Here is a 57671-nt window from a genome sequence, read left to right as displayed (position 1 = left end):
GACGATAGGTCAGCCGGTGCACCAGCGACGGATAGCCATGGAAGCCGAAGATGATATGCTTGTCCTTGGTGAATAAGGCATCGTAGTCGGCTTCACTCAGTCCATGCGGATGCTCGCTTGCTGACTGCAGCTTCATCAGGTCGATGACGTTGATCACGCGGATCTTCAGTTCAGGCAGATGCTCGCGGAGGATCGATACCGCCGCCAGAATCTCAAGCGTCGGCGTGTCTCCGCAGCAGACCATCACCACGTCGGGTTCGATGTCCTGATCGTTGCTCGCCCATTGCCAGATGCCGAGACCTTGCGTGCAATGCACGATGGCCTCGTCCATGGTCAGCCACTGCGGCAAAGCGTGTTTGCCGGCGACCACCACGTTCACGTAATGCCGGCTGCGCAGGCAGTGATCGAACGTGGACAACAGGCAGTTGGCATCCGGCGGTAGATAAACCCGCACGATGTCGGCCTTCTTGTTGATCACATGGTCGAGGAAGCCGGGATCTTGGTGGGTGAATCCGTTATGATCCTGCTGCCAGACATGGGAGGCAAGCAGATAGTTCAGCGAGGCGATTTTTCGGCGCCACGGCAATTCCAAGGTCACCTTCAGCCACTTGGCATGCTGGCTGAACATCGAGTCGATGATGCGGATGAACGCCTCGTAGCTGTTGAACAGCCCGTGACGCCCGGTCAGCAAATAGCCTTCCAGGCAGCCTTCGCACTGGTGCTCGCTGAGCATCGAATCAAGCACCCGGCCGGCGGGTGCCAGGAATTCGTCATTCGCAACCATCTCGGCGTCCCATTGGCGGTTGGTGACCTCGAAGACTGCGCCGAGCAGATTCGAAAGTGTCTCGTCCGGCCCGAAGATTCGAAAGTTGTCCTGGTTCAGCGTGACGATGTCCCTGAAGAACCCGCCCAGTACGAGGGTGTCCTGCCCATCGACGGCGCCGGGCGAAGGCACGTGAACCGCGTGGGCCCGGAAATCTGGCATCTCCAGGTCGCGCAACAGGAGCCCGCCATTGGCATGGGGATTCGATCCCATCCGACGGTCGCCCTTTGGCGCGAGCTCACCCAGTTCATCGATCAGTCGCCCGGTTTGGTCGAACAGCTCTTCAGGCCTGTAACTCTTCATCCAGCTTTCCAGCAGGGCGACGTGCGCCGGATGGTCTTGATCGACCAGGAGCGGCACCTGATGCGCACGGAAGGTGCCTTCGATCTGTAGGCCATCGACGATTTTCGGCCCTGTCCACCCCTTGGGCGAGCGAAGCACGATCATTGGCCAGCGCGGGCGGGAGGCGCTCTTTGTGGCGCGCGCCGTGGTCTGGAACTGCCGGATATCCTCGACCGCATGCTCCAGCGCTGTCGCCATAAGCTCGTGCATCGTCGCCGGGTCATCTCCCTCGACGAAGTAGGGCGTCCATCCGCAACCACGAAAGAACTGTTCAAGCTCGTCATGCGCGATGCGGGCCAGCACAGTCGGGTTGCTGATTTTGTAGCCGTTCAGGTGCAGGATCGGCAATACGGCCCCGTCGGTGATCGGATCAAGGAACTTGTTGGACTGCCATGCGGTCGCCAGCGGGCCGGTTTCGGATTCGCCGTCGCCCACCACGCAGGCAACGATCAAGTCCGGATTGTCGAACGCCGCACCAAAGGCGTGGCTGAGGGAATACCCCAACTCGCCGCCTTCGTGGATCGATCCAGGCGTTGTCGGCGCGACGTGACTGGAGATGCCGCCCGGAAACGAGAACTGCTTGAACAGCTTCTTCAGGCCGGCTTCGTCCGGGGTGACATTTGGACAGACCTCGCTCCAGGTGCCTTCGAGGTACACATTGCTGACGACCGCAGGGCCGCCGTGTCCGGGGCCGGCGATATAGATGACGTCCAGATCGTGCTTCTTGATTATCCGATTGAGATGGACATAGATGAAGTTCTGACCCGGAGTGGTTCCCCAATGCCCAACCACCAGAGGCTTGACGTGGGCAAGCTTCAGCGGCTCACGCAGCAGCGGATTGTCATAGAGATAGATCTGGCCAACCGACAGATAGTTGGCCGCCCGCCAATAGGCGTTGGTCTTTCGCAGTTCTTCCGTGGTTAGCATCGGTTCGGCATTCGGCGCGATGGTCGCGTTGTTTCGCTCCCGAAGCTCTTCTGCAGTCGTGGATGCGTCCATTCTTAGACCTCGTTGTCTATTGGTTACTATATTCGGAGGTTCCGGACCATGGTCATGCGCATAGCGCGCAGTACAGCGTCGGAAAATACCCACGCGCTGCGCCATGCGCGCTACTCGTTGGTATATCGGAGTTTGGGAACCGACCGTCCCGTCCCGAACCTTCAAACCGACGCGGGCGGGCCGCCGCCCGGGACGCCGCGGAGTAGCCTCGTGCCGGGCGATCGTTCCATTCCGTCGCCGCTGGCGGCCGAGCCGCTGCCACAGCGCCGACCTGCCCGGCCGATCCTCGCCCCACGGTGCTCAGGTGTGCTTCAGCGCAGCGGTCCATCATATCGACGAGGTTTCGTGGATGCGCACTTGAGTGGTTCGAGAGCGGAGCGTGTCGCTCCTCGAACCGCCGGACAAAGTCTGGTCAATGTTGATCACTCTTTCGATTTCCTTTCAGTATTTCGAATTCACGCCAACCGCGCCTCCGCCGATGCGATACCGCGCATGAGTAGTTTCCGAGCCTGTTGTTCGTGGGTGCCCGATGGCTAAGTCGAGCCTATGATCCGCGAACGTAGTCTTTCCGACATTGCTCCCACGCGGCCGGATTGGAAAAGCGCCTTGTCTCTCTGGTCGATCCGATTGCGATGGATGAAGGCGCGGATCATGGGAAAAATCATCGGCGTCGTGTGTCTCAAAGAGAGAGAGATCGTGAAAATCGCTCAAATTGCGCCTCTTATGGAAAGTGTTCCACCTCGTCTTTACGGCGGCACAGAGCGCGTCGTCTCTTACCTTACGGAGGAGTTAGTCAGGCTCGGGCACGACGTCACTCTCTTCGCAAGTGGAGACTCTATAACGTCGGCGCGTCTGATAAGTTGTGCGAACACCGCGCTCAGACTTGAGCCGAATGTCATGGACTCCATACCATACTATATGTTGATGTTGGATCGGGTGCGTCGGAGTGCGGCCGACTTCGACATCATTCATTTTCACATCGATTATTTGCATTTCCCGTTGTTCAGGTACCGTGCATCAACCACGGTGACCACCCTTCATGGCCGGCAAGACCTGCCCGATATCAAGCCCATATTTCATGGTTTTGACAACATGCCGTTGGTCTCGATTTCGCGCCATCAACGTAGTCCCGTGCCGAGCGCCAATTTTGCCGCTACAATTTATCACGGTTTGCCACCGACATTGATGAAGCCAAACTTTCATCCTAACGGTGGCTACCTTGCCTTCATTGGGCGAATTTCTGCTGAAAAGAGGCCGGATCGTGCAATCGAGATTGCACGCAGGTTCGGCCTACCCCTCAAAATCGCAGCAAAGGTTGACCGGGTCGACCAAGCCTATTTTCAAGAGACAATTGCGCCATTACTCAATGGCCCCGACGTGGAATTTGTCGGCGAGATCAATGAGCAGAATAAGAATGAGTTTCTTGGAAATGCGTTGGGGCTGCTGTTTCCGATCGACTGGCCAGAGCCGTTCGGCTTGGTCATGATCGAGGCGATGGCGTGCGGAACACCGGTACTGGCATTCCGCTGTGGCTCCGTTCCAGAGGTCATTGACGAGGGTATCAGCGGAATGATCGTCGAATCGATGGAGCAGGCAGTCGCCGCAATTCCAAAACTGTTAAGAATGGATCGCCGTGTGGTCCGAAAACGCTTCGAAGAGCGGTTCTCCGTAACGCGAATGGCGAACGGTTATCTCAAACTCTATCGACAGCTCATGGATGCCACGCCGCGGCAAGAGACTGAGCGAGCGGCACGGATGGCGGCAGGATCAGCCACGCTTGAGTCTGAGTCCATAAATTGACACGGTCTATCAGGAACGCCTTGTCGCTCGTATCGCAGTCTGAGCAATTATTTTGCATCGCGGGGACGGAGGCAACCGCGCGTCCCCGGCAAACGCTTAAGAACGGCGATACCTTCGCAATTGTCGACAGTCATGGTGACATCGGAGTAGTCGCGGGCGGGGCTGATGGAATCTTTCATTGTGACACCCGTTACCTTTCGCGACTTGAAGTCTTGATCGACGGTATGCAGCCGTTGTTGCTGGGCTCCAACATCCGCGATGACAACACCACACTCACGGTGGATCTCACCAATCCAGATGAATATTCTGGAAATGACCTTATCTTGCCGAAAGACACCCTTCATATTGTTCGAACGTTCTTCCTGTGGCGGGGCGTCGCCTATCTGCGGCTCGGCATCCGGAACTATGGTGATGCGGAGGTCAGCTGCACGGTATCTATCGTCTTCGCCAACGACTTCGCCGACATTTTCGAAGTCCGGGGGACGCGCCGTGGGCAACGAGGAAATCTAAGATCGCCGGTGATCGACCTCCAAAGCGTTGCTCTGGGATACGTGGGTCTCGATGAGGCCGAACGGACGACGACACTGAATTGCTACCCGAGGCCGGATCGGATCGGGGGTGGGATCGTATCTTACACGATGTCCCTGAGCCCCCAAAATCGGAGTTCGATATTTCTATCGATAAGTTGCAACATACCGCCGACCGAAAAGGTGAAATCCTTCTTTAGTGGTCTGAAAGCGGCGTCAAGAGAACTCAGGGCGCAGAAACGCAAGTTCATTTCCATTGGCACTTCGAGTGACGTCTTCAATCAGGTTCTCAGGCGTTCTATGAACGATCTGCATATGCTGACGACATTGACTTCAGATGGCGCCTATCCGTATGCAGGTGTCCCGTGGTATTCGACAACATTTGGGCGTGATGGATTGATTACCGCGCTGGAGTTGCTCTGGTGTGCGCCGCATATCGCCAAGGGTGTTCTGACAAGACTTGCTGCACTTCAAGCAATGTCTTGCGACACGTTGAACGACGCTGAACCTGGAAAAATTGTGCATGAGATGCGTGGCGGCGAAATGGCTGCCCTTCGGGAAGTGCCCTTTGAAAGGTATTACGGCAGCGTCGATGCGACCCCGCTGTTTGTGTTGCTAGCTGGAGCTTACGCAGAGAGGACGAACGATCTTGGCACTGTCAGGGCGCTGTGGCCGAACATAGAAGCTGCATTGGGCTGGATCGATGGTTCAGGGGATTCCGATGGGGACGGGTTTATCGAATATGCGCGAGCAACCTCGGATGGGCTCGTAAACCAGGGTTGGAAGGATTCGCAAGATGCCATCTTTCATGCGAATGGCGATCTTGCAAAGGGGCCAATTGCTCTCGCGGAGGTGCAGGCCTACGTCTTTGCCGCCAAGCAATCCATTGCGCGATGCGCACGAAGGCTTGGTCTTTCTAATCGCGCAGCCGAATTGGAGATGTCAGCCAGACGTCTTCAGCAACGTTTCGAAGACGCGTTTTGGTGCGACGAGATCGGAATGTATGCCCTCGCGCTCGACGGCGAGAAGCGCCAATGCCGAGTTCGAACGTCGAATGCAGGGCAAGTTCTGATGAGCGGAATCGCATCCTCTGAACGCGCCCGCAAAATCGCAGACTGCCTCATTCGACCGGAATTTCTGTCCGGCTGGGGTATTCGCACAGTGGCCGTGGGGGAGGCCCGCTACAATCCGATGTCCTACCACAATGGATCGATTTGGCCGCACGACAACGCGCTGATTGCCATAGGCTTTGCGCGTTATGGCTTTAAGGCCGAAGTCGATCTCGTCTTTCAGGGCTTGGTGGGCGCTGCGTCCCGTATGGAATTGCGTCGGCTACCCGAGCTATTTTGTGGCTTCCGCCGCGTTCGTGGAAATGGTCTGACCCGGTATCCGGTAGCTTGTACGCCGCAAGCGTGGGCAAGTGCCGCGCCGCTGGCTCTTGTGCAGGCATCGCTTGGGATCAGGTTCGACCTGGACCAAAACCGGATCAGCCTGGTCGGTCCGACCTTGCCGACGTTTTTAGATATGGTTGTCCTGCGTGATGTGCAGGTTGCCGACAATTTAGTGGATTTTGCAGTATACCGTCACGAACAGACGATCTCGATCGAGATTCTTCGCAACGAAGGGGACGTGGAGGTATCGATCGTCTATTGAGGGAGCGCCGCGCTTAAGGACATCGGGTAACAGCGCTATCGTCGATGCGACGATCAACATGTGGGGCCATGTGCTCCTGCGCGAACAGGGTACGACGATCAAGAGTGGCGAGCGCGAAATGTTGTCACGTTTGATGGCAGGCGCCAATCGAGGCACCAGAATGATAGCCGTTGCCGTCCCAATGAATCACGCCCTGGCTCAACCCCGCGTTTTAACGACGGCAATCTTCGATGTTGACGGCGTCCTTCTTGCGTCCCCGCATGAGCGAGCCTGGCGCGAAGCGCTTGAAGGGCTGGCCGATCCGGCCCGGCTCACGTCGAAAATGTACCAGGCCCATGTCGCGGGGAAGCCGCGCATGGCTGGCGCACGAGCCGCGCTCGAAGCACTGGGTGTGACTGACGCCGTTCGGCAAGCCGTCTTATATGCCGAGCGCAAGCAACGCATCCTCGAGCAGTTAATTCATTCGGGGAACGTCGTGGCCTTTCCCGACGCCCTACGGTTCGTACAGGCGCTGGCGGATCTGGGGTGGCGCATGGCGGTCGCATCATCATCAAAGAATGCCAACGGCATGATGAAGACGATCCACTTAGCTTCCGGTCAAAGCTTGCTCGATATATTTAGCGTTAATGTTTGCGGTCGCGACCTGCCGCACGGCAAGCCAGATCCAGCGATCTTCTTACTCGCAGCTTCAGAACTCAAGACAGATCCGGCATGCTCTTTCGTTGCTGAGGATGCGACCGCCGGTATCGAGGCGGCTCGGTCGGGCGGCATGACAGCACTCGGGGTTGCTCGAGTTGGAGACGCAGCCCCCTTGCTAGCTGCTGGGGCAGATCTGGTGGTGGGAAACCTCGACGAAATTGCAATCGATCGACTGGCTTGTGGATGGCTTTGTCGACGGGCGATCTGACTGGATAGTATGGGATGGAACACACGTTGGAGGCCACTGAGGATCCCGCTTGGGTGATCGTTACCAACGGTTACGATCCACTTCGGGAGCAAGGCTTTGAATCACGCTTCGCGATAAGCAACGGGTTTCTGGGCGTCAGGGGTGGACGCGCGGCGACTCGGGGTGCGCGTTGGGTGGTTCCAGCCCACACTTATGTGGCTGGCTTGTTCGACAAGGCCGACGGCGACCATGCGACCCCAGCGCTTGTTCCTGCCGCAGACTGGATGAAGCTCCGGATTCTATTGCCGAGCGGACCTCTGGTGCATCACCCAGGCGACGTTGCGTCGCATCGCATTGTCCTTGACCTAAAGAAGGGCGCATTGCTGAGCCAATGTAGCCATTTGACCGAACCTGATGCGAATGTGCACCTGCGGACGATGCGCTTTGTATCGCTCAGCGAGCGTGCAGTCGGGATGCAGCTGATCGAATTGATAGTTGAGGACGGGGAGACCCTGATCACGCTTGAAGCATCGTTTGAAGGCATGAACCTCGGCCTCACGGCTGTTCGGGTCGAGCAGGACCTTGGGGTTTGGCGCACCCAGCACTCGGGCAAAGGGTTAGCCATTGCGACCGGAGCGTCGCTCCAGGTCGATGGCCGAGAGATCAATATGATTGCTCTTGGCCAATTGAAATCATCCTGGCATTGGAAATGTCACCCTGGGCAAGTTGTGCATTTCGAACGCACTGTCGCGATCGCGCGGAGCGACGCCGAAGGGATCGATCCGGCGCCCGCTGCTGTGAAAAAGCTGGCCGTAGCGCGGCAGATTGGCTGGCGCGGCGTAGTAGCGGCACATGAGGCGGCTTGGGCAGGCCGTTGGCGATTGAGCGACGTTGAGGTTCAGGGCGACGCTGCCGCACAGGAGGCGTTGCGATTCGCGGTTTACCATTTGAACAGCGCAGCCAATCCCGGCGATGAACGCGTATCAATCGGCGCCCGGGCGTTAACCGGCGCCGACTACCATGGGCATGTGTTTTGGGATACGGAAATCTTCCTGCTTCCCTTCTACATCCTAACTTGGCCTGAAGCGGCCCGCGCGCTGCTGATGTATCGCTTTCATACCCTTGATGGCGCACGTGCAAAGGCGTCTCGAATGGGCTGGCGCGGGGCCCTCTATGCATGGGAGTCGGCGGTTACGGGCGCAGAGGTGGCGCCTATTCAGGCGATCGGTCCGGATCGTTTGGTTATCCCCATCCTTTGCGGTTTGCAGGAGCAGCACATCAGCGCGGACGTGGCCTACGCGGTCTGGCAGTACTGGCAGGCGACAGGTGACGAAGGGTTCCTCCGCGACGCGGGGGCGGAAATTCTCCTGGAGACCGGCCGGTTCTGGTCGAGCCGGGCCAAGCTTGAGGAGGATGGCTACCGTCACATCCGAGGCGTTATCGGTCCAGATGAATACCACGAAAATATTGACGATAACGCCTACACCAATGTTATGGCGCGTTGGAATATCCGGCGTGCGCTCGACGTTGCGGCCTTGCTACGCGAGCGGTGGCCAGATCGCTGGACGAGCCTGTCGTCCCGGCTCAGCGTGGACGAAGATGAATTGAGGAAATGGCGACAAGTTGCAGAGACAATAATGACGAATCTCGATCCGAAAACTGGGCTATATCAAGAATTTGCAGGATATTTCGAACTCGAGAATATCGATCTGAAAAACTATTCTGGACGCTCCGTGCCGATGGACGTCGTGCTTGGGCGCTGGCGAACTCAGAAATCACAGGTGATCAAACAGGCCGACGTGATCGCGCTTCTTGCCTTGTTACCGAATGAGTTTGTTGGTGAGACGGGGGCTGCGAACTTCCGTTTCTACGAGCCGCGATGTGGCCACGGTAGTTCTCTGAGCCCGGCCATGCATGGCCTTGTCGCTGCGCGACTGGGCCAGGCTGAAAAGGCGTTACAGTACTTCAAGCAAGCAGCGGCGATTGATCTTTCTGATGCACATGTGGGAACCGACGGCGGCGTTCACATCGCCGCACTTGGGGGAAACTGGATGCTGGTGGTCCTGGGGATCGCAGGGCTGTCCTTGCGAGAGGATGGGGTCGCCATCAACCCTCAAATGCCGGAAAGCTGGCGCAGCCTTTCGTTCGGAATTTGCTGGCGGGGGCGAAGCCTTAAGGTTCGAATCGACCAAGACAAGCAGTCTGTTCGCATTGCGATCGAATCCGGAGCGGCGATGAAGGTTGTTATCAGGGGCGAGCCGTATGATATTGGGACAGAGGCTATGGAGATTTCGTTGGGCGCAAGAACTGTAGCGGCCTAAAGCTGCAAAAATCAAATCGTCTACACATTATACTGTGAGCCTCGGAATTTCACGTTCAACCATTCGCAAGAATCGGGTGTTGCGGGTCCCCGCAACCAAGTTTGAAGCCCTTGAGAGCGTAAAGTTCCCAAGGGCTTTTTGCTGTCTTCGGCGGCCCTGCACCGGCGAGCATGGTTCGCCGCCAGCCGCCACTTTCTCAACGTCGCTGCGGTCGGCAAATGATCGCCGGCCGCGGTCGACAAATCCGCCGGATGCGGCGACGATGGCAGGCATTCACGGCTGTTGAAGGATATCCCATGACGATTCACCAACGCGGCATCTCCAGCCCGGTCGATCCGGTGAAACTGGATCGATTGGCCGAACTCGCGATCAAGGTCGGGCTGCGGCTCGAGCCCGGGCAGGATCTGCTGGTGACGGCGCCGACCGCGGCGCTGCCGCTGGTGCGGCTGGTCGCCGACCACGCCTATCAAGCGGGCGCGGGTCTGGTCATTCCGATCCTGTCGGACGAGGCGCTGACGCTGTCGCGTTATCGCTTTGCGCAGGACGCGAGCTTCGATCGCGCCGCGGGCTGGCTCTATGAAGGCATGGCCAAGGCGTTTGCGGCCAACACCGCGCGGCTCGCCATCGTCGGCGAGGATCCGATGCTGCTGTCGGGGCAGGACCCGGCGCGGGTGGCGCGCGCCAGCAAGGCCAATTCGATCGCCTACAAGCCGGCGCTGGAAAAGATCGCGGGCTTCGACATCAACTGGAATATCCTGGCCTATCCCAGCCCGTCCTGGGCCAGGCTGGTGTTTCCTGACGATGCCGAGGAGGTGGCGGTCGGCAAGCTCGCGGAGGCGATCTTCGCAGCCTCCCGGGTCGACAATGACGACCCGGTCGCGGCCTGGACCGCGCATAATGCCGAGCTGCGGGCGCGCACCGCCTGGCTCAACGGCCAGCGCTTTGCGGCCTTGCACTATTCCGGGCCGGGCACCGATCTGACGATTGGGCTCGCCGACGGCCACGAATGGCAGGGCGGCGAATCCGGCGCCAAGAACGGCATCACCTGCAACGCCAATATCCCGACCGAAGAGGTGTTCACCACGCCGCATGCGCATCGCGTGGAGGGCCACGTGGTCAGCTCCAAGCCGCTGTCTTATCAGGGCTCGCTGATCGACAACATCGCCGTGCAGTTCAAGGACGGCCGGATCGTCGCGGCCAAGGCCAGCCGCGGCGAAGAGGTGCTCAACAAGGTGCTCGACACCGACGAGGGCGCAAGGCGTCTTGGCGAAGTCGCCTTGGTGCCGCACTCCTCGCCGATCTCGCATAGCGGGCTGTTGTTCTACAACACGCTGTTCGACGAGAATGCCGCCAGCCACATCGCGCTCGGCCAATGCTACTCGAAATGCTTCGAGGGCGGCGATCGTCTGACGCCCGCGCAGGTGGCGCAGCAGGGCGGCAACGCGAGCCTGATCCATATCGACTGGATGATCGGCTCGGCGGATACCGACGTCGACGGCATCACCGCCGATGGCCGCCGCGTTCCGGTGTTCCGCAAAGGGGAGTGGGCCTAAGCGGGTAAGTATGAATGCGTCATTGCGAGCCGAGGCCGGCGCTTAGCGCCGGCCGAACAGCGAAGCAATCCAGGGGCATCTCCCGCAGCCCTGGATTGCTTCGTCGCAAGAGCTCCTCGCAATGACGAACTTAAGCGCCTGACTTTATTGCAATCGTCATGTGTCGGGTTGGGAGATCGGGAACAAACCTCGCCGCGCTCGGTTTTTAATGCGCCGCACAACGCCGCGGCGCATTGCCGATGCTCCGAGCGAGGTTGTTCGTGGACATTCAGACCAAGGCCCGGGCGCCTTCTCCGGATCACACACCGTCGTCCGATGGCGACGATGACGTCAAAGCCAAAGCGCCGCCCGGCTCCGACCACGGCGCGGCCTCGCAAGGCGAGGCCGCGCCGAAGCCGTCGCTGCGCGATCGCATCCGGCAGCATTGGCTGCTGGCCTCGGCGATTGCGGTGGTCCTCGTCATCGCGCTGATCGCCGGCGTCTTGTACTGGCTGGACGCCCGGCATTACGAATCCACCGACGACGCCTTCGTCGCGGCGCGCAGCTATTCCATCGCACCCAAGGTCAGCGGCTACGTCACCGACATTCCGGTCACCGACAACCAGCACGTCGCCGCCGGCGACGTTTTGGCCGAGATCGATCCGCGCGACTACCGCATCGCGGTGGCGAAGGCCCAGGCGCAGGCCGACGCTGCGGCCGCCAACATCGCCAATATCGACGCGCAGATCGCCAGCCAACAGGCGCAGATCGAGCAGGCCAAGGCGCAGGTCGAGCAGGCCGAGGCGCAGTTGCAATTCGCCCAGCAGGAGGCGGCGCGTGCGCAGGATCTGGTGCAGAAGGGCGCCGGCACCGTGCAGCGCCAGCAGCAGACCAATTCCGATCTCGACGCCCAGCAGGCCAACACCGCGCGCGCCAAATCCGCGCTCTCCGCCGCCGAATTGCAGATCAAGGTGCTGGCGACGCAGCGCGACAGCGCCCGCGCCCAGCTCGATCAGGCCAATGCGCAGCTCGAACAGGCCAAGCTCAATCTCGCTTACACCAGCGTGCGCGCGGCGCAGCCGGGCCGCGTGGTGAAGCTCAGCGGCGCCAAGGGCGCCTATGTCACCGCCGGCCAGAGTCTCGCAATGCTGGTGCCGGACGAGGTCTGGATCGTCGCCAACTACAAGGAGACCCAGCTCGCCGACATGCGGCCGGGGCAGCCGGTCGAGATCGGCATCGACGCCTATCCGTCGCGCAAGCTGCGCGGCCACGTCGCCTCGGTGCAGCCCGGCTCCGGCACCGCCTTCAGCCTGCTGCCGGCGGAGAACGCCACCGGCAATTACGTCAAGGTGGTGCAGCGGGTGCCGGTCAAGATCGTGGTCGATGAGTGGCCCGCCGATCTGCCGGTCGGCCCCGGCCTATCGGTGGTGCCGCGGACCAAGGTGCGATGAGCGAGGCGGGGACCGCGGACGCCTCGGGCTGGACACCGGAGCGCTCGGCGGCCGGCGGCCGCAATCCCTATCTGATCGCCTTCGTGGTTTCGATCGCCACCTTCATGGAGGTGCTCGACACCACCATCGCCAATGTCGCGCTACGGCACATCGCCGGCGGGCTCGCGGTCGGCATCGACGAGAGCACCTATGTGATCACCAGCTATCTGGTCGCCAACGCCATCGTGCTGTCGATCTCCGGCTGGCTGTCCACGGTGATCGGCCGCAAACGCTTCTACATGATCTGCGTTGCGGTGTTCGCGCTGGCGTCGCTGTTGTGCGGCTTTGCCTGGAGCCTGGAATCGCTGGTCGCGTTCCGGATTGTGCAGGGGCTCGGCGGCGGCGGCATGGCGACCTCCGAGCAGGCGATCCTCGCCGACTCGTTTCCGCCGGCCAAGCGCGGCCAGGCATTTGCGATCTACGGCATCGCGGTGGTGGTGGCGCCGGTGATCGGGCCGACGCTCGGCGGCTGGATCACCGACACTTATTCCTGGCACTGGGTGTTCCTGATCAACGTGCCGATGGGCATGCTGTCGCTGCTCCTGGTCGGCACCTTGGTCAGCGAGCCGTCGGGCGCCGAGCAGGAACGCGTGGCGCTGCTGAAGAAGGGCCTGCGGATCGATTACATCGGCTTCGCGCTGGTGGCGATCGGGCTCGGCTCGCTGGAATTCGTGCTCGACGAGGGCCAGAAGAAGGACTGGTTCGGCTCCAACATGATTCTGAGTTTCGCGCTGTTGTCGGCATTTTGCCTGATCGCGCTCGTTCCATGGGAATTGACCCGCAAGGAGCCGATCGTCGACGTCCGGCTGCTCGGGCGGCGGCAATTCGGCGCCTGCTGGCTGGTGATGCTCGGCACCGGCGCGGTGCTGATCTCGACCACGCAATTCCTGCCGCAGATCCTGCAGACCGAGTTCAACTACACCGCGCTCTTGGCCGGGCTGGCGCTGTCGCCGGGCGGCGTCGCCACTTTGTTCATGATGCCGCTGGTCGGTCGCCTGGTCGGCATCGTGCAGCCGAAATATCTGATCGTGTTCGGCGCCTGCGTGGTGACGTTCTCGATGTGGCACCTCACCGGCTTGAACGGCGACATCACCTATGGCTATGCGGCGTGGTCGCGGATCTATCTGGCGATCGGCTTGCCGTTTCTATTCCTGCCGATCACCACCGCGTCCTATGACGGCATTCCGCCCGACAAGACCAATCAGGCCTCGGCGCTGATCAATGTCGCGCGCAATATCGGCGGCTCGATGGGCGTGGCCTTGGCGCAGACCACCTATGCGCAGCGCCAGCAATTCCATCAGAGCCGGCTGATCGAGCACACCGCGCCCTCCGACCTCGGCTATCAGCAGACGCTGGATGCGATGACCCGGTTCTTCACCGGGCAGGGCTCGAGTCCGTCCGACGCCGCGGCGCAGGCGCTGGCCTGGATCGGCCAGACCCTGCAACGCCAGATCGACCTGCTGGCCTATATCGACGTGTTCTGGTCGCTGGCGATCGTCGGCGCGGTGATGGTGCCGCTGGCGCTGATCATGCGGCCGATCCAGCTCGGCGGCGTGCCGAAGGGACATTGAGCGGCTTTGGCCGCTCCGGAACCGGGCGCCCGATTGCTCGATCTAAGTGTCTGACCGAAAAAGCAGCGAGCAAAATCAGGGGTTTTTGTCATTGTGAGCCGACGGCGGCGCGTAGCGCCGACTGAGAAGCGAAGCAATCCAGGGCTTCACACGTGGCCCTGGATTGCTTCGTCGCAAGAGCTCCTCGCAATGACGGGTCTAATGCCTGATTTCATTGATCGCTTTTTGAGTCAGACTCTAAGGTAGCGCGGCCGGAAAAAATCGGCGACAAATGCGCCTCAAGGCGAAGCGCTGCCGCGGAGCATTCGGGCAGGCCGCCGGCCAAGGAGCGCGATGGCACCGATCAACCTGTTGTGGCTGCAGGCCGCGGGCTGCGGCGGCTGCACCATGGCGATCCTCGAACAGGGCCGCGCCGGCTGGTTCGCCGAGCTGCAAAGCTTCGGCATCAACCTGCTGTGGCATCCCTCGGTCAGCGAGGCCACCGCCGCCGAGGTGAGCGACATTCTCGCCGGCGTGGCGGCTGAGCGCACGCCGCTGTCGGTGCTGGTGGTCGAGGGCGCGGTGCTGCGCGGCCCGAACGGCAGCGGGCGGTTCAACATGCTGGGCGGCACCGGGCGCTCGATGGCCTCGTGGATCGGCGAGCTCGCGCCGCGCGCCGACTACGTGGTCGCGGTCGGTACCTGCTCGGCCTATGGCGGGGTTCCGGCGGCCGGGCACAATCCGACCGACGCCTCCGGATTGCAGTTCCTCGGCACCGAACCGGGCGGTGTGCTCGGTGCGTCGTTTCGCTCCCGCGCCGGCCTGCCGGTGATCAACCTCGCCGGCTGCGCGCCGCATCCCGGCTGGATCGCCGAGACGCTGGCCGCGCTGGCGCTCGGCGAGTTCTCCATTGAGGCGCTGGATAGTTTCGCGCGGCCAAGATTCTTCGCCGAGCACCTGGCGCATCACGGCTGCGCCCGCAACGAGTTCTACGAATTCAAGGCCAGCGCCGAGGCGATGTCGCAGCGCGGCTGCCTGATGGAGCATCTCGGCTGCAAGGCGACCCAGGCGGTCGGCGACTGCAACCAGCGTTCCTGGAACGGCGGCGGCTCCTGCACCCAGGGCGGCTATGCCTGCATCGCCTGCACCTCGCCGGGTTTCGAGGCGGCGCACAACTACATGGCGACCGCCAAGCTCGCCGGCATTCCGGTCGGGCTGCCGCTCGACATGCCGAAGGCGTGGTTCGTGGCGCTGGCGGCGCTGTCGAAATCGGCGACGCCGACCAGGGTGCGCGCCAACGCGCTGGCCGATCACGTGGTGCTGCCGCCGACGCCGTCCGGACATCGGCGCAAGTGATGCGGCGGATTACGGTCGGCCCGTTCAACCGCGTCGAGGGCGATCTCGAAGTGCGGCTCGATATCGACGACGGCGTGGTAGCGGCGGCCGAAGTCACCGCGCCGCTGTATCGCGGCTTCGAACAGATTCTCGAAGGCCGGCCCTCGCTGGACGCGTTGATCCTGGCGCCACGGATCTGCGGCATCTGCTCGGTGTCGCAGTCGATGGCTGCCGTCGCAGCGCTGCGCGCGGTGGATGGCATCAAGGCCGCGCCGAACGGCCTCTATGCCGCCAACATCGCCCACGCCGCGGAGAACGCCGCCGATCACCTGACGCATTTCTACGTGTTCTTCATGCCGGATTTCGCCCGCGATTGTTACGCGGATCGGCCGTGGCACACAGCGATAGCCGAGCGCTTCGCCGCGGTGCAGGGCCGCGCCGCGCGCCAGGTGCTGCCGGCGCGCGCCCGGCTGCTGGAGATCATGGGGTTGATCGCCGGCAAATGGCCGCACAGTCTGGCATTTCAGCCCGGCGGCACGACCCGGGCGATCGGGCTCGGCGAACGGGTGCGGCTGCTGTCGATCATCGGCGATTTTCGCAGCTTCCTGGAATCCCTCGTGTTCGGCGACGATCTCGACGCGGTGCTGGGGTTGGACAGCGCCGCGGCGCTGGATGTTTGGCGCGACGGTCGCGGCGGCGATTTTGCAACATTTCTCGCCGTGGCCGACGATCTGGCGCTCGATGCGCTCGGCCGCGGCGCGGCGCCGCTGATGAGTTTCGGCGCGTACCATGGCCTGGAGGCGCCGCTGTTCGCCGCGGGTCTTTACGATCCTGCAACATCGACGACGCGCGCGCTCGACATCGACGCCATCACCGAGGACGTCTCGCATGCCTGGATGCGCGACACCGCGGCGAAGCCGGCGCTCGCCGAGACGCTGCCCGACGCCGACCGGCCGGGCGGCTATAGCTGGTGCAAGGCGCCGCGGCTGAACGGCCAACCGATCGAGGTCGGCGCCTTGGCGCGGCAGGCGGTCGATGGCGACGCCCTGATCCGCGATCTGCTGCGGCGCTTTGGTGCGAACGTGCGAACCAGGGTGATCGCGCGGCTCTTGGAGACCGCGCGGCTGGCGCTGGCGATGGATCGCTGGGCGCGGCAGATCGCGCGCGACGCCGCGTTCCTCGACCGCGCGGAGCGGCCGGGCGAGGGCGCCGGCATCGGTCTCGTGGAGGCCGCGCGCGGCAGCCTCGGGCATTGGATCGAACTGTCTGCCGATCGCATCCGCCGCTATCAGATCATCGCGCCGACCACCTGGAATTTCTCGCCGCGCGATGCCAACGGCGTCGCCGGTCCGCTGGAGCAGGCGCTGGTCGGCACCCCGGTCGGCGCCGAGGGCGCGGCCTCGGTCGCGGTGCAGCACGTGGTGCGCTCGTTCGATCCCTGCATGGTGTGCACCGCACACTAAGCGCATTCCATCAGTTGGTGCGCGCCATCAGAGAGGCGGTCATTCCGGGGCGGGCGCGGCGTGAGCCGCGCGCGAACCCGGAATCTCGCTTCACGCTCCGCCTCGCCGCAAGATTCCGGGTTCACTCGGGCTTGCGCCCTCGCGCCCCGGAATGACGGAGGGGATCGAGGTCGGTCGATCGCGACAATCCGGTCACTCCGTTACCAGCAGCGCAACACACTTGTCACCATGCCGACATCCCGTGGTCGTCAGGCGATTGAGAACGATTCTAAACATTCCCTTGTTTTCAACGGTTTGCGCGGCCGCTCGGCATCGCGACGGGGTTGGCCTGGTTCTTGCCATCATCGGGGCAATCGCGTTGCGCACGGACGCATCGCGCACCAAGGAACGCCGAGGAGTCGCCATGGGCGCAGGGACAGAAACATTCTATGAGGTGATCCGCCGCCAGGGCATCACCCGGCGCAGCTTCGTCAAATTCTGCAGCCTGACCGCCACCAGCCTCGGGCTCGGCCCGATCGGCGCCACCGAAATCGCGCAGGCGCTGGAGACCAAGCCGCGGGTGCCGGTGATCTGGATGCACGGGCTGGAATGCACCTGCTGCTCCGAAAGCTTCATCCGCTCGGCGCATCCTTTGGTCAAAGACGCCGTGCTGTCGATGATCTCGCTGGATTACGACGACACCATCATGGCGGCGGCCGGCCATCAGGCCGACGCGATCCTGCAGGAGACCCGCGAGAAATACAAAGGCCAGTATATCCTCGCAGTGGAAGGCAACCCGCCGCTCAACGAAGACGGCATGTTCTGCATCGACGGCGGTCGCCCGTTCGTCGAGAAGCTGAAGGAGATGGCCGAGGACTCCATGGCGGTGATCGCCTGGGGCGCCTGCGCCTCCTGGGGCTGCGTGCAGGCCGCCAAGCCCAATCCGACGCAGGCCACCCCGATCGACAAGGTGATCCGCAACAAGCCGATCATCAAGGTGCCGGGCTGTCCGCCGATCGCCGAGGTGATGACCGGCGTCGTCACCTACATCACCACTTTCGGCCGGCTGCCGGATCTCGACCGCCAGGGCCGGCCGAAGATGTTCTACTCGCAGCGCATCCACGACAAATGCTATCGCCGGCCGCATTTCGACGCCGGCCAGTTCGTCGAGGAATGGGACGACGACGCCGCGCGCAAGGGCTACTGCCTGTACAAGATGGGCTGCAAGGGTCCGACCACCTACAACGCCTGTTCGACGGTGCGCTGGAACGGCGGCGTCTCGTTCCCGATCCAGTCCGGGCACGGCTGCATCGGCTGCTCGGAAGACAATTTCTGGGACAACGGCTCGTTCTACGACCGGCTGACCACCATCAAGCAGTTCGGCGTCGAAGCCAACGCCGACAAGATCGGCGCCACCGTGGCCGGCGTGGTCGGCACCGCGATCGCGGCGCATGCCGCGGTGACCACGGTGCGCAACATGACGGCCCGCCGCAAGGATGACGGCGGCAACGGCAACGGCAGCAAGAAACCCAACGATACATCGGCCGGCTGAGCGGGGAAGCGCAGATCATGACCAACATCACCACGCCGAATGGCTTTTCGCTCGACAACGCCGGCCGCCGCGTCGTCGTCGATCCGGTGACCCGGATCGAGGGACATCTGCGCGTCGAGGTCAATGTCGACGCCAACAACGTGATCCGCAACGCGGTGTCGACCGGCACGATGTGGCGCGGCATCGAGGTGATTTTGCGCGGCCGCGATCCGCGCGACGCCTGGGCCTTCACCGAGCGGATCTGCGGCGTCTGCACCGGCACCCACGCTTTGACCTCGGTGCGCGCGGTGGAAAACGCGCTGGACATCAAGATCCCGGAAAACGCCAACACCATCCGCAACATCATGCAGCTGACGCTGCAGGTGCACGACCACATCGTGCATTTCTATCATCTGCACGCACTCGACTGGGTCGACATCGTTTCGGCGCTGTCCGCCGACCCGAAAGCGACCTCGACGCTGGCGCAGAGCATCTCGTCCTGGCCGCTGTCGAGCCCCGGTTACTTCAAGGACCTGCAGACCCGGCTGAAGAAGTTCGTCGAGAGTGGCCAGCTCGGCCCGTTCAAGAACGGCTATTGGGGCCACCCGGCCTACAAGCTGCCGCCGGAAGCCAATCTGATGGCGGTGGCGCATTATCTGGAAGCGCTCGACTTCCAGAAGGACATCGTCAAGATCCACACCATCTATGGCGGCAAGAACCCGCATCCGAACTGGCTGGTCGGCGGCGTGCCCTGCGCCATCAACCTCGACGGTGTCGGCGCGGTCGGCGCCATCAACATGGAACGGCTCAATCTGGTGTCGTCGATCATCGACCAGATGGTGACGTTCACCGAGCAGGTCTATCTGCCCGACCTGCAGGCGATCGCCTCGTTCTACAAGGACTGGACCTTCGGCGGCGGACTGTCGTCGACCTCGGTGATGAGCTACGGCGACATCCCGGAACACGCCAACGATTATTCGGCGGCGTCGCTGAAGCTGCCGCGCGGCGTGATCCTCAACGGCAACCTCAACGAGGTGCTGCCGATCGATCTCGCCGATCCCGGCCAGGTGCAGGAGTTCGTCACCCACTCCTGGTACAAATATCCCGACGAGACCAAGGGTCTGCATCCCTGGGACGGCGTCACCGATCCGCATTACGAGCTCGGTCCGAAGTCCAAGGGCACCAAGACCCGCATCGAGGCGCTCGACGAGGAGGCGAAGTATTCCTGGATCAAGTCGCCGCGCTGGAAGGGCAACGCGGTCGAGGTCGGCCCGTTGGCGCGCTATATCATCGGCTACGCGCAGAACAAGCCGGAGTTCAAGGAGCCGACCGAAAAGCTCCTGAAGGATCTCGGCCTGCCGGTCACCGCGCTGTTCTCCACGCTCGGCCGCACCGCGGCGCGCGCGCTGGAGGCGCAATGGGCGGCGCGGCAATTGCGCTACTTCCAGGACAAGCTGATGGCGTCGCTGAAAGCCGGCGACAGCGCCACCGCCAACACCGACAAGTGGAGCCCGGAGACCTGGCCGAAGGAGGTCAAGGGCGTCGGCTTCACCGAGGCGCCGCGCGGCGCGCTCGGCCACTGGATCAAGATCAAGGACGGCAAGATCGACAACTACCAGGCGGTGGTGCCGACCACCTGGAACGGCAGCCCGCGCGATCCCAAGGGCGGCATCGGCGCGTTCGAGGCCTCGCTGCTCGACACCCCGATGGCCGATCCGAACCAGCCGTTGGAGATCCTGCGCACGCTGCATTCGTTCGATCCGTGTCTGGCCTGTTCGACCCACGTCTTGAGCGAGGACGGCCAGGAGATGAGCCGGGTGACGGTGCGCTGACCTAAGCTGCACGGGCGGCGGCGCAAACGGTTGCCGCCCGGTTCGACCCCAACGTAACGGCGGCCGCAGCCGCAGGGAGAGCAGGAATGACCGAGATCGCGCGGGTGCAGGGCGCCCTCGACGGCAACGGCGAACGCGCCAAGTCGCTGCAGACCGTCTACGTCTATGAAGCGCCGGTCCGGCTCTGGCACTGGGTCAACGCGCTGTTGATCGTGACCTTGTGCGTCACCGGCTATCTGATCGGCTCGCCCTTGCCCTCGGTGTCTGGCGAGGCCTCCGCCAGTTTCCAGATGGGCTATATCCGCTTCGTGCATTTCGCCGCCGGGCAGTCGCTGATCGTGTTCTTCCTGCTGCGGCTGTATTGGGCGTTCGTCGGCAATAGGAATTCGCGGCAGATCTTCTATCTGCCGATCCATAACCGCACCTGGTGGTGGGGCATCTTCTACGAATTGAAATGGTATTTCTTCATGGTCAAGGACCCGAAGAAGTATATCGGCCACAACCCGCTGGCGCATGTGGCGATGTTCTCGTTCATGATCTTCTTGCTGTTGATGATGGCCAGCGGCATGGCGCTGTATTCCGAAGGCCAGGGCATCGACAGCTGGCAATACAAATTGTTCGGCTTCATGTTCGCGCTGGTTCCGAACAGCCAGACGCTGCACACCTATCACCACCTCGGGATGTGGGCGATCGTGGTGTTCGTGATCATTCACATCTACGCCGCGGTGCGCGAGGACATCCTCAGCCGGCAGAGCATGATCTCGTCGATGATTTCCGGCGAGCGCCTGTTCCGCGACGACATCGACGATTTCCCGCGATGAGCGCGGGCATGACCAGCGATAGCAACGGGACGCGACCGCTCCGCGTGCTTGTGCTCGGCATCGGCAACATCCTGTGGGCCGACGAGGGCTTCGGCGTCCGCGCGGTTGAAGAGTTTCACCAGCGCTACGTCTGTCCCGACCATGTCACGGTGATGGATGGCGGCACCCAGGGGCTCTACCTCGTGCAATACGTCAACGAGGCCGACCGCTTGATCGTGTTCGACGCGATCGATTACGCTCTCGAGCCCGGCACGCTGAAGCTGGTGCGCAATGACGAGGTGCCGAAATTCACCGGCATCAAGAAGATGAGCCTGCACCAGACCGGGTTTCAAGAAGTGCTGAGCGCCGCCGACCTGCTCGGCCATGTGCCGGCCGAAATGCTGTTGATCGGCTGCCAGCCGCAGGATCTGGAAAACTGGGGCGGTCCCTTGACCGCGCCGGTGCGCGGCCAGATCGACGCCGCGGTGGACGCCGCGGTGGCGGCTTTGGCCGCCTGGGGCATCAGCGTGACGCCGCGCGCAGCCCCGCTGGCGCCCGGCGACCGGCTGCTCGAGGGCGCGATCGATTTCGACCATTACGAGCGTTGCCCGACCGCGCGGGCGCTGCTCGCCGCGCGGGACGCCTGACGATGGATCAGCCTCGCAACGAGTCGTCCCTGCGCACGCAGGGAGCGATACCTCTCCGCGAGTCGTCCCTGCGCACGCAGGGACCCATACGGCGCGGAGTCGCGTTTGGCCGCAGCGTTGAGAGTCTTCCCTTCAGAGCGCACGACAGGGGTGATGGGTCCCTGCGTTCGCAGGGACGACGCGTTGCGAGGCCGCGCGCGATCGGGACGATGAGACCCGAAACCGCTATCGTCAGCACCGCCAGCCCTGGGAGCCCAGCCGCATGTGCGTAGGCTTGCCGATGACGGTGCTGAGCAGCGACAACGGCAGCGCGCTGTGCGAGCGTCGCGGCGAGCAGCGCCGGGTCTCGACGCTGCTGATCGGCGAGGTCGCGGTCGGCGACCGCGTGCTGGTGTTCATCGACAACGCCATGCGGCTGCTCGACGCCGAGGAGGCCCGGCTGATCGACGACGCGCTGGACGGCTTGGCGGCGGCGATGCAGGGCCGCGACTTCGAGCATCTGTTCGCCGACTTGATCGATCGCGAACCGCAATTGCCGGAGTTCTTGCGCAACCAGGTGGTCACACCGCAGGGTTGAGGCTGCGCGACGCGGCCCGCCCGGTGCGGTCGCGCATGCGACTTTCGTCGTGCCGCAAAGCCTGCAATTTAACTTTGCAGTGTTGCAAAATCATGTTTCCATCCGCGGCGTCGGGCCGCCGTGGCATAGTCAGAACCTGTCCAATATCGGTCAGGTTTCTTCGATCGGCGGCCATCGAGCGGTTGGCACGTACCTTGCTGAACCGTTCAAGCTTGCCCGATGAATGGCAAGTTCGAAACACAACAGGGTGGGGGGGAAGATGAGCACATCGCTCGCTGCAGATGTCGCGCGCCCTGAGGGCATGCTGACGGTTGACGCCGCAACGCTCGACCAGCTGTTCGCCTCCGCTCCTGAAATCATCCTGCTGGCGTTCTTTCGCGGCGATCCGGCCCGCGCCGAGGCGAGCGACATCGCGGTGGTGCTGCCGCAACTGAGCCAAGCCTTTGCCGGCCGGCTGACCCCCGCGGTGGTCGCGGCCTCAGCCGAGCCCGAATTGATGCAGCGCTTCGGCGTCCGCGCGGCGCCGAGCCTCGCATTGCTGCGCGCCGGGCGCACGCTGGGCGTCATTGCGAAGATTCAAGACTGGTCGGTCTATCTTTCGCGCATCGAAGCGATGCTCAAAGCCGACGGTCATTCCGCGCAGCAGGGAGCGACGCCATGAGAGTGGGATATTGCAGCGCCGACGACGGCGACGATGTCGCGATGACGCTGCTGCCGGTCGGCCACGACGAGGCTGACGGCCGCCGCGGCCTGACCCGCGCTGGCGCGGTGGCGGCGCTGTCGACCAAGAGCGGCGCCGAACTGACCCGGCAATGCCCGCGGCTGCTGGCGCTGCTGCCGCGGCTCGCGGCGGCCTTGGCCGCGCAGCGCGCCGCGGCGCCGACGCAGGTTTTCGCGCTGGATGAGTTGTCGGAGGCCGAGCGCGATCTCTTGGTCGACGTGCTCGGCGAGGGCGAGGTCGGCGGCATCGTCGCGCTGCCGGATCGCCGCGTCGCCCAGATCCAGGAATCCGTGCTGGCCGGGCTGTGGCTGATCCGCATCGAGGGCGACGCCGCGCAACCGCAGATCGAATATGTCGAGATCGGCGCGATCCCCCAATTGGTGCGCCGCGCGGCGCAGGATTTCACCATGAGCGACGTCGCGCTCGGCGCAGCGCCGGCCGACGCAATGAATGTGATGCCGGTGTTGGCCGAGATCCGCGAGCGCAAGGCCGCGCATCGTCCCGGCGCGCCGTCGCACGTCATCAACTTCACGCTCTTGCCGATGAACGCCGTCGACATGGCGCATCTGCAGGCGACCCTCGGCAACGGCCCGATCCAGCTGCATTCGCGCGGCTACGGCTCGTGCCGGGTGCTCGCCACCGCCACCCGCGACGTCTGGTCGGTGCAGTTCCTCAACGCCATGGACACCATGATCCTCGACACGCTGGAGATCGGCGAGGTGCCGGCGGCGGCCTGCGCCGCCGACGAGGATTTTCAGGACTCCGCGGAACGGCTGCGCGAAATCATCGAGGCGTATTTCGAATGAGCGGCTTCGAGAATTTCGGCAAGCGCGAGACCGACGCCGCAACGCGGATGGAATGCGGCATCTGCTGGACGGTGTACGATCCCGCGCAAGGCGATCCCAATCGCGGCGCCGAGCCGGGCACGCCGTTCTCCGCGCTCCCTGAAGATTGGAGCTGTCCGAATTGCGACGCGCCGGCCAGCAAATTCATGAGGCTCGACGATGCCGACTGACGCCGCGCGGCCCAGTTCCGATGCCAAGGCGCAAGCGATCGGCGAGGCGCTGGCGGTGGTCTATCGCGTGGCCGATTTGGCGATGCGCGAGCTGCCGATCCACAACGCCAAGCTCGCGGTCGCCGCGGTCGGCTTTCGTGTCTATGACGGCCACGCGCTCGGCGTGGTGCTGACGCCGTGGTTCATGAATCTGGTGCTCGTGCCGCTCGACGCGACGGAGGGCGAAGCTGCCCCCGGCGCGACGCTGTCGCGCAGCCTGCCGGCCGGAATGTTCGAGTTCACCGTCGGCGCGCTGGATGGTTTTGGCAGCATCGAGAGCTGCTCGCTGTTCTCGCCGATGTTCGACTTCGCCGATCAGCAAAGCGCGCTCGCCGCCGCGGAGGCCGCGCTGGCCGCGGTGCTCGATCCGGAATTCGACGTCGCGCTGGCGGCGGCTGAAGCTGCGCGGCCACGCGCGGCGATCGACCGGCGGAATTTTCTGCGCGGCGCGCTGTCGAGCGGAGCGCGGCCATGAACGAGACGGCGGCAGCGGACGGCATTGCGGTCACGCTGTCCGTGGCCGGCGGTCGTGTCGCCGAGGTTGCCATCACCGCGCGGCCGGCCTCCGGCGTCGGCCGCTATGCCAAGGGCAAGCCGGCCGACGAGGTCGCCCGCGCGTTGCCGCGGATTTTTGGGCTCTGCGCGATGGCGCAGGGCGCCGCAGTAAGCGCTGCGATCGCCGCCGCGCGCGGCGTTGCGCTGGCGCCTCAGCAAATCGCCGCGCAGGTCGGCACGGTCGCCGCCGAACGCCTGCTGGAATTGCTGCGCGGCACGGCGACGGTGCTGGCCGGCCCCGATCTCGGCGGCACCGCGCCGGCGTTGCGCGCGCTGAGTGCAGCCGTGCGGAGCTTCGATGCGATGGCGCCCGGCGATAGCGCCGCTCCCGAGGCGGTCCTTGTCGAAATCGAACGCAGCCTCGACGCGCTCGGGCTTTACGCGCAGTGCTTCGACGATGCCGCCAGCTATCAGCGCTGGGCCGCCTCCGACGCGCCGCTGGCACAGCTGCTGCGGCCGCTGCTCGCCAACGACGCCGGCTTCGGCGCGCTCGCGCTCGACGCGCTCAGTGCGGCCGACGATCCGGCGATCGCCGATGAATTGGCGCAAGCCGGTGCGGCGTTTGCGGCGCGGCCCACGCTCGCCGGACGGCTGCCGGAGACCGGCGCGTTGTCGCGGACCCGAACCCATCCGCTGCTTGTTTCACGCCCGGCCACGCTTCATTCGCGGCTGCTGGCGCGGCTGATCGAGGCGCGGCAGACCCCCGCTTTGCTCCGCGGCCTCGCCGAAGGCGCAGATTCTTCCGAACTCATCACCGCCACGCCGCTGGCGCCCGGCATCGGTTTTGCCGCGGTGGAATGCGCCCGCGGCCGGCTGCATCACTGGATCGCACTCGACGGCCATGAGCGCATCGCGCGGCTGGAGATCCTGGCGCCGACCGAATGGAATTTTCACCCCGAGGGGCCGCTCGCCCGCGCACTCGTCGGCGCGCCCGCGAAGGACGACGCCGATCGCCGCCGCATCGAACACCTGATTGCGGCGTTCGATCCCTGCGTCGGGCTTGCGGTGCAGTTTGCGGAGCTCGCCGATGCATGAGATGGCGCTGTGCGAAGGCATGCTCGACATCATCCAGCGCGAGGCCGCGCGCCAGCAATTCAGCCGGGTGCGCACGGTGTGGGTCGAGATCGGCGCGCTCAGCCATGTCGAGCCGGAGGCGATGCGGTTCTGCTTCTCCGCTGTGACGCATGGCAGCATCGCCGCCGACGCCCGCTTCGAAGTCGTGGAAGTGCCGGGCGAAGCCTGGTGCATGAATTGCGAAAAGACGGTGCCGGTTGAGCGGCGCTACGATCCGTGCCCGCATTGCGGCGGACATCAATTGCAGGTCACCGCTGGCGACGACCTGCGCGTCAAGGAACTGGAGGTCGATTGATGTGTACGGTGTGCGGATGCGACGGCGGCGAGGCGGCCCACGATCATTCCCCTGATCACCACGATCATCCGCACCCCCATGAGAACGGTCATGAGCACGGCCATCATCACCACCACCATCATCACCACGGCCATGATCACGCGCATGATCACGCCCACGCGCCGGCCGCTCCCGCGCCGCTCGATTTCGGCGGCGGCATCGCCGGCGTGCATATCGCAGGGCTCTCGCAATCCCGCATTGTGCAGATCGAGCGCGACATCCTCGGCAAGAACAATAGCTACGCCGCCGACAACCGTGCGCGCTTCGCCGCCGCCGGTACGCTGGCGCTGAATTTCGTCTCCAGCCCGGGCTCCGGCAAGACCTCTTTGTTGGTGCGCGCCATCACCGACCTCAAGGACAAATTCCCGATCGCGGTGATCGAGGGCGATCAGCAGACCGCCAACGATGCCGAACGGATTCGCGCGACCGGCGCGCCGGCGATCCAGATCAACACCGGCAAGGGCTGCCATCTCGACGCCCACATGGTCGGCCACGCGCTCGGCCAATTGCCGGCGCTCGCGCAGGGCGTATTGTTCATCGAGAATGTCGGCAATCTGGTCTGCCCGGCGGCGTTCGATCTCGGCGAGGCGCACAAGGTGGTGGTGCTATCGGTCACCGAAGGCGAGGACAAGCCGCTGAAATATCCCGACATGTTTGCCGCCGCCGAGCTGATGCTGATCAACAAGGTCGACCTCATGCCGCATCTGGATTTCGATCTGGCGAGTTGCATCGAATACGCGCGACGGGTGAATCCCAAGATCGCGGTGCTGACGCTGTCGGCGCGCTCCGGCGAGGGCCTGCCGGCATTCTACGCCTGGATCGAAAAACGCGCGGCCGCCGCGCGCAGCGCCGCCAGGGCCGCCGAGTAGCGGGAGGACGAGCCGATGTGTCTGGCGATCCCTGCCGAAGTCGTCGAACTGTTGCCCGAGCGGATGGCGCGGGTCAGCGTCGACGGCGTCGGCAAGCTGGTGTCGGTGGCGCTCATCGAAAATCTTGCGGTCGGCGATTATGTGGTGCTGCATGTCGGCTTCGCGCTGACCAGGATCGATCCCGACGAAGCGCGCCGCACTTTGGCGTTGCTGGGCGAGCTCGGCGCGGAGAGCGCGTCATGAAATATGTCGACGAATATCGCGACGGCCAGCTCGCCCGCGGCGTCGCCGCCGCCATCGCCCGCGAAGTCGATTCCGCGCGCAGCTACGCGCTGATGGAATTCTGCGGCGGCCATACCCATGCGATCTCGCGCTACGGGATCGAGGATCTGCTGCCGGCGAATGTGCGGATGGTGCACGGCCCGGGCTGCCCGGTCTGCGTGCTGCCGGTCGGCCGCATCGATATGGCGCTGCAGCTCGCCGCCCGGCCGAACGTGACGCTGTGCTGCTACGGCGACCTGATGCGGGTGCCGGGTTCGCGCGGCAACTCGCTGCTGCGCGCCAAGGCGGCGGGCGCCGACATCCGCATGGTGTATTCGACGCTGGACGCGATCGCGCTCGCCAAGGCCGAGCCGTCGCGCGAGGTGGTGTTCTTCGCCATCGGTTTTGAGACCACCACGCCGCCGACCGCGCTGGCGATCCGGCTGGCGCAGAAGCGGGGCCTCACCAACTTCAGCGTGTTCTGCAACCACGTGCTGACGCCGTCGGCGATCGAACGGATTCTCGCCTGCGACAGCGACGGCGTGCGGATCGACGGCCTGGTCGGCCCGGCGCATGTCTCCACCGTGATCGGCACCGCGCCGTTCGCGCGTTTCGCAACGGAGTTCGGCAAGCCGGTGGTGGTGGCGGGCTTCGAGCCGCTCGACGTGATGCAGGCGATCTTGATGCTGATCCGCCAGCTCAATGACGGCCGCGCCGAGGTCGAGAACCAGTACATCCGCGCGGTGACGACCGACGGCAACAAAATCGCCCAGGCCGAGGTCGTCGACATCTTCGAATTGCGCGAAAGTTTCGAGTGGCGCGGGCTCGGCTCGTTGCCGCACAGCGCATTGCGGCTGAAACCCGCCTATGCGGGCTTCGACGCCGAGCGGCGCTTTGCGCTCGACGACATTAGCGCCAGCGACAACCCGGCCTGCGAATGCGGCGCCATCCTGCGCGGCGTCAAGCGCCCCGCCGAATGCCGGTTGTTCGGCACGGTGTGCACGCCGGAAAATCCGATGGGCTCCTGCATGGTGTCGTCGGAAGGCGCCTGCGCGGCGCATTGGAGCTACGGCCGGTTCCGCGACCACGCGCGAAGGAGAACGGCATGAGCGCGCGCCAGCGTCACTTGAAGCTCGACATCGCCGGCGGCCGGGTCGAGCTGTCGCACGGCGCCGGCGGCCGCGCCATGGCGCAACTGATCGCCGAGGTGTTTCACGCAGCACTCGACAATGACTGGCTGCGCCGCGGCAACGATCAGTCGGCCTTCGATGTCGAAGCCGGCCGCATGGTGATGACCACCGACGGCTATGTGATCTCGCCGCTGTTCTTTCCCGGCGGCGACATCGGCTCGCTTGCGGTGCACGGCACCATCAACGACGTGGCGATGGCCGGCGCCCGGCCGCTGTATCTGTCGGCGAGCTTCATCATCGAGGAGGGCTTTCCGCTCGCCGATCTGAAAAAGATCGCCGTCAGCATGGGCGAAGCCTCGCGGCAGGCCGGCGTGCCGGTGATCACCGGCGATACCAAGGTGGTGGAGCGCGGCAAGGCCGACGGTGTGTTTATTTCGACCACCGGCGTCGGCGCGCTGCCGGTTGGCCTCGACCTCTCCGCCGACACGGCGCGGCCCGGCGACCGCGTCATCCTCTCCGGCTCGCTCGGGGATCACGGCGTCGCGGTGATGTCGCGGCGGCAGAATCTCGCCTTCGACACCACGATCCAATCGGACTCCGCGGCGCTGCATGGTCTGGTCGCCGAGATGGTCGCATCGGCCGGCGCCGGCCTGCGGGTGCTGCGCGATCCGACCCGCGGCGGGCTCGCCGCCACGCTCAACGAATTGGCGCAGCAATCCCGCGTCGGCTTTCGCATCGACGAGGATGCGCTGCCGATCAAGCCGCAGGTCGCCGCGGCCTGCGAATTGCTCGGGCTCGATCCGCTCTACGTCGCCAACGAGGGCAAGCTGGTCGCGGTCGTCGCCGCCGAGCACGCCGATGTTGCGCTGGCGGCGATGCGCGCGCATCCCTTGGGGCGCGAGGCTACCATCATCGGCGAGGTGGTCGCCGACGAGCAGCGTTTTGTGCAGATGACGACGGCGTTCGGCGGCGGCCGCATCGTCGATTGGCTTTCGGGCGATCAATTGCCACGGATCTGTTGAGGGCGTGATGGATGCTATTGCGAGCGAAGGCCGGGCGGATCGTCATCGCGGGCGAGCGATGAGCGGGCAGGCCACGGTGCTGGTGGTCGACGACGAGGTGCGGTCGCTGGAATCGCTGCGCCGGGTGCTGAGCGACGAGTTCGAGGTGATCTGCGCCAAGGACGCCGCCGAGGCGCGGCGCTGCCTGGAAAGCGAGATCGTCCACGCCATTCTGTGCGACCAGCGCATGCAGGACGAGACCGGTGTCGAATTCCTCAAGCACGTGCGTAGCACTTGGCCGGACCCGGTGCGGATGATCATCTCCGGCTATTCGGACTCCGAGGACATCATCGCCGGCATCAACGAGGCCGGGATCTATCAATACGTCGCCAAGCCCTGGCATCCGGACCGGCTGCTCGACACCGTGCGCGGCGCGGTCGAACTGTTCCGGCTGCAGCAGGAGACCGAGACCGCCGCGGTCGACATGAAGCTGACGCCGGAGCGGGTCACCCGGGTGGTCACCGAAAAGCGCGGCGCGGCGCGGCAGCTCTATGATTTCGACCGCATCGTGCACGCCCCGGACAGTCCGTTGCACGGCGTCATCGAGCTCGGCCGCCGCGCCGCGGACTACGACATCTCGGTGCTGATCACCGGCGAATCCGGCACCGGCAAGGAATTGCTGGCGCGCGCCATCCATTACGGCTCCGGCCGCGCCGGCAAGGCCTTCGTGGTGGAGAATTGCGGCGCGCTGCCGGATCAGTTGCTGGAAAGCGAATTGTTTGGCTGCAAGAAGGGCGCCTTCACCGGCGCCTATCAGGATCGCATCGGGCTGTTCGAAGTCGCCGACGGCGGCACCATCTTTCTCGACGAGATCGGCGAGACCTCGCCGGCGTTCCAGGTCAAGCTGTTACGGGTGCTGCAGGAGAGCGAGATCCGCCCGCTCGGCGCACAGCGGGTGCGCAAGGTCGACGTCCGTGTCGTCGCCGCTACCAATCGCGATCTCGAGGCCGAGGTCCGCGCCGGCCGGTTCCGGCGCGATCTGTATTATCGGCTGGCGGCGTTTCCGCTGCACATGCCGGCGCTGCGCGAGCGGCCGATGGATATTCCCTTGATCGCCGCCAAGGTGTTGGCCGACGTCAACGCGTCCTACGGCCGCGCCGTGGCGGGGATCGCCCGCGACACGCTGATCGCCATGCAGCGGCACGATTGGCCGGGCAATGTGCGGGAGTTGCAGAACGAGATCCAGCGCATGGTGGTGCTGGCCGATGACGGCCGGCTGCAGAGCAAGGATCTGTCGAGCCGGGTGCGCAACGGCCATGCGGTCGAGCAGCCCGGCGCCGGGCACGGCGCGGCGGCGACGCTGAAAGCGCGCGTCGAGGCGCTGGAGCGCGCGATGATCGCCGACGCGCTGCAGCGCCACGGCGGCAATATCAGCCGGGTAGCCGGCGAACTCGGGCTGTCGCGGGTGGGTTTGCGCAACAAGCTGGCGCGCTACGACATCCACAAGGGGCTGGTCGATGGCGATTGAGGGCGTCGGCACCGATGGCTTGATCGCCAAAGCTGGCAGCCGCGCGCCGCCCGGGCTCGACGGCGAGCGCGAGGCGGTGTGGATCGAAGTGATCCGCAAGATGGACGAGGTCTACGCCGACCTGCTGCGCTACGAGACCGACCTCGAGCAGAAGAACGCCGCGCTGGAAGAGGCCCAGGCCTTCATCTCCAGCGTCATCGAATCGGTGTCCGACATCCTGATCGCCTGCGGCCGCGACGGCAGCATTTTGCAGGTCAATCCGGCGGCGGTGCATCTGCTCGGACGTCCGGCCGCGGCGCTGACCGGGCGGCCGCTGGTAGACCTGATCGACGCGCCCGATCGGCTGCGCGTCGACGCGCTGTTGAAGGCTGGGCTGTCGTCGGACGCCGTGACCTTCGAGATCCGTTTCGTCACCGCGACCGGCGTCTCCGATCTTTACGCCGTCAACGGCGCGACGCGCTACGATCCCTCCGGCGCCCGGGTCGGCACCGTGCTGACCGGCCGGCCGATCGGCGAGTTGCGCCGCGCCTATGAGGCGCTGCACGCCGCGCACAGCGAGTTGCAGCGCGCGCAGCGCCAACTGGTCGAGCAGGAGAAGATGGCGAGCCTCGGCCGGCTGGTCGCCGGCGTCGCGCACGAATTGAACAATCCGATCAGCTTCGTCTACGGCAACATCCACACGCTGGAGCGCTATCGGCAGCGGCTCGGCACTTACCTCGGCGCGATCCATGGCGGCGCCGATGCCGCGGAGATCGAGGCGCTGCGCCATCATTTGCGGATCGACGCGCTATTGGACGACAGCGGCTCCTTGATCGAGGGCACGCTGGAAGGCGCGCAGCGGGTCTCCGACATCGTCAAGAACCTGCGCCGGCTGTCGTTCCTCAAGGCCGGCGAGGCGCAGCGGGTCGATATCGAGCGGGTAATCCGCACCGCGGCGCGCTGGGCGTCGCGCGCCAAGGCCGGCCGCGCCGAGATCGTGGTCGAGATCGAGAAGGATCTGTCGGTGGTCGGCAATGAAGGCCAGTTTCACCAGATCATCGTCAATCTGGTCGACAACGCACTCGACGCCAGCCGCGGCGCGCAAGCGCCGCTGATCGAGATTTCGGCGCGACGTCGCGGCCCCGAGGCGGTGATCGCGATCGCCGACAACGGTCCGGGCTTCGCCGAAGGGCTGATCGACAAGATCTTCGAGCCGTTCTTCACCACCAAGCCGGTCGGCGAGGGCACCGGGCTCGGGCTGTGGATCAGCTACGGCATCGCCCGCGAATATGGCGGCGCGCTCGCCGCCGCCAATCGCCCCGGCGGCGGCGCGGTGTTCACGCTGACGCTGCCGGCGGGGTGAGGGCGAGGCGCTTGCCGAGCCGCGGTCCTGGCGATGATGCATGACCGCGATGCGGCGGCCGCGCGGATCGGCATCTTGACGGCGGTGCTGGCGCTGGCTTGGTAGCAGAGCTGTGCGGGTCAATCGATCCGCGTCGCGTCGGCCGGCAGCGAGGATCGCATGCATCGGGTGTTTGCCTATGGCACGTTGAAGCGGGGCCTGAAGAACCATCATCTGATGGCCGGCGCGCGATTTCTCGGCCTTGCCAGCAGCGTGCCGCACTACCGGATGATCGCCGGAGACTATCCGGTGCTGTTCGAGCAGGGCGGCGGGCTGTTGCCGGTCAGTGGCGAATTGTTCGAGGTCGACGACGCCACGCTGGTCGAACTCGACAAACTTGAATCGGCCGGCGTGTTGTACGACCGCAAGACCGTGGCGATCGCGTTCGGCGATGGCGTCACCGAGGCCTTCATCTATATTGGGCGGCCGGCGGCATGGGCGGGCCGCGGCTGGCCGCCATTCACCGCGCGCGATGCCAACGGCCGGCTGCACTGGCCGGCGCTGCCCGCGTGATTTTCTCGCCGCGTCGATCCACGAGGTTTGTCGTTTGAGCGGCGACCCAAACCAAGCCGTCATTCCGGGGCGCGGGCCGCGGCAGCGGCACGCGAACCCGGAATCTCGCTGCTGGCGAAAGCGTCTGACCTTGTGGCGAGATTCCGGGTTCGCTCGCGCTATCTCTCTCGCGCCCCGGAATGACCGCGTGATAATTGGACAGCGTCACGCGCCGCGAAACGTCCGCGCCCGCGCCGCGAAACGCCCGCGCGCCCTCAAAAATGAAACGCCAGCGCCTCCGGCGGCAGCTTGACGTCGGGCAGGTTGCGCGGATCGGCCACCGGATCGAGCACCTGCTGGCGGATCGGGATCACCCCGGCCCACACCGGGAACGCGTAATCGTCGGCCTCGTCTTCGGGATGGCCGGTGCGGATCTTCGCCGAGGCCTCGTCGAACGGCATCGACAGCACCGTGGTGGCCTTCAATTCCTTCGGCAGCATCGGCCGCAGCCGTTCCCATTGCCCGGGGATCAGCCGGTTCACGAAGGTGCGCAGATGGGCTTCCTTTTCCGCCGGATCGATGACCTTTTCGGGCCGGCCGAACACCATCACCGAGCGGTGGTTGATGTTGAAGTTGTAGGCCGAGCGCGCCATCACCAGCCCGTCGACGATGCTGGCGGTGAGGCAGACCTCGGCGCCTTCGATCGCGGTGATCATCCGGCTGGCCGCCGAACCGTGCCAATACACCCGGTCGCCTTCGCGCCAATGCATGGTCGGGGTGACGAACGGCTTGCCATCGACTACGTAGCCGATGCTGCAATGGGGGATCGCGTCGAGGATCGCTGCGACGGTCGCGTGGTCGTAATTGGCGAGCCAGTGGTAGCGCTTGACCCGGGTGCGGTCGCTGGGCGGGTTTGACATTTCGTCGCAATCCTATCTGTGGCGGCCATCGCTGGCGTCGTATCTGATCGTATACAACGCCGAGCGCCGCTTGAGAGGCCTGTTTTTTTTGCAATCGGCGCGATGAATTTGGGCTACAGCATGCCGGGGCGGAATAGCTTGCGCCGGCTGATGATCTTGCCGGCCACCATGAACACGCCGTCGCCTTGGTAGTGCAGCGTCTGCGGCTGCTTCGGCGAGGCCGCGACATGCGCCTTCACCACCTCGAAGATGAAGAAGTTGTACTTGTCGACCAGGGCGTCGTCGGCAAGCCGGCATTCGAAATGGGCGTGGCACTCGGCGATCAGCGGCGCCTTGACCCGCGTGGCCGGCAGCGGCGTCAGTCCGAAATGTTCGAATTTGTCGATTTGCGCGCCGCTGGTATTGCCGATCCCGACCACGGTGTCGGTCAGCGCCGTGGTCGGCAGGTTGATGACGCATTCGCCGGCGTCGCGGATCAGCCCGAATGAATGATTGCCGGCCGAGATCATGCAGCCGATCAGCGACGGCGTGAACTCCATCACGGTGTGCCAGCCCATCGTCATGATGTTGCGCTCGGCGCCGCGCGCCGAGGACACCAGCACGATCGGGCCGGGCTCCAGATAGCGGCGCACTTGCGACACCGGAAAATCGAGTTTGGCCGCGCGCGTGTTCATGGCTGTGTCCCGCTTCGTCTTTTAGCCATTCTAGCAAAGCCGCGGCGGCGTTGGGCAGCGCGCGGCCTGAATGGCTGCTGCGCGCGCGATTCGCGGCCGCGAAGGGCGCGGCGAAAGCCGCGGAGAACCCTTTAAAAACCGCTGCAAACGGTCGCTTCTCAAGGCTTTTCCCAATATTGTGGCCGCACCGAATCAGCCAGCAAGGAGACAAAATGGCGACGCAGATGACGAAATCGCAGCTAATCGAAAAGATCGCCACCCAGAGCGAGCTGGCCAAGAAGGACGTCAAGGGCGTGCTCGAGGCGATGACCGAAATCGGCTACAAGGAGCTGAAGAAGAACGGCGTGTTCCTGGTGCCGGGCTTTGCCAAATTCGTGGTGATCAAGAAGCCGGCCACCAAGGCCCGCAAAGGCACCAATCCGTTCAACGGCGAACCGATGGTGTTCAAGGCCAAGCCGGCCCGCAAGATCGTCCGCGCCCGCCCGGTCAAGGCCGCCAAGGACTCGGTGTAATTCGGCCGGGTCTCAACTGCCCATCCGGTCCCTGGCCGGGTGGGGCCGCGCCCGGCGGCGGGCGCCTTCTGCTCGCGCGCAGCGCGAGGATGAGGAAGCCGCGCGCAGCGCCAGGTGAGGAAGTCGCGCTCAGCGCGAGGTGACGAAGCGGCCGGCCTGGGTGCGGTCCTGCCAGCCGAAACGCACCAGTTCCGGCACCGGATGTTCTTCGACCGGCCAGCCGACGCACAGATAGGCGATCAGCTTCCAGCGCTCCGGCACCTGGAGGTCGGCCTTGGCCTGCTCCGGATCGAGGATCGAGACCCAGCCGACGCCGAGCCCTTCGGCGCGGGCCAGCAGCCAGAACGTCTCGATCATCACCGCGACCGAATAGTCCAGCATCTCCGGCATGGTCTGGCATCCGACGCCGGCGCCTTGCGCGGTGCCGCGATCGCAGAACACCGCGAATTGCCGCGGCGCGACGTCGATGCCTTCCAGCTTGAGCCGGGCGTAGAGACTGGCGCGCTCGCCCTGGTAGCCGGCCTGCGCCTCGGCGTTGGCGGCGACGAAGTTCTGGTGGATCTTTTCCCGCATCTGCGGGCTGTCGACGCTGACCCAGCGCCAGGGCTGGCTGTTGCCGACCGAAGGCGCCATCTGCGCCAGATCCAGCAGCCGCTCGATCAGATCCGGCTCGATGGCGTCGCGGCGGAAGCGGCGCACGTCGCGCCGCCATTCGATCAGTTGCACCAGCTTCGCCATGAACTGGGAATCGAAATCCGGCGGCGTCGGGGCGAGTTCTGGCTCGGTCAGCGGGCCGGTGTCGAATTGCGTCACCTTGTGTCTCCACAGTCAGCGCGTCGGCAGGCCGCTCGCAGCCGAGCCGGGACCTGGTGTGACGAAGCCGGGATTCGCATCTTGACCGAAGCCGCGACGCGACCTGGGTTTCGGGAGCAAACCGATATTCCAGAACGATTTAGGTTCAAAACCTCATTCGAACGATGCGGCGAAACAGAACCCGCGCGTCCGAACCGGCCCAGTCTTGACCTTTGTTAGTCACGCGGCAGCCGGGCTGTCAACGCCGTCACGCCCCGCTGACGTAAGCCGGCGACACTGCCCGCAACGACGCCAGTCGCTGCGATGTCTTGCGGTATCATGTTGCTGACGGCGCCGGCCGGGTTCCGATTGCACATTCCGCATGCAAAAGACCCCCGGCGACCGATCGGATTTCGCGGCAGTCCCCGTTCTCCCCCAGCCGGCTGTGAGCCACGGGCGGCATGCGCCGCCGGCGATTCGCCGCAACGCCGCCGGCGAGCTTGCGCCCCTTGCTACAGCTTGCCCTCGAGCACGTCGCTGAGACTGGCGACGTCGGTCAAAAGCCGCGCCCCGGCGCGCAGCAGCGGCACCGCGAGGATGGCGCCGGTGCCTTCGCCGAGCCGTAGCCCGAGGTCGAGCAGCGGCTTGGCCTGCAACGCTGCGAGCGCGAGGTCGTGGCCGCGCTCGGCAGAGCGATGCGCGAACACGCAATAGCCGCGCGCCGCCGGTTCCAGCCGCACCGCCAGCAACGCCGCCACCGTGGAGATGAAGCCGTCGACGATCACCGGGCGACGCTGCGAGGCGGCGCCGAGAATGGCGCCGGCCATCATCGCGATTTCCAGCCCGCCGAATTCGGCCAGCACGTCGAGCGGCGCGGTGGCGTCGCTGCGCGCTGCTGCGGTTTCGATCGCGGCGCGCTTCTTCGCCATGCCGACGCTGTCCTGTCCGGCGCCGACGCCGATGCAGTCGTCGAGCGGCGCCGGCGCCAGCCGGTGCAGCAGCAAAGACGAGGAGGCGGTGTTGCCGATGCCCATTTCGCCGAGCGCGAGAATGTCGGCGCCGTCGCGGATCTCGGCGATCGCCAGCTGACAGCCGCGCTCGAGCGCGTCGATCGCCTGCTGCCGCGTCATCGCCGGTTCGCGTGCGGCGTTGGCGGTGCCCATCCGGATCTTGGCGTCGATCAGTCCGGCATGCTTCGGCAGCTCGGCGGCGACGCCGGCATCGACCACCCGAATCTCGACATTGGTCGCCGCGGCAAAGGCGTTGGCGCAGGCGCGGCCGGCCAGATAGGTCATCACCATCGCCACCGTCACCGCGGCGGGAAATTGCGAGACGCCTTCTTCGGTGAGGCCGTGATCGCCGGCGAACACCAGGAGCACCGCGTTGTCGCCGCGCGGCTCGCCGGGATGCCGGATCTGGCCGAGCTGCACCGAAAGCTGCTCGATCTGCCCGAGCGAGCCGAGCGGCTTGGCCTTGCCGTCGATCCTTGCGCGGATCGCGGCTTCTGCCTGCGGATCGATTGGCGTGATGCCGGGCGGCTGCCAGGCGGCTGGAATGCTGGTCGACATGATATCCCCTTCGTGCAAGGCGCGTAACTGACGCAACGCGGGGCTGCGGTCAACACCACCTGTGCGTGGTTGACCACGGCCGCCGCGCCGCGCTAGCGTTGCCCACGATGGTCCTTCCACGTGGAAGGTGAAAAGGGAAGCCGGTGCGAGCGATCAAACCCGGCGCTGCCCCCGCAACTGTGAGCGACGAGCCCGCGCCGAGGCCACTGGGATGTTCCTGGGAAGGCGGCGAGGGGCTTTGACCCGCGAGCCAGGAGACCTGCCATCGCTGAGAGTGCTTTGAAGGCGTGGTCGGGGCGGGGTGCACCGGGCGGGAGCGAACGCGCTGGCCATCGCCATCGCACGCGATCCAACAAAGCTCGCGGCCGCAAGGCCATGCTGTGAGCCCGCAATGGATCGCGACGCCGGTGATGACCGTTCCTTGGACGACCGCTCGCTCGACAATGGCGGCGTGACCGCGCCGGTACTGCGCCCGACGCTGGTGCTGGGCGGCGCGCGCTCCGGCAAATCGCGCTTCGCCGAGCAACTGATCGTCGACAGCGGGCTGGCGCGAATCTATCTCGCCACCGCGACCGCCGGCGGCGACGCTGAGATGGTGACGCGGATCGCACATCATCGTGAACAACGCGGCGACGGCTGGCGCACCATCGAGGAGCCGCTGGCGCTGGTCGAGACGCTGTCGCGCGAAGCCGGCAGCGGCCGCGCCGTGCTGGTGGATTGCCTGACGCTGTGGCTCGCCAATCTGATGTATGCCGGCGGCGACTTTGCCGCTGCCTCGCGCGCGCTCGCCGGGTATCTGCGCCAGGCCTCGCATCCGGTGGTGCTGGTGTCGAACGAGGTCGGGCTTGGCCTGGTGCCGGAAACCGCGCTGGGGCGCGAGTTTCGCGACGCCCAGGGCCGGCTCAACCAGATCGTCGCCGCCGCCGTTCCCAATGTCGTTTTCATCGCCGCAGGATTGCCGCTGTGGCTCAAACGCTCAACCGCAGGAGAGCCGACCGCATGACCACGCCAAGCAGTGACGACGAGGACAATCTGCGCCACGCCGAGAAGGCCAAGAAGCACAAGGCCGCGCGCGACAAGATCATGGCCGGCAAGACCGGCGAGAAGGGGCTGTTGATCGTCCACACCGGCACCGGCAAGGGCAAGACCTCGGCCGCGCTCGGCATGGTGTTCCGCCATATCGGCCACGGCATGCCGGTCGGCGTGGTGCAGTTCACCAAGTCGCAGAAATGGGACACCGGCGAAGCGAAGCTGCTGGCGAAATTTCCCGAACTGGTGACGCTGCACATCATGGGCGAGGGCTTCACCTGGGAGACCCAGGACCGCGCCCGTGACATCGCCGCCGCCACCGCCGGCTGGCAACGCGCCAAGGAGCTGATCCGCGACGATCGTCACCGCATGGTGCTGCTCGACGAGCTCAACATCGTGCTGCGCTACGACTACCTGCCGCTCGACGAGGTGCTGACCTTCCTGCGCGACGAGAAGCCGGCCGACAAGCACGTCGTCATCACCGGCCGCAACGCCAAGCCGGAACTGATCGAGCTGGCCGATCTGGTGACGGAGATGACGCTGGTCAAGCATCCGTTCCGCGCCGGCGTCAAAGCCCAGAAGGGCGTGGAATTTTAGCGCGATGTGGCCCTCACATTTCAACGCGTCGTCCCTGCGCACGCAGGGACCCATACGGCGCGGACTCGCGTTTTGGCGGTGTGGCGAAGGCCGGGCCTCCCTGTTCGACGCCAGGGGTGATGGGTCCCTGCGTGCGCAGGGACGACACGTTGCACAGCTGTTACTAATTGCTGACCGAAACCTCCTCGGAGCCGCCCGATGACCACCCCCGCGCTGATGATCCAGGCCACCGGCTCCAACGCCGGCAAGTCGACGCTGGTCGCAGGGCTGGCCCGCGCGCTGGTGCGCCGCGGCCTGAAGGTGGCGCCGTTCAAGTCGCAGAACATGTCGAACAACGCCGCGGTGGCGGTCGACGGCGGCGAGATCGGCCGGGCGCAAGCGGTGCAGGCCCGCGCCGCGCGGTTGCCGCCGAGTGTGCACATGAACCCGGTGCTGCTGAAGCCGCAGACCGACACCGGCGCGCAGATCATCGTGCAGGGCCAACGCTGGGGCGTGCTCGGCGCCAAGAACTATCTCGACAAGAAGGCGGCGCTGCTGCCCTTCGTGCTCGACAGCTTCGCGCGGCTGGCGCGCGACGCCGACATCGTGCTGGTGGAAGGCGCCGGCAGTCCCGCCGAGATCAATTTGCGCGTCGGCGACATCGCCAATATGGGCTTTGCCGAAGCCGCCAACGTGCCGGTGCTGCTCGCCGGCGACATCGACCGCGGCGGCGTGATCGCCAGCCTCGCCGGCACCCATCTGGTGCTGCCGCCGGACGAGCGCGCGCGCATCCACGGCTTCATCATCAACAAGTTTCGCGGCGACCCGCGATTGTTCGACCAGGGGCTGACCGCGATCACGCAACTAACCGGCTGGCCGTCGCTCGGCGTGGTGCCATGGCTGCCGCAGGCGGCGTTGCTGCCGGCGGAGGACGCCGTCGATCTGAACCGCGTGCATGAATCGACCGCGACGCGGATCATCGCGGTGCCGGTGCTGGCGCGGATCGCCAATTTCGACGACCTCGATCCGTTGGGCCAGGAGCCCGGCGTGAAACTTGTGTTCGTTTCGCCCGGTCAGCCGATCCCCGGCAATGCCGACGTGGTGATCCTGCCTGGCAGCAAGTCGACGCTCGGCGATCTGGCGTTTCTGCGCGCGCAGGGCTGGGACATCGACATTCAAGCGCATCTGCGCCGCGGCGGCCACGTGCTGGGACTGTGCGGCGGCTATCAGATGCTCGGCCGGAGCATTGCCGATCCCGATGGCGTCGACGGCCCTGCGGGCACGGTGCCGGGGTTGGGTCTGCTCGATATCAGCACGACGATGACCGGCGACAAGTCGACGACGCTGGTCAACGGGCTGCATTGCGACAGCGGCGCTGCGATCGAAGGCTACGAGATTCACCTTGGCCGCAGCGACGGCGCCGATTGCGCAAGGCCGTTCGTCAGCATCGACGGCCGGCCGGATGGTGCGGCGTCGCGCGACGGCCGGGTGCAAGGCACCTATGTGCACGGGCTGTTCAGCGGCGACGCGTTCCGCAAGGCCTGGCTGGCGCGGCTCGGCATCGCCTCGACATTGGCCTACGAGTCCCAGATCGAGCGCGCGCTCGACGCGCTGGCCGATCATCTCGAAGCGCATCTTGATATCGAGTCGATCCTCAAGACCGCGCGCAGCCGTCAGAGCAGCAATGCCAGCGCCGCGTAAAGCACGGCTTCGAAGCCGCAGGCCGCCGCCATCAGCGTCAGCGCGCCGCCGATATCGTCGGGCGTAGCATGATTGGGCGCCTCCGCATTGAGATAGGGATCCTCGACCAGGCCTTCGGCGTAGCGCCGCGGCCCGGCCAGCGCCACGCCGAGCGCGCCGGCCATCGCCGCCTCCGGCCAGCCGGCATTGGGCGAGCGATGCTTTGGCGCGTCGCGCCGCATCACTTTGAACGCGGTGCGGATCGATCCACCGGCGAGCGGCGCGGCCAGCGCGATCAGCGCGCCGGCGAGCCGCGCCGGCACCAGATTGAGCAGATCGTCGAGCCGTGCCGCCGCCCAGCCGAACGAATTGTAGCGCGCACTGCGATGGCCGATCATCGAGTCCGCGGTGTTGATCGCCTTGTAGGCGATCAGTCCCGGCAGGCCGAGCAGGGCCAGCCAGAACACCGGCGCTACCACGCCGTCGGAAAAATTCTCGGCGCAGGATTCGATCGCGGCGCGCGCCACCCCAGCCTCGTCGAGTTGCTCCGGATCGCGGCCGACGATCATCGCCACCGCGCGCCGCGCCGCCGCGAGGCCGCCCTCGGCGAAGCCGGCGCGGACCCGGGCGGTGTGCTGATACAGACTGCGCTGCGCGATCAGCACCGAGGCGAGCAATCCCTCCACGACAACGCTGCCCCAGGTTTGCCACAAGATTTTCTGCAGCAGAAATCCGGTTCCGACGGCGACCGTCAGCAGCACGATCACCGCGACAACGCCGGCGGATTTGCGCAAAGCCGGCGACCATTGGTCGCGATTGAGCGCGCGGTCGAGAAACCCGATCAGCGCGCCGATCCAAACCACCGGATGCGCAGCCCTGCGCCACAGCCAATCCGGATCGCCGATCAGCGCGTCGAAGACCAGCGCCGCAACCACGATCAGCAGGGTGTCTTGGCAGATCAGCATCGGGTTGCTCCCCCCGCGCGAATGCGCGCCAGGCGTTTGCGCCCGGCCACGAATGATATCAGGACGTAGTGATGAAACACGGCGGCGATTTGACTGAAGCGATGGCGCGCCATGGCGGCGCGTGGCAATGGCTCGATCTGTCCACCGGCATCAACCCGTGGCCGTGGCCGATCACGCCCGTTGCCGACGATGCCTGGCAGCGATTGCCGTCGCGCGCCGATGAGGCCGCGCTGCTTGAGGCCGCGCGCGCGGCCTACGCGGTGCCGGCCGAGACATCGATCGTCGCCGCCGCCGGTACGCAGTCGCTGATCCAGTGGCTGCCCTATCTTGCGGCGCCCGGCGCGGTCGCCATCGTCGGCCCCACTTACTCCGAGCACGCCGCGGCCTGGCGCAACGCCGGCCGCGAGGTGATCGCGATCGATCAGCTTTGCGAGTTGCCGCGCGAGGTGCGCCATGCGGTGATCGTCAACCCGAACAATCCCGACGGCCGCATCGTCGATTGCGCAGGGCTCGCCGCGGCGGCGGCGACGCTGCAGGCGCGCGGCGGCTGGCTGGTGATCGACGAAGCCTTTGCCGACGTCGCGCCGGCGATCAGCGCGGTAGCGCTGTGCGCGGATTTGCCGATCGTGATCCTGCGTTCGTTCGGCAAGTTCTACGGCCTCGGTGGATTGCGGCTCGGCTTCGCCGTTGCCGCGCCGGCGATCGCCGATCGGATCAGCACCGCGATCGGGCCATGGAGTTGCTCCGGCCCAGCGCAGCGGATCGGCGCCGCAGCGCTGCGCGATCAGGCCTGGGCCGAGGCGACGCGCGCGGCCTTGACGCAGCAGGCGGCAAAGCTCGACGTGATCCTGCACGCCGCCGGGCTGATGCTCGCCGGCGGCACCACGCTGTATCGTTTGACCCGGCATCGCGATGCGCTGCGGATCCACGCCGCGCTGGCGCGCCAGCAGATCTGGTGCCGCAGCTTCGATTGGGCCGATGACCTGTTGCGGTTCGGTCTGCCGCCCGACGATGCCGCGCGCGATCGGCTGGCCGCCGCGCTCGGTTAGTGGCGACACGGTGGCGGCGGACCCGGCGCGAGCCGAACAAGCAACCCACCCGGCCGCGACCGCGCGCGCCGCCGTGGCGGAGCTGTGCTGTTGTCCGCCGTCCAACCAGTTCAGTCTATGCATCGACATGATTCGTCATACGCGGGCGGCACGGCGCTGATAGGCCAGATGCCGCGTTCCTTCGATTCGCCGACCGGATGAAATTCCGATAGCCGTTCGGCACGCGATTGCGCATAAAGCACGACGTCGCGGTGTGACCAACCACAATATTTGGAGGATGTTTGCGTTTCGAATTGCCGGTGCAGCGGCTGAACCAGCCGCACAACGCGGATCGGCGCGCGGTGCGCCGCGCCGCCCTGATCATTGTGATTCTGGTGCTGCTGCGCCTGGTCGTGGCCGCGACCACGCCCTTGACCTTCGACGAAGCCTATTACTGGACCTGGTCGAAAAATCTGGCGGGCGGCTACTACGATCATCCGCCGATGGTGGCGCTGATGATCCGGCTCAGCACGCTGATCGCCGGCGACACCGAATTCGGCGTGCGCCTGGTCTCGGTGCTGTTGGCGCTGCCGACGAGCTGGGCGGTGTATCGCAGCGGCGCGATGCTGTTTGGTTCGGCGCGCGTCGGCGCCACCGCGGCGCTGCTGTTCAACGCCACGATGATGGCCTGGCTCGGCACCATCACCGCCACGCCGGACGTGCCGCTGATGCTGGCGTCGAGCCTGGTGTTGTGGTCGCTGGCGAAATTGCTGCAGACCGGGCGCGGGCCGTGGTGGCTTGCGGTCGGCGCCGCGGTCGGCGCGGCGCTGCTGTCGAAATACAATGCGTTGTTCTTCGGCCCCAGCATCCTGATCTGGCTGATCGTGGTGGCCGATTTGCGGCGCTGGCTGTGGTCGCCCTGGCTCTATCTGGGAGGCCTGTTGGCGCTGGCGCTGTTTGCGCCGACGCTGCTGTGGAACGCACAGCACGAATGGGTTTCATTCCTCAAGCAATTCGGCCGCGTCGGTGCCGTCGACTTCCGCCCAGGCTTCCTGCTGGGCATGCTGGGTGGTCAATTCCTGGTGATGACGCCGGCGGTGGCGATCCTCGGCTGCAGCGGGCTCTTGGCACTGCGCGGCGTTGGCGGCTCCCTGCGCGGCGCGGCGGCGTTGTTGCAGGCCACGGTGGGAGTCGTGGTGGCTTATTTCGTCGTGCACGCCTTGCATGAGGAGGTGCATCCCGACTGGCTCTGTCAGATCTATCCGGCGATGGCGATTGCCGCGGCGGTGGCGGCGGAGCGGACGACGTGGCGGCCGCGCTGGCAGCGCGTGGTGGATTTCCTCGGGCGCTGGGCGGTGCCGGGCAGCGTGGCGATGGTGGCGCTGATCGTGCTGCAGATTCATACTGGCCTGCTCAGCGGCTATCGCAAGGAGGAGGCCGCGCGGCTGGTCGGCATCGGCTTTCGCGATGTGGCGCGGCAGATCGAAGCCATTCGTATTCGGGTTGGCGCCCGCTGCATCCTTGCGCCGGACTACGGAACCACGAGCTGGCTGGCGTTTTATCTGCCGCCGGGCAGTTGCGTGGCGCAACGCTTCGACCGGATTCGCTGGGTCAACGCCGTCGAGCCCGACGCCGCCGCGCTGAGCGGCCGGCTGTTGTTCGTCGATTCCAAAGGCTCTCAGCAAACGCTGCTCGACGCGTTTGGCGCTGTGGAAACCGTCGCGCAGGTTTCGCGGATGCGCGGGGCGACGGCGATCGAAACCTATCGCATCGACCTGATCGACGACGCCAAAGGCGAAATTCTCGTGCAGTCGCCGCCGCCGGAGTTGCTCCGACGGCGCCGTCTCTGATCGAAAGTTATTCCGGTTCTGATAGGATCAGAAACGGAACTCTTGTGATTTTTATTTTCACGCGTTTTCTTCGCGCGAAGCGGCATCCACTTCGCTCGAAAACGCTATAATGGCGCGATCGATTCCACCTGAAAGGACACGCCGTTGAAGTCGCTCGGTGCGATGTTGCTGCTCGCGCTCGCCGTTTTCGCCTACGGCCTGTATGCCGACATCACCATGACGCGCTGCGTCCGCGGCAGCCTCACGGCCGCGTTCGGTCTCTGCGCTAAAGGCTGACCCGCGCGCCTGCAGCGCCGCGGCTATTTTCCGACCCGGCTCCAGGCCTCGCCGCCGCACAGCGCGCCGACGCAGCCTTCGACCTTCAGCGAGTCAGGCCCCGTCGCCGAGAGGCTGCTTTCATAGGTCTTGCCGTCGTCGGCATTGTAAATATGGCCGGACCATTTGCCCGGCGCCGCCGGCCGCATGTCGCCGAAAATCTGCAGTCCGATCACCGGGCGCGCGGCCCGCGCCGGGTCCGGATTCTTGTCATCGATCGCGGGCTTGCCGGTCGCCCGGTCGATCGGATCCTTCAGCCAGACCACGGTGCCGCACAACGCCGCGCCGCATTTGGCAACCTTCACCTTGGCGTCGCCGGCCTGGGTCAACCATACGCCGGTGGGCGCGCCGGCGGTCTGGGCATCGGCGTTCGGTGCGGCGGCCAGCGTGCTCAACAGAACCGCAACGAATCCAAATCGACCCATCATAACAATGCCTCCAAAGCAACTCTCGGCTAACCCGCGCCGGCCATCAAAAGGGAATGCGCGATCATCGCGCCGTGGCCCCTGTTCGCATCTGCAAAGGGGGAGGGTGGGGGATAGCAAAAAACCAGAGTCGCGCAAATGGCGTTGGAGGGGTCGCCGATCAACTTACGCTGACAGCCGGCCTTGCCGGCCTGTCGACGTTGTCGCCCGGCGTTTCTGCAACCGATTTCAATCGCCCCAGCGGGTGAATCGCACCGCGGCCGCGGTGCTCAGTCCAAACACCCCCATCGCGCCCGCGACCAGCGCGAACAGCGTCCACGCTGGAGCTGCGATCGCGCTCAGCCACCAGCCGCCGATGCCGACCATCAGCAGTCGCAGCGTCGAGGCCAGCACCGGCCCGCCGACTTTCGCGGCGCCCTGCGAGGAGAAATACAGGCAGAGCCCGAGGCCGAAGCAGCAGAACGCCGGACCGGCCCAGGCAAAGTAGGAACTGGCGGCGGCGGTGACGGCGGGATTGCTGGTGAACAGCGACACCCATAGCGAGGGCCACAGCGCCACCAGCCATCCGACCGCGCCGACGCTGAGCGCCGAGGCCGTGCCCGCGGTCCAAGCCACGCGCCGCGCCCGCGCCACATCCTGCGCGCCGATCGCCATGCCGACCATCGGCACCGAGGCGACCCCGAATGAGAACGCGATCGGGATCAGCAGGAATTCCAACCGCGATCCGATGCCGTAGCCGGCCAGCACTTCGGTGCCGAAACCGGCGAGGACCTTGGTGAAGATCAATATCGTCAGCACGGTCTGCAGCGGCGACAAGCACGACACCGCGCCGACCTTCAGGATATCGAGGAACATCGCGCGCTGAAAAGTGAACGACGAAAATTGCAGGCTGAGCCGTCCACGTCCGCTGATCAGGTACCAGAGCAAAAACAGCGCCGCGAGCGAGAAGCCGACCAATTGGCCGCAGGCGACGCCCGGCATGCCGAGCCGCGGCGCGCCGAACAGCCCGAGGCCGAGCGCGCCGCCGACCGCGATCTGCACCGCGGCGGCGGCGAGGATGGTCATCGCCGGCAGTTTCATGTCGCCGGTGCCGCGCAGCACCGAGGCCAGCGTGTTGACCATCCAGATCGAGATCGCGCCGGAAAACAGCACGTTGGAATAGCCGCAGGCGTCCTCGAGCACGGCGCCGCCGCCGCCGAGCAGCGCGTAGAATTGCCGGCCGAACGCCAGCATGATCAGCGTCGACAACAGCCCGCCGCAGCCGCCGATGATCGCCGCATGCAGCGCCAGCACTGCCGCGCGGTCGCGGTCGCCGGCGCCGAGCGCGCGGCTGATCGCCGAGGAGACGCCGCCGCCCATCGCGCCGGCCGACATCATCTGCGTCAGCATCGCGAATGGAAACACCAGCGCGATTGCCGCCAGCGGCGCCAGGCCGAGCCGGCCGATATAGGAGGTCTCGGCGACCGCGACCAGCGCGCTGCCGACCATCGCGATCGCATTCGGAATCGCCAGCCGCAGCAGCGTCGGCAGGATCGGCGCGGTCAGCAGCCCGTTGCGGGGCGCCGCCTGCAACGGAATGGCCAGCGGCACGTCCAGGCTCATATGCGTCTCCGGAGGGTCGTGGCGGGTCGTTTATTAAATTATGAGCGACATATTATGTCAGATGCGCGGACGGCGCCAGCCCCGCCGCGCCGATCCCTGCGCTGGACGCATTCGGCCAATTCCGCTGCGGCGGATGGTAAATCCTGCCAACCGATGCCACAGTGGGAAAAATTTCTAGTCGCGAGGAAATGACATGAGGGCAGCCGAACTCGGCCCATTGCAGCGCTGGTCGATTCTGGCAGGCGCCGCCATCCTGCTCAGCCTCGCCATGGGCATGCGGCAGAGCTTCGGGCTGTTGCAGCCCCAGGTGATCCGCGACATCGGCATCACTTCGGCAGATTTCTCGCTCGCCACCGCGCTGCAGAACGTGGTCTGGGGCGTCACCCAACCCTTCGTCGGGATGTTCGCCGATCGCTACGGCAGCCGCTACGTGATGCTCGGCGGCGTGCTGATCTATGCCGCCGGACTGGTGTTGATGATGGTGGCAACCTCGGCGCTGGTGTTTACGCTCGGCGCCGGCTTTTGCGTCGGTCTGGCGTTGTCCTGCACCGCCTCCAGCCTCACCATGACGGTGACCTCGCGCACGGTGTCGGCCGCCAAGCGCAGCGTCGCGATGGGCGCGGTGTCGGCGGTCGGTTCGCTCGGGCTGGTGATCGCCTCGCCGTTGGCGCAGACGCTGATCTCGACGTCCGGCTGGAAGATGGCGCTGATCGGCTTTCTCGGGCTCGCCGCGGTGATGCTGCCGTCTGCGTGGTTTGCCGGGCGCTCCGACAAGATCGACATCGACAAGGCCGACGACAGCGAGCAGTCGCTCGGCAATGTGATGCAATCCGCGCTCGGCCATTCCGGCTTCGTGGTGATGTCGCTGGCGTTCTTCGTCTGCGGGCTACAATTGGTGTTCATCACCACGCATCTGCCGAACTATCTGGATATTTGCGGGCTCGATCCCTCGCTCGGCGCCACCGCGCTCGCCATCATCGGGCTGTTCAACGTGATCGGCTCCTATGCCTGCGGCTGGCTCGGCGGCCGCTTCCCCAAGCAAATGCTGCTCGGTGCGATCTACATCATCCGTTCGGTGGCGCTTGGTGCCTATTTCTATTTCCCGGCCTCGGCGGCCTCCACCATGGTGTTCGCCGCGGTGATGGGCTCACTGTGGCTCGGCGTGGTGCCGCTGGTCAACGGCTTGGTGGCGCAGCTGTTCGGGCTGCGCTTCATGGCGACGCTGGCCGGCGTCGCGTTTCTCAGCCATCAGGCCGGCTCGTTTCTCGGCGCCTGGGGCGGCGGCGTGATTTACGATCGGCTCGGCAGCTATGACGCGGCGTGGCAGGCCGCGGTGCTGATCGGACTGATCGCCGGCGTGTTCCAGATGTTGATGAATGTGCGTCCGCCGCAGCGCCGCGATGCGCTCGACGGCGCGGTGGCCGATGCGGCATGAGCGGTGCTGACTGCGTCAGCGGTACCGTGGTGGAGTTCGGTGTCGATGCGCGTTGCGGTTGACGCGACGTCGCCTCGGCGCCTTTGAATGTTCGCGCACAAATGCTTATGATTTGCAGCGGAACCATTTATAACGGTTCCAGTTAAGACGTGACTCCCATTACTGTGGAATGAACCCATGACCTTTACGCTGCCCGACCTGCCTTATGCCTATGACGCGCTCGCGCCGTATATGTCGAAAGAAACACTGGAATACCATCACGACAAGCATCACCAGGCCTACGTCACCAACGGAAACAACCTGCTGAAGGGCACCGAATTCGAGGGCAAGCCGCTCGAAGAGGTGGTCAAGGGATCGTTCGGCAAGAATGCGCCGCTGTTCAACAACGCCGCGCAGCACTACAACCACATCGAATTCTGGAAATGGATGAAGCCGAACGGCGGCGGCGACAAGCTGCCCGGCCGATTGGAGAAGAAGATCACCGAGGATCTCGGCGGTCTGGAAAAATTCAAGACCGATTTCGCCGCCGCCGGCGTCGGCCAGTTCGGCTCCGGCTGGGCTTGGTTGTCCGCCAGCAAGGACGGCAAGCTGGAAATCACCAAGACCCCGAACGGCGAGAATCCGCTGGTGCACGGCGCCACGCCGCTGCTCGGCGTCGACGTCTGGGAGCATTCCTACTACATCGACTATCGCAACAAGCGGCCGGATTATCTCAAGGCCTTCGTCGATCATTTGATCAACTGGGATTACGTCGACGAGCTGTTCTCCAAGCTCTGACCCGACGCGATCAATCAAGCAGGGCGGCAGCCGCGCGCTGCCGCCCTTGCTATTTGCGGCGCCGGCGAACCAGACCGTCGGCCGCCTCGGCTGGCGGCGGCGAGGTTTTGGTCGAACCTTGGATCGAAGCCAACAGCCATTGCCGAAACGCCGACAGTTTCGGCGTCTCGGCGCTGGCCTGCGGCGACACCAGATAGAATCCCCATTCGTCCGGCAGCTTGATCTTGAACGGAACCACCAGGCGCCCCTTGGCGATGTCGGCTTCGACATAGGAGGTGCGGCCGATGGCGACGCCGAGTCCGTCGATCGCCGCCTGCACCGTCATGAAGATCAGATCGAACGACAGCCCGGGCTGTTTTGAGATGTCGGGCGGCAGCCCCGCGGCGGTCAGCCACAGCCGCCAGTCGTCGTCATAGCCGCCGCTGGAATACAGCAAGGTGTGCTCGGTGAGGTCCTGCGGCGTGTGCAGCGGCTTATTGCCTTGCAGCAGCGCCGGGCTGCACACCGGAAACAATTGATCCGCCATCAGCCAGTCGGCGCGTAAGCCCGGCCACTGGCCGCGGCCGTAGCGGATCGCGGCGTCGACGTCGCCCTTTTTGAAATCGACCAGCGCGGTCGAGGTGGTGATCCGCACGTCGATGGTCGGATGCGCCTCCTGAAACGCCGACAGCCGCGGCAGCAGCCATTTCGCCGCCAGCGACGCCAGCGTGCTGATAGTGAGCACACTGGCGCTATCCTTGCGCAGCAAGCGATCGGTGGCGAGCCGCAGATCGTTGAACGCGGCGCGCACGCCGGGCAGGTAGTCGCGCGCCTGCGGCGTCAGCGCCAGCGTGCGGTTCTGCCGGACGAACAGCTGGATGCCGAGTTCGTCCTCGAGCCGGCGGATCTGGTGACTGATCGCGGTCTGGGTGACGTGCAATTCCGCGGCGGCATGGGTGAAACTGAGATGCCGCGCCGCCGCCTCGAAGGCGCGCAAACCGTTCAGCGAGGGCAGGCGAGCGGTCAATCGCGGAGCCTCCGCTTTCATGAGCTTATCTCATGTCAAAAGGGACAAAGTGTCGTTTGTCGGAATCCTGCCGCGGCTCGATATTAGTCGCGGAGACTAATTTCAGGAGGCGGCAATGTCCATATGCCCCGATCGTTCGATGACAAATCATCATGAGCTGAGGGTCTTGGCGCTGATCGGCGACGCGTTGCACAGCTGGGGCGAGCGACAGCGGCATCGCCGCGAGTTGGCCCGGATGACCGAACGCGAATTGCACGACATCGGGCTGTCGTGGAGCGAAGCGGCCTATGAGGTCGACAAGCCGTTCTGGCGGGCGTGAGTGTGGTGCCGCGCGCCGACAGGCCGATGTTTGCGCTCGATCCTCTCGAGCACGGTGGCGACGCGTTGCGTCTGCCGGGCGGGCAGGTGCTGACGGTGCGGTTTGCGATGCCGAGCGACGCCGCGGCGCTGCAGGCTTATTTTCGCGGCCTGTCGGCGCGTTCGCGCTACAATCGCCTGATGGGGGCGGCGCTTGAATTGCCGCAACATCAGCTCGATAAGTTCGTTCATGCCGGTGAGGACGGCAGCTATTCGCTGCTGGTCACTCTCGCCGACTACGGCGGCGAGGCGATCGTCGCCGAAGCCCGCTACGCGTTCGAGCCGCAGACGGGTCACGTCGAATTCGGGCTGTCGGTCGACGATCGCTGGCACCGCCGCGGCATCGGCACCGCACTGATCGGCAATCTGCAAGGCCGCGCGGCCGCGTTCGGCGCGCTGCGGCTGTTCGGCGATACGCTGCGTTCCAACGAGGCGATGATCGCGCTGGCACGCAAAACAGGCTGCGCCGCTGGGCGCACGCCGGGCGACTGGAAGCAGGTGCGGTTCGAGAAGCTGATCGTGCCGGCGCCGCTGCAAGGCTGCTGCGCGGGTTTCCGCGCGGACGCTATGCGCTAAAACTTCTCCACCCAGGGCCGTAGCTCGATTTCCCAGCTCCAGGCGCTGCGCGGCTGTTGCAGCACGTTCCAATAGCTGAAGGCGATGGCGTCGGGATCGAGCATCGAATCCGGGCGATCGGCGGGCTCGTTGCGCTCGGGGCGCGCGGCGTTGCGGATGCCGCCGTCGATGACAAAGTGCGCGACGTGAAGGCCCTGCGGCGACAATTCGCGGGCCATCGATTGCGCCAGCCCACGCAGCGCGAATTTGCCCATCGCGAACGGCGCCGACTGCGCGTAGCCCTTGACGCTGGCGGAGGCGCCGGTGAACAGGATCGCGCCGTGGCGGTTCGGCAGCATGCGCTGCGCCGCCTGTTGCGCCACCAGGAAGCCCCCGAATGCGCTGACCGCGATCGATTGCGCGACGTCGGCGGCTTTGAGATCGACGAAGGCGCCGCGGGCGCGGCCGCTGGCGTTGTAGACCACGACGTCCGGCACGCCGACCTCGGCGTCGACCACGTCGAACAGCCTGGCGACGTCGGCCTCGTCGGTGGCGTCGCAGGCATAGGCCTTGGCGCCGGTTTCGGCGCTGAGCGCGGCGAGCTTGTCGGCGTTGCGCGCGGCGAGCGCCACGCGCAGGCCCTCGCGGGCGAACAGCCGCGCCAGCGAGGCGCTCAAGCCTTCGCCGGCGCCGACGATCAATGCGGTCTGATAACGTGGCGTGTTCATCTGGCCCCTCCCGGTCGAGGCGCCAAGCTTACCCCGCCCGCGCCGGCTTGTCGCGATAGCGCAGATGGAACGCGCAGCCGCAGCCGGGCGGATGCGCCGCCACGTCGGCGACGTCGGCGTTGGCCTCCGGAGGCTCGCTCGGCGCCAGCGGCGGCACCGCGGCGGCGCGGTCCGGAATGTAGTTCAGCACCGGCGCCAGCCAGCGCTCGGCCTCGGCCACGCTCCAGCCCTTGCGGGTGGCGTAATCCTGCACCTGGTCGCGTTCGATCTTGCCGACGCCGAAGTAGAAGCTCTCCGGATGGCCGAAATACAGCCCCGACACCGAGGAGCCCGGCCACATCGCAAAGCTCTCGGTCAGCGTCACCCCGGCGTTGACCTCGGCGTCGAGCAGCGCGAACAGCGTCGCCTTCTCGGTGTGATCGGGTTGCGCCGGATAACCCGGAGCGGGGCGGATGCCGTGGTATTTCTCCGCGATCAGTTCGTCGGTCGAAAGCTGCTCGTCCGGCGAGGTGCCCCAGAATTCGGTGCGGACCCGCTGATGCATCCGCTCGGCGAAGGCTTCGGCGAGACGGTCCGCCAGCGCCTTGCACAGGATCGAGGAGTAGTCGTCGTTGGCGGTCTTGAACTTGTCGGCGATGACGTCCTCGCCGATCCCGGAGGTGACCACGAAGGCGCCGATATAATCGGCGACGCCGGAGCCTGCCGGCGCCACGAAATCCGCAAGTGCGGCGTTGAAGCGGCCTTCGCGTTTCTCGAGTTGTTGCCGTAGCGTATGCAGCGTGGTGATCGAGCTCTGTCGGCTGTCGTCGGCATAGACGATGATGTCGTCGCCGACCGCATTGGCCGGCCAGAAGCCGATCGCCGCCTTCGCGGTGAACCAGTTCTCGGCGACGATCCGCTCCAACATCTTACGGGCATCGTCATAGAGCGCGCGCGCGGCTCCGCCGACTTTGTCGTCGTCGAGAATCGCCGGGAAACGTCCGGCCAGTTCCCAGGTCTGGAAGAACGGCGTCCAGTCGATGTAGTCGACCAACTCGCGTAGCGGATAATTGTTGAAGCTTTTCACCCCGAGGAAGCGCGGCTTCGCAGGCGCAGCCTTCGACCAGTCGAGCTTGACGGCGTTGCCGCGGGCGTCGCCGAGCTTCAGCCGCTTCTTGTCGGCCTGGGCGCGGGCATGCGCGGCGGAAATCTTTTCATATTCGGCGCGGATCTCGGCGGCATAGGCGTCGCGGCGATCCGGCGCCAGCAGCGAGGAGGCGACGCCGACCGCGCGGCTGGCGTCGTTGACGTGCACCACCGCGCCATCGGGATAGTTGGCGTCGATCTTCACCGCGGTATGCACCCGGCTGGTGGTGGCGCCGCCGATCAACAGCGGGATGCTGAGGCCGTTGCGCTGCATTTCCGAGGCGAGGAAGCTCATCTCGTCGAGCGACGGCGTGATCAGGCCGGACAGCCCGATGATGTCGGCGCCCTCGCGCTTGGCGGCCTCGATGATCTTCGCCGCCGGCACCATGACGCCGAGATCGACCACCTCGAAATTGTTGCACTGGAGCACGATGGCGACGATGTTCTTACCGATGTCGTGGACGTCGCCCTTCACGGTGGCGATCACGATCTTGCCGGCGTTCTTGCGGCCATCGCCGACCACGCCATTGGCGAGGTTGCGCGCCTTCTCCTCTTCCATGAACGGCATCAGATAGGCCACCGCCTGCTTCATGACGCGGGCGGATTTCACCACCTGCGGCAGAAACATCTTGCCGTCGCCGAACAGATCGCCGACCACGTTCATGCCGGCCATCAGCGGACCTTCGATGACGTGCAGCGGCCGCTCCACGGCGAGCCGCGCCGCCTCGGTGTCGACCTCGATATATTCGGTGATGCCGTGCACCAGCGCGTGGGACAGCCGCTTCTCCACCGGCCAGTCGCGCCAGGCCAGATCCTGCTCCTTGGTCTGCTTCTCCTGGCCGCGATATTTTTCCGCGAGCGCCAGCAGCCGCTCGGAGGCGCCGGGATCGCGGTTGAGGATGACGTCCTCGCAGGTCTGGCGCAGCTCGGGGTCGATGTCGTCATAGACGATCATCTGCCCGGCATTGACGATGCCCATGTCCATGCCGGCCTTGATGGCATGATACAGAAACACCGAATGCATCGCCTCGCGCACCGGCTCGTTGCCGCGGAACGAGAACGACAGATTGGAAACCCCGCCGGAAATATGCGCGTGCGGCAGATTCTGCCGGATCCAGCGGGTGGCCTCGATGAAATCGACGCCGTAATTGTTGTGCTCCTCGAGCCCGGTGGCGATCGCGAACACGTTGGGATCGAAGATGATGTCTTCCGGCGGGAAATTGAGTTGCCCGACCAGGATGTCGTAGGCGCGCTGGCAGATCGCAGTCTTGCGCGCGTAGGTGTCGGCCTGGCCCTGTTCGTCGAACGCCATCACCACCACCGCGGCGCCGTGCCGACGCGCGATCCTGGCCTCGTGAATGAACTTGGCTTCGCCTTCCTTCATCGAGATCGAGTTGACCACCGGCTTGCCCTGCAGGCATTTCAGCCCGGCCTCGATTACCGCGAATTTCGAACTATCGACCATCACCGGGACGCGGGCGATGTCGGGCTCGGCGGCGACGAGATTAAGGAACGTCACCATCGCGGCTTCGGAATCCAGCAGACCCTCGTCCATGTTGACGTCGATGATCTGCGCGCCGTTCTCGACCTGGTCGCGCGCCACCTGCAGCGCTGCGTCGTAATCGCCGGCGGTGATCAGCTTGCGGAATTTCGCCGAGCCGGTGACGTTGGTGCGTTCGCCGACATTGACGAAGGGAATGTCGGCGGTGAGTTCGAACGGCTCCAGCCCCGATAGCCGCAGCCGCGGCTCGATCACGGGCACGATGCGCGGCTTGTAGGGCTTAACCGCTTGCGCGATCGCCGCGATATGCTCCGGCGTGGTGCCGCAGCAGCCGCCCACGATGTTGACCAGGCCGTCGCGGGCGAATTCGCCGACCAGGCGGGCCATGAACTCCGGGGTTTCGTCGTATTGGCCGAATTCATTGGGCAGGCCGGCGTTCGGATAGGCGCAGATCAGCGTATCGGCGACCCGGCCGATGTCGGCGATGTGGCCGCGCATGTCCTCGGCGCCGAGCGCGCAGTTAAAGCCGATGGTGATCGGCCCCGCATGGCGCACCGAATTCCAGAACGCCTGCGGCATCTGGCCCGACAACAGCCGGCCGGATTTGTCGGTGATGGTGCCGGAGATCATCACCGGCACGTCGATGCCGCGCGCCTCGGCGATTTCGGCGATGGCGTACAGCGCCGCCTTGGCGTTCAGCGTGTCGAAGACGGTTTCGACCAGCAGCAGATCGGCGCCGCCGTCGAGCAGGCCGTTGATCTGCTCGGCATAGGCCAGCCGCAGATCGTCGAAGGTGACGGCGCGGAAGCCGGGATTGCCGACGTCGGGCGAGATCGAGGCGGTGCGGTTGGTCGGGCCGATCGAGCCCGCGACGAAGCGCGGCTTGCCGTCCTCGGCTTCGACCAGCTTGGCGGCGTTGCGCGCGAGGCGCGCGCCTTCGCGGCTCATCTCATAGGCGATGTCGGAGAGGTCGTAATCGGCCTGCGCGATCGCGGTCGAGGAAAACGTGTTGGTGGCGACGATGTCGGCGCCGGCGCGCAGATATTGCGCGTGGATTTTTTCGATCGCCTGCGGCTGGGTCAGGATCAACAGGTCGTTGTTGCCGCGCAGGTCGCGGTGAAAATCCTTGTAGCGCGCGCCGCGGAACGCCGCCTCGTCGAGCTTGAGCTGCTGGATCATGGTGCCCATGGCGCCGTCGAGCACCAGGATGCGTTCGCGCGCGAGGGCCAACAGGGCGGTGCGTCGGGCCGAGATCGGAGTGGTCATGTCAGGCCGCTTTCCGTGCGCCGTTCGGCCGGAAGCCGAGCAGGTGGCTGATCGCGAACACCAGGTCCGCGCGGTTCATGGTGTAGAAGTGGAAACTGTCGACGCCGTGCTTGGCGAGCTTTTGCACCTGACCGGCGGCCACCGTCGCCGCCACCAGCTTGCGGGTGTCGGGATCGTCGTCGAGGCCTTCGAACTTTTCCGCAAACCAGGCCGGGATGCTGGTGCCGGTGCGCGCCGCGAAATTAGCGGCCTGCTTGAAGCTCTGCACCGGCAGGATGCCGGGCACGATCGGGATGCTGATGCCGCGCGCCCGCACCCGGTCGAGATAACGCAGATACAGCTCGTTGTCGAAGAAGCATTGGGTGATGGCGCGGGTGGCGCCGGCGTCGATCTTGGCCTGCAGCATGTCGAGGTCGGCGTCGAAGCTGGCGCTTTCCGGATGCTTCTCCGGATAGGCCGACACCGTCACCTCGATGTCGCCGTAGCGGCGCTTGATCGCGGCGACCAGGTCGTAGGAATTGTGATAGCCCTGCGGATGCGGGGTGTAGCGGCCGCCGAGCCCGCTCGACGGATCGCCGCGCAGCGCCACGATGTGGCGGACGCCGACCTCGTGATAGCGCGCCACCACCTCGTCGACGTCGGCCTTGGGCGCATCGACGCAGGTCAGATGCGCCGCCGGCGTCAGGCGGGTCTCGTTGAGGATGCGGGCGATGGTGGCGTGGGTGCGTTCGCGGGTCGAGCCGCCGGCGCCATAGGTCACCGAGACGAAGTTGGGGGCGAGCGGCGCCAGCCGGCTGATCGCCTGCCACAGTGTGCGCTCCATCTCCTCGGTTTTCGGCGGGAAGAATTCGAAGGAAATCGCCGGCCGGGTCGCGGGCATTGCCTCGGTCATGGTTGGTCAGGCTCCGTCATGCCGCGCTGGGATCTGGCTCACCGCAAGCCCGCACCCCACCGATGTCGCAATCTCCCTAATTTAGGACGAAGCGCTAGGCTGAACCAGCCCACGATTTGCGTTGTTCCGACGGGAAATTGCCCAATGAATGCCAGATATCCGGCTTGGACGGCAGATACCTGCATTGCGTGGGCCATCCGTGTCGCGGCGTGGAAGCGAAATTCCGATGTTAAAGCTATACAAATAGCCGGCCGCGGCGCCTTCGAAGGTTGTCGCGCTGGTGGGCAAGATGATGTTAGATGGATTTCATCCTGATTGTCCCACCCGGAACGGCCGCCCGGTGTCTTTCGCGAACCGCGCGCGGCAGATCTGCTCGGCGGCCCCGTTGCCGTCGCCGCCCGGCGCATTAGCTATTCGTTATGACACCGCTTTCCATTCTCGATCTGTCGGTGGTGACCACCGCCAACAAACCGGCCGCGGCGCTGCGCAACAGCATCGATCTCGCCAAGCACGCCGACCGCCTCGGCTACACGCGCTATTGGCTGGCCGAACATCACAGCCTGTCGTCGGTGGCGAGCCCGGCGCCCGACATCATGATCGGGCAGATCGCGGCCGTGACCAGCCAGATCCGGGTCGGCTCCGGCGGGGTGATGCTGCCGAACCATGCGCCTTTGGTGATCGCCGAGCGCTTCAAGATGCTGGAGGCGCTGTTTCCCGGCCGCATCGATCTCGGCCTCGGCCGCGCGCCCGGCACCGACCAGGCCACCGCGCACGCGCTGCGGCGCCGGCTCGACGTCCGCGAGGGCGACGATTTTCTCGAGCGGCTGCACGAATTGACGCTGTGGGAAACCCGCGAGTTTCCGCCAGGCCACCCTTACAATAACGTTGTCGCGATGCCCGACGACGCGCCGCTGCCGCCGATCTTCCTGCTCGGCTCCAGCGATTACAGCTCGGAATTGGCGGCGCAGCTCGGCATGGGCTTCGCCTTCGCGCATCACTTCGCCTCCTATGACGCGGTCGCGGCGCTCACCAGCTATCGCCGCGGCTTCCAGCCGTCGCGTTGGCGCCGCGCGCCGCACGCCATTCTGGCGGTGGCCGCGGTGGTGGCGGAGACCGACGCCGAGGCCGAACGGTTGGCGTCGTCGATGGATCTCAACCGGCTGCTGCGCAACCGCGGACAATATCTGCCGTTGCCGAGCGTCGAGGAGGCGCTGGCCTATCCTTACAGCGAGCGCGACCGCGCGTTGATCGCGCGCGACCGCGAGAAGCTGTTCGTCGGCAGTGCGGCGACGGTTATGGCGGCGTTGCAGCCGATGATCGAGGCCAGCCGCGCCGACGAGTTGATGGTGATCACCGCGACCTTCGACCACGAGGCGCGCAAGCGGTCGTATGGATTGCTGGCGAAGGCCTTTGGCCTCGGCAGCCGCGCCGCGGCTTGAGGTGAAGCGCTTCATCGCGACGCAGGGTCGTCATCCTTGTAACTTAAATTCTGCTGGGCGAGGCGGTAGGCTGTCTCGCGCGGTGGCGGACGAGAGACCGGGTCATCCGAGGGCTTTGAAGCCCGAACCTCAGCTTGGGCCTTCGTCCGTCGTTCCATCGAACCCGA

51 protein-coding genes and 1 riboswitch (1 of these 52 running past the window's edge) are annotated in these 57671 nt (G+C 65.3%); of the genes, 39 read left to right on the top strand and 12 right to left on the bottom strand.

Features of this window, described 5'->3' with window-relative positions:
* Positions 1–2164: part of a phosphoketolase family protein coding region (locus VGC77_RS08505; RefSeq protein ID WP_414709627.1), annotated on the bottom strand (this coding region is incomplete at its 3' end). Its footprint begins 64 nt before the window's first position; the window shows 2164 of its 2228 annotated nt.
* Positions 2165–2860: 696 nt separating this feature from the next.
* On the opposite strand from VGC77_RS08505, the gene VGC77_RS08500 reads away from it, so the two are divergent.
* The 27 genes from VGC77_RS08500 to VGC77_RS08370 all read left to right on the top strand — a co-directional run bounded on the left by VGC77_RS08500 (position 2861) and on the right by VGC77_RS08370 (position 32508).
* Positions 2861–3964, top strand: a complete 1104-nt coding sequence (locus VGC77_RS08500) for a glycosyltransferase family 4 protein (protein WP_331171136.1) — start codon at positions 2861–2863, stop codon at positions 3962–3964.
* A gap of 20 nt (positions 3965–3984) precedes the next feature.
* On the top strand, positions 3985–6144 hold the full coding sequence (locus VGC77_RS08495) for an amylo-alpha-1,6-glucosidase (protein WP_331171133.1): 2160 nt from the start codon (positions 3985–3987) through the stop codon (positions 6142–6144).
* Between the two features lie 181 nt (positions 6145–6325).
* Positions 6326–7051: an HAD-IA family hydrolase gene (locus VGC77_RS08490; RefSeq protein ID WP_331171135.1), complete on the top strand. Its 726-nt coding sequence runs from the start codon at positions 6326–6328 to the stop codon at positions 7049–7051.
* Positions 7052–7065: 14 nt separating this feature from the next.
* Positions 7066–9351: a glycoside hydrolase family 65 protein gene (locus tag VGC77_RS08485; RefSeq protein ID WP_331171132.1), complete on the top strand. Its 2286-nt coding sequence runs from the start codon at positions 7066–7068 to the stop codon at positions 9349–9351.
* Positions 9352–9647: 296 nt separating this feature from the next.
* Positions 9648–10904 (top strand): aminopeptidase, encoded by a 1257-nt coding sequence (locus VGC77_RS08480; protein ID WP_331171131.1) that lies wholly within the window; start codon positions 9648–9650, stop codon positions 10902–10904.
* A gap of 260 nt (positions 10905–11164) precedes the next feature.
* On the top strand, positions 11165–12334 hold the full coding sequence (locus tag VGC77_RS08475) for an HlyD family secretion protein (protein ID WP_331171130.1): 1170 nt from the start codon (positions 11165–11167) through the stop codon (positions 12332–12334).
* On the top strand, positions 12331–13944 hold the full coding sequence (locus VGC77_RS08470; protein WP_331171129.1) for a DHA2 family efflux MFS transporter permease subunit: 1614 nt from the start codon (positions 12331–12333) through the stop codon (positions 13942–13944). Before VGC77_RS08475 ends, VGC77_RS08470 begins: the two co-directional genes overlap by 4 nt.
* 333 nt (positions 13945–14277) lie before the next feature.
* Positions 14278–15279, top strand: coding sequence for a HupU protein (locus VGC77_RS08465; RefSeq protein WP_331171128.1), 1002 nt, complete (start codon positions 14278–14280; stop codon positions 15277–15279).
* The gene (locus VGC77_RS08460) at positions 15279–16721 is read left to right on the top strand and encodes a nickel-dependent hydrogenase large subunit (RefSeq protein ID WP_331171127.1); all 1443 of its coding nucleotides are present in this window, start codon (positions 15279–15281) and stop codon (positions 16719–16721) included. Before VGC77_RS08465 ends, VGC77_RS08460 begins: the two co-directional genes overlap by 1 nt.
* A 403-nt stretch (positions 16722–17124) precedes the next feature.
* The gene (locus tag VGC77_RS08455) at positions 17125–18252 is read left to right on the top strand and encodes a hydrogenase small subunit (protein ID WP_331171126.1); all 1128 of its coding nucleotides are present in this window, start codon (positions 17125–17127) and stop codon (positions 18250–18252) included.
* Positions 18253–18269: 17 nt separating this feature from the next.
* Positions 18270–20063 (top strand): nickel-dependent hydrogenase large subunit, encoded by a 1794-nt coding sequence (locus VGC77_RS08450; RefSeq protein WP_331171125.1) that lies wholly within the window; start codon positions 18270–18272, stop codon positions 20061–20063.
* A gap of 86 nt (positions 20064–20149) precedes the next feature.
* Positions 20150–20884, top strand: a complete 735-nt coding sequence (cybH, locus tag VGC77_RS08445) for a Ni/Fe-hydrogenase, b-type cytochrome subunit (RefSeq protein WP_331171124.1) — start codon at positions 20150–20152, stop codon at positions 20882–20884.
* A gap of 8 nt (positions 20885–20892) precedes the next feature.
* The gene (locus VGC77_RS08440) at positions 20893–21510 is read left to right on the top strand and encodes a HyaD/HybD family hydrogenase maturation endopeptidase (protein ID WP_331171123.1); all 618 of its coding nucleotides are present in this window, start codon (positions 20893–20895) and stop codon (positions 21508–21510) included.
* Positions 21511–21772: 262 nt separating this feature from the next.
* Positions 21773–22087 (top strand): HypC/HybG/HupF family hydrogenase formation chaperone, encoded by a 315-nt coding sequence (locus tag VGC77_RS08435; RefSeq protein ID WP_331171122.1) that lies wholly within the window; start codon positions 21773–21775, stop codon positions 22085–22087.
* Positions 22088–22388: 301 nt separating this feature from the next.
* Positions 22389–22748: a hydrogenase accessory protein gene (locus tag VGC77_RS08430; RefSeq protein WP_331171121.1), complete on the top strand. Its 360-nt coding sequence runs from the start codon at positions 22389–22391 to the stop codon at positions 22746–22748.
* A complete protein-coding gene (locus VGC77_RS08425; protein WP_331171120.1) occupies positions 22745–23614 on the top strand; it encodes a hydrogenase expression/formation protein in 870 nt (289 codons plus the stop codon). Before VGC77_RS08430 ends, VGC77_RS08425 begins: the two co-directional genes overlap by 4 nt.
* Positions 23611–23823 (top strand): rubredoxin, encoded by a 213-nt coding sequence (locus VGC77_RS08420; RefSeq protein ID WP_331171119.1) that lies wholly within the window; start codon positions 23611–23613, stop codon positions 23821–23823. Before VGC77_RS08425 ends, VGC77_RS08420 begins: the two co-directional genes overlap by 4 nt.
* Positions 23813–24337 carry a [NiFe]-hydrogenase assembly chaperone HybE gene (hybE, locus tag VGC77_RS08415; RefSeq protein ID WP_331171118.1) on the top strand — a complete coding sequence of 175 codons (525 nt, stop codon included), beginning with the start codon at positions 23813–23815 and terminating at the stop codon, positions 24335–24337. The genes VGC77_RS08420 and hybE overlap by 11 nt, the downstream gene beginning before the upstream one ends.
* A complete protein-coding gene (locus VGC77_RS08410) occupies positions 24334–25452 on the top strand; it encodes a nickel-dependent hydrogenase large subunit (RefSeq protein ID WP_331171117.1) in 1119 nt (372 codons plus the stop codon). The genes hybE and VGC77_RS08410 overlap by 4 nt, the downstream gene beginning before the upstream one ends.
* Positions 25445–25786 carry a hydrogenase maturation nickel metallochaperone HypA gene (hypA, locus tag VGC77_RS08405; RefSeq protein ID WP_331171116.1) on the top strand — a complete coding sequence of 114 codons (342 nt, stop codon included), beginning with the start codon at positions 25445–25447 and terminating at the stop codon, positions 25784–25786. Before VGC77_RS08410 ends, hypA begins: the two co-directional genes overlap by 8 nt.
* Positions 25786–26694 carry a hydrogenase nickel incorporation protein HypB gene (gene hypB, locus VGC77_RS08400; RefSeq protein WP_331171115.1) on the top strand — a complete coding sequence of 303 codons (909 nt, stop codon included), beginning with the start codon at positions 25786–25788 and terminating at the stop codon, positions 26692–26694. Before hypA ends, hypB begins: the two co-directional genes overlap by 1 nt.
* Positions 26695–26709: 15 nt before the next feature.
* On the top strand, positions 26710–26937 hold the full coding sequence (locus VGC77_RS08395; protein WP_331171114.1) for a HypC/HybG/HupF family hydrogenase formation chaperone: 228 nt from the start codon (positions 26710–26712) through the stop codon (positions 26935–26937).
* Complete coding sequence (hypD, locus tag VGC77_RS08390; RefSeq protein WP_331171113.1) at positions 26934–28064, top strand: hydrogenase formation protein HypD; 1131 nt, start codon at positions 26934–26936, stop codon at positions 28062–28064. The genes VGC77_RS08395 and hypD overlap by 4 nt, the downstream gene beginning before the upstream one ends.
* Complete coding sequence (hypE, locus tag VGC77_RS08385; protein ID WP_331171112.1) at positions 28061–29107, top strand: hydrogenase expression/formation protein HypE; 1047 nt, start codon at positions 28061–28063, stop codon at positions 29105–29107. The genes hypD and hypE overlap by 4 nt, the downstream gene beginning before the upstream one ends.
* 58 nt (positions 29108–29165) lie before the next feature.
* On the top strand, positions 29166–30614 hold the full coding sequence (locus tag VGC77_RS08380) for a sigma-54 dependent transcriptional regulator (RefSeq protein WP_331171111.1): 1449 nt from the start codon (positions 29166–29168) through the stop codon (positions 30612–30614).
* Positions 30604–31956, top strand: coding sequence for a sensor histidine kinase (locus VGC77_RS08375; RefSeq protein ID WP_331171110.1), 1353 nt, complete (start codon positions 30604–30606; stop codon positions 31954–31956). Before VGC77_RS08380 ends, VGC77_RS08375 begins: the two co-directional genes overlap by 11 nt.
* 159 nt (positions 31957–32115) lie before the next feature.
* Complete coding sequence (locus VGC77_RS08370) at positions 32116–32508, top strand: gamma-glutamylcyclotransferase family protein (protein WP_331171109.1); 393 nt, start codon at positions 32116–32118, stop codon at positions 32506–32508.
* A 254-nt stretch (positions 32509–32762) separates the two neighbouring features.
* Here VGC77_RS08370 and VGC77_RS08365 read toward each other — a convergent pair whose 3' ends face one another.
* On the bottom strand, positions 32763–33407 hold the full coding sequence (locus VGC77_RS08365) for a pyridoxamine 5'-phosphate oxidase family protein (protein WP_331171108.1): 645 nt from the start codon (positions 33405–33407) through the stop codon (positions 32763–32765).
* A gap of 113 nt (positions 33408–33520) precedes the next feature.
* A complete protein-coding gene (locus VGC77_RS08360; RefSeq protein WP_331171107.1) occupies positions 33521–34081 on the bottom strand; it encodes a flavin reductase family protein in 561 nt (186 codons plus the stop codon).
* 212 nt (positions 34082–34293) lie between these two features.
* On the opposite strand from VGC77_RS08360, the gene VGC77_RS08355 reads away from it, so the two are divergent.
* Positions 34294–34593: an HU family DNA-binding protein gene (locus tag VGC77_RS08355; RefSeq protein ID WP_011474167.1), complete on the top strand. Its 300-nt coding sequence runs from the start codon at positions 34294–34296 to the stop codon at positions 34591–34593.
* 129 nt (positions 34594–34722) lie between these two features.
* Here VGC77_RS08355 and bluB read toward each other — a convergent pair whose 3' ends face one another.
* Together bluB and cobT are read right to left on the bottom strand one after the other, a co-directional pair.
* Entirely contained in the window at positions 34723–35331 is a 609-nt protein-coding gene (bluB, locus tag VGC77_RS08350; RefSeq protein WP_331171134.1) for a 5,6-dimethylbenzimidazole synthase, read from the bottom strand.
* 566 nt (positions 35332–35897) lie between these two features.
* Positions 35898–36953, bottom strand: a complete 1056-nt coding sequence (gene cobT, locus VGC77_RS08345; RefSeq protein ID WP_331171106.1) for a nicotinate-nucleotide--dimethylbenzimidazole phosphoribosyltransferase — start codon at positions 36951–36953, stop codon at positions 35898–35900.
* Between the two features lie 91 nt (positions 36954–37044).
* A riboswitch (cobalamin riboswitch) is annotated at positions 37045–37234 on the top strand.
* Between the two features lie 110 nt (positions 37235–37344).
* On the opposite strand from cobT, the gene cobU reads away from it, so the two are divergent.
* From cobU to VGC77_RS08330, 3 genes are all read left to right on the top strand, one after another.
* Positions 37345–37956: a bifunctional adenosylcobinamide kinase/adenosylcobinamide-phosphate guanylyltransferase gene (gene cobU, locus VGC77_RS08340; protein ID WP_331171105.1), complete on the top strand. Its 612-nt coding sequence runs from the start codon at positions 37345–37347 to the stop codon at positions 37954–37956.
* Positions 37953–38579, top strand: coding sequence for a cob(I)yrinic acid a,c-diamide adenosyltransferase (gene cobO, locus VGC77_RS08335; RefSeq protein WP_331171104.1), 627 nt, complete (start codon positions 37953–37955; stop codon positions 38577–38579). The genes cobU and cobO overlap by 4 nt, the downstream gene beginning before the upstream one ends.
* 198 nt (positions 38580–38777) lie before the next feature.
* Positions 38778–40259: a cobyric acid synthase gene (locus VGC77_RS08330; protein ID WP_331171103.1), complete on the top strand. Its 1482-nt coding sequence runs from the start codon at positions 38778–38780 to the stop codon at positions 40257–40259.
* Here VGC77_RS08330 and cbiB read toward each other — a convergent pair.
* The gene (gene cbiB, locus VGC77_RS08325) at positions 40232–41203 is read right to left on the bottom strand and encodes an adenosylcobinamide-phosphate synthase CbiB (protein ID WP_331171102.1); all 972 of its coding nucleotides are present in this window, start codon (positions 41201–41203) and stop codon (positions 40232–40234) included. The genes VGC77_RS08330 and cbiB overlap by 28 nt on opposite strands.
* 71 nt (positions 41204–41274) lie before the next feature.
* Between cbiB and cobD the strand changes: the two genes are divergently transcribed.
* The 3 genes from cobD (at position 41275) to VGC77_RS08310 (ending at position 44357) form a co-directional block, all read left to right on the top strand.
* Complete coding sequence (gene cobD, locus VGC77_RS08320) at positions 41275–42252, top strand: threonine-phosphate decarboxylase CobD (protein WP_331171101.1); 978 nt, start codon at positions 41275–41277, stop codon at positions 42250–42252.
* Positions 42253–42533: 281 nt separating this feature from the next.
* A complete protein-coding gene (locus VGC77_RS08315; protein ID WP_331171100.1) occupies positions 42534–44081 on the top strand; it encodes a glycosyltransferase family 39 protein in 1548 nt (515 codons plus the stop codon).
* Positions 44082–44225: 144 nt separating this feature from the next.
* The gene (locus VGC77_RS08310; RefSeq protein WP_011474158.1) at positions 44226–44357 is read left to right on the top strand and encodes a hypothetical protein; all 132 of its coding nucleotides are present in this window, start codon (positions 44226–44228) and stop codon (positions 44355–44357) included.
* A gap of 23 nt (positions 44358–44380) precedes the next feature.
* Here VGC77_RS08310 and VGC77_RS08305 read toward each other — a convergent pair whose 3' ends face one another.
* Positions 44381–44824, bottom strand: coding sequence for a DUF2147 domain-containing protein (locus VGC77_RS08305; RefSeq protein ID WP_331171099.1), 444 nt, complete (start codon positions 44822–44824; stop codon positions 44381–44383).
* Between the two features lie 225 nt (positions 44825–45049).
* A complete protein-coding gene (locus VGC77_RS08300) occupies positions 45050–46423 on the bottom strand; it encodes an MATE family efflux transporter (RefSeq protein WP_331171098.1) in 1374 nt (457 codons plus the stop codon).
* 193 nt (positions 46424–46616) lie between these two features.
* Between VGC77_RS08300 and VGC77_RS08295 the strand changes: the two genes are divergently transcribed.
* Together VGC77_RS08295 and VGC77_RS08290 are read left to right on the top strand one after the other, a co-directional pair.
* Complete coding sequence (locus VGC77_RS08295; RefSeq protein ID WP_331171097.1) at positions 46617–47858, top strand: MFS transporter; 1242 nt, start codon at positions 46617–46619, stop codon at positions 47856–47858.
* Between the two features lie 177 nt (positions 47859–48035).
* On the top strand, positions 48036–48635 hold the full coding sequence (locus VGC77_RS08290) for a superoxide dismutase (RefSeq protein WP_331171096.1): 600 nt from the start codon (positions 48036–48038) through the stop codon (positions 48633–48635).
* Positions 48636–48684: 49 nt separating this feature from the next.
* Here the strand turns inward: VGC77_RS08290 and VGC77_RS08285 are convergent, their stop codons facing one another.
* Positions 48685–49641 carry a transcriptional regulator GcvA gene (locus tag VGC77_RS08285; protein ID WP_331171095.1) on the bottom strand — a complete coding sequence of 319 codons (957 nt, stop codon included), beginning with the start codon at positions 49639–49641 and terminating at the stop codon, positions 48685–48687.
* 139 nt (positions 49642–49780) lie between these two features.
* On the opposite strand from VGC77_RS08285, the gene VGC77_RS08280 reads away from it, so the two are divergent.
* Both VGC77_RS08280 and VGC77_RS08275 read left to right on the top strand, forming a co-directional pair.
* On the top strand, positions 49781–49960 hold the full coding sequence (locus tag VGC77_RS08280) for a DUF1127 domain-containing protein (RefSeq protein ID WP_414709626.1): 180 nt from the start codon (positions 49781–49783) through the stop codon (positions 49958–49960).
* 26 nt (positions 49961–49986) lie between these two features.
* On the top strand, positions 49987–50574 hold the full coding sequence (locus VGC77_RS08275; protein WP_331171093.1) for a GNAT family N-acetyltransferase: 588 nt from the start codon (positions 49987–49989) through the stop codon (positions 50572–50574).
* Here VGC77_RS08275 and VGC77_RS08270 read toward each other — a convergent pair.
* The 3 genes from VGC77_RS08270 to metF are packed head-to-tail and all read right to left on the bottom strand — an operon-like array spanning position 50571 to position 56065.
* Complete coding sequence (locus VGC77_RS08270) at positions 50571–51281, bottom strand: SDR family NAD(P)-dependent oxidoreductase (protein ID WP_331171092.1); 711 nt, start codon at positions 51279–51281, stop codon at positions 50571–50573. The genes VGC77_RS08275 and VGC77_RS08270 overlap by 4 nt on opposite strands.
* 28 nt (positions 51282–51309) lie before the next feature.
* Positions 51310–55173: a methionine synthase gene (metH, locus tag VGC77_RS08265; RefSeq protein ID WP_331171091.1), complete on the bottom strand. Its 3864-nt coding sequence runs from the start codon at positions 55171–55173 to the stop codon at positions 51310–51312.
* A gap of 1 nt (position 55174) precedes the next feature.
* Positions 55175–56065 carry a methylenetetrahydrofolate reductase [NAD(P)H] gene (gene metF / locus VGC77_RS08260; RefSeq protein WP_331171090.1) on the bottom strand — a complete coding sequence of 297 codons (891 nt, stop codon included), beginning with the start codon at positions 56063–56065 and terminating at the stop codon, positions 55175–55177.
* Between the two features lie 419 nt (positions 56066–56484).
* Here metF and VGC77_RS08255 point away from each other — a divergent pair, with 419 nt between their 5' ends.
* Positions 56485–57504: an LLM class flavin-dependent oxidoreductase gene (locus VGC77_RS08255; protein WP_331171089.1), complete on the top strand. Its 1020-nt coding sequence runs from the start codon at positions 56485–56487 to the stop codon at positions 57502–57504.
* Positions 57505–57671 lie beyond the last annotated feature (167 nt).

Origin of the sequence: Rhodopseudomonas sp. (assembly GCF_036404135.1) — a bacterium.
Lineage (GTDB): Bacteria > Pseudomonadota > Alphaproteobacteria > Rhizobiales > Xanthobacteraceae > Rhodopseudomonas_A.
Note: the sequence above shows the minus strand (reverse complement) of the source record. Positions and strands in the feature narration are given on the sequence as shown.

Coding starts and splice junctions, on each gene's coding strand:
- VGC77_RS08490 (WP_331171135.1), top strand. CDS start 6,326: ATGAATCACGCCCTGGCTCAACCCCGCGTTTTAACGACGGCAATCTTC.
- VGC77_RS08485 (WP_331171132.1), top strand. CDS start 7,066: ATGGAACACACGTTGGAGGCCACTGAGGATCCCGCTTGGGTGATCGTT.
- VGC77_RS08480 (WP_331171131.1), top strand. CDS start 9,648: ATGACGATTCACCAACGCGGCATCTCCAGCCCGGTCGATCCGGTGAAA.
- VGC77_RS08470 (WP_331171129.1), top strand. CDS start 12,331: ATGAGCGAGGCGGGGACCGCGGACGCCTCGGGCTGGACACCGGAGCGC.
- VGC77_RS08465 (WP_331171128.1), top strand. CDS start 14,278: ATGGCACCGATCAACCTGTTGTGGCTGCAGGCCGCGGGCTGCGGCGGC.
- VGC77_RS08460 (WP_331171127.1), top strand. CDS start 15,279: ATGCGGCGGATTACGGTCGGCCCGTTCAACCGCGTCGAGGGCGATCTC.
- VGC77_RS08455 (WP_331171126.1), top strand. CDS start 17,125: ATGGGCGCAGGGACAGAAACATTCTATGAGGTGATCCGCCGCCAGGGC.
- VGC77_RS08450 (WP_331171125.1), top strand. CDS start 18,270: ATGACCAACATCACCACGCCGAATGGCTTTTCGCTCGACAACGCCGGC.
- cybH (WP_331171124.1), top strand. CDS start 20,150: ATGACCGAGATCGCGCGGGTGCAGGGCGCCCTCGACGGCAACGGCGAA.
- VGC77_RS08440 (WP_331171123.1), top strand. CDS start 20,893: ATGACCAGCGATAGCAACGGGACGCGACCGCTCCGCGTGCTTGTGCTC.
- VGC77_RS08435 (WP_331171122.1), top strand. CDS start 21,773: ATGTGCGTAGGCTTGCCGATGACGGTGCTGAGCAGCGACAACGGCAGC.
- VGC77_RS08430 (WP_331171121.1), top strand. CDS start 22,389: ATGCTGACGGTTGACGCCGCAACGCTCGACCAGCTGTTCGCCTCCGCT.
- VGC77_RS08425 (WP_331171120.1), top strand. CDS start 22,745: ATGAGAGTGGGATATTGCAGCGCCGACGACGGCGACGATGTCGCGATG.
- VGC77_RS08420 (WP_331171119.1), top strand. CDS start 23,611: ATGAGCGGCTTCGAGAATTTCGGCAAGCGCGAGACCGACGCCGCAACG.
- hybE (WP_331171118.1), top strand. CDS start 23,813: ATGCCGACTGACGCCGCGCGGCCCAGTTCCGATGCCAAGGCGCAAGCG.
- VGC77_RS08410 (WP_331171117.1), top strand. CDS start 24,334: ATGAACGAGACGGCGGCAGCGGACGGCATTGCGGTCACGCTGTCCGTG.
- hypA (WP_331171116.1), top strand. CDS start 25,445: ATGCATGAGATGGCGCTGTGCGAAGGCATGCTCGACATCATCCAGCGC.
- hypB (WP_331171115.1), top strand. CDS start 25,786: ATGTGTACGGTGTGCGGATGCGACGGCGGCGAGGCGGCCCACGATCAT.
- VGC77_RS08395 (WP_331171114.1), top strand. CDS start 26,710: ATGTGTCTGGCGATCCCTGCCGAAGTCGTCGAACTGTTGCCCGAGCGG.
- hypD (WP_331171113.1), top strand. CDS start 26,934: ATGAAATATGTCGACGAATATCGCGACGGCCAGCTCGCCCGCGGCGTC.
- hypE (WP_331171112.1), top strand. CDS start 28,061: ATGAGCGCGCGCCAGCGTCACTTGAAGCTCGACATCGCCGGCGGCCGG.
- VGC77_RS08380 (WP_331171111.1), top strand. CDS start 29,166: ATGAGCGGGCAGGCCACGGTGCTGGTGGTCGACGACGAGGTGCGGTCG.
- VGC77_RS08375 (WP_331171110.1), top strand. CDS start 30,604: ATGGCGATTGAGGGCGTCGGCACCGATGGCTTGATCGCCAAAGCTGGC.
- VGC77_RS08370 (WP_331171109.1), top strand. CDS start 32,116: ATGCATCGGGTGTTTGCCTATGGCACGTTGAAGCGGGGCCTGAAGAAC.
- VGC77_RS08365 (WP_331171108.1), bottom strand. CDS start 33,407: ATGTCAAACCCGCCCAGCGACCGCACCCGGGTCAAGCGCTACCACTGG.
- VGC77_RS08360 (WP_331171107.1), bottom strand. CDS start 34,081: ATGAACACGCGCGCGGCCAAACTCGATTTTCCGGTGTCGCAAGTGCGC.
- VGC77_RS08355 (WP_011474167.1), top strand. CDS start 34,294: ATGGCGACGCAGATGACGAAATCGCAGCTAATCGAAAAGATCGCCACC.
- bluB (WP_331171134.1), bottom strand. CDS start 35,331: ATGGCGAAGCTGGTGCAACTGATCGAATGGCGGCGCGACGTGCGCCGC.
- cobT (WP_331171106.1), bottom strand. CDS start 36,953: ATGTCGACCAGCATTCCAGCCGCCTGGCAGCCGCCCGGCATCACGCCA.
- cobU (WP_331171105.1), top strand. CDS start 37,345: ATGGATCGCGACGCCGGTGATGACCGTTCCTTGGACGACCGCTCGCTC.
- cobO (WP_331171104.1), top strand. CDS start 37,953: ATGACCACGCCAAGCAGTGACGACGAGGACAATCTGCGCCACGCCGAG.
- VGC77_RS08330 (WP_331171103.1), top strand. CDS start 38,778: ATGACCACCCCCGCGCTGATGATCCAGGCCACCGGCTCCAACGCCGGC.
- cbiB (WP_331171102.1), bottom strand. CDS start 41,203: ATGCTGATCTGCCAAGACACCCTGCTGATCGTGGTTGCGGCGCTGGTC.
- cobD (WP_331171101.1), top strand. CDS start 41,275: ATGAAACACGGCGGCGATTTGACTGAAGCGATGGCGCGCCATGGCGGC.
- VGC77_RS08305 (WP_331171099.1), bottom strand. CDS start 44,824: ATGATGGGTCGATTTGGATTCGTTGCGGTTCTGTTGAGCACGCTGGCC.
- VGC77_RS08300 (WP_331171098.1), bottom strand. CDS start 46,423: ATGAGCCTGGACGTGCCGCTGGCCATTCCGTTGCAGGCGGCGCCCCGC.
- VGC77_RS08295 (WP_331171097.1), top strand. CDS start 46,617: ATGAGGGCAGCCGAACTCGGCCCATTGCAGCGCTGGTCGATTCTGGCA.
- VGC77_RS08290 (WP_331171096.1), top strand. CDS start 48,036: ATGACCTTTACGCTGCCCGACCTGCCTTATGCCTATGACGCGCTCGCG.
- VGC77_RS08280 (WP_414709626.1), top strand. CDS start 49,781: ATGACAAATCATCATGAGCTGAGGGTCTTGGCGCTGATCGGCGACGCG.
- VGC77_RS08275 (WP_331171093.1), top strand. CDS start 49,987: ATGTTTGCGCTCGATCCTCTCGAGCACGGTGGCGACGCGTTGCGTCTG.
- VGC77_RS08270 (WP_331171092.1), bottom strand. CDS start 51,281: ATGAACACGCCACGTTATCAGACCGCATTGATCGTCGGCGCCGGCGAA.
- metH (WP_331171091.1), bottom strand. CDS start 55,173: ATGACCACTCCGATCTCGGCCCGACGCACCGCCCTGTTGGCCCTCGCG.
- metF (WP_331171090.1), bottom strand. CDS start 56,065: ATGACCGAGGCAATGCCCGCGACCCGGCCGGCGATTTCCTTCGAATTC.
- VGC77_RS08255 (WP_331171089.1), top strand. CDS start 56,485: ATGACACCGCTTTCCATTCTCGATCTGTCGGTGGTGACCACCGCCAAC.